Origin of the sequence: Pedobacter sp. SYP-B3415, assembly GCF_004138205.1 — a bacterium.
Classification (GTDB): Bacteria; Bacteroidota; Bacteroidia; order Sphingobacteriales; family Sphingobacteriaceae; genus Pedobacter.
The window spans coordinates 1-57,671 of the sequence record NZ_RXNQ01000006.1; the positions used below are offsets into that span (position 1 = coordinate 1).

The 57,671-nt window shown below is 47.8% G+C and carries 47 protein-coding genes and 1 tRNA gene (1 of these 48 running past the window's edge); 28 read left to right on the top strand and 20 right to left on the bottom strand.

The features are described 5' to 3' along the window. Nucleotides 1-124 precede the first annotated feature (124 nt). The 5 genes from EJV45_RS03805 to EJV45_RS03825 form a co-directional block, all read right to left on the bottom strand. Complete coding sequence (locus tag EJV45_RS03805; protein WP_129714329.1) at nt 125-643, bottom strand: hypothetical protein; 519 nt, start codon at nt 641-643, stop codon at nt 125-127. Nucleotides 644-897: 254 nt separating this feature from the next. Continuing rightward, a tRNA-Glu gene (locus EJV45_RS03810) sits at nt 898-969 on the bottom strand. Nucleotides 970-1,176: 207 nt separating this feature from the next. Then, on the bottom strand, nt 1,177-1,488 hold the full coding sequence (locus tag EJV45_RS03815) for a hypothetical protein (RefSeq protein ID WP_129714330.1): 312 nt from the start codon (nt 1,486-1,488) through the stop codon (nt 1,177-1,179). A gap of 94 nt (nt 1,489-1,582) precedes the next feature. Next, nucleotides 1,583-2,326 (bottom strand): hypothetical protein, encoded by a 744-nt coding sequence (locus EJV45_RS03820; protein ID WP_129714331.1) that lies wholly within the window; start codon nt 2,324-2,326, stop codon nt 1,583-1,585. Between the two features lie 192 nt (nt 2,327-2,518). Continuing rightward, complete coding sequence (locus tag EJV45_RS03825; protein WP_240755185.1) at nt 2,519-2,998, bottom strand: EamA family transporter; 480 nt, start codon at nt 2,996-2,998, stop codon at nt 2,519-2,521. Between the two features lie 123 nt (nt 2,999-3,121). Here EJV45_RS03825 and EJV45_RS03830 point away from each other — a divergent pair, with 123 nt between their 5' ends. Further along, on the top strand, nt 3,122-3,748 hold the full coding sequence (locus EJV45_RS03830) for a bifunctional 2-polyprenyl-6-hydroxyphenol methylase/3-demethylubiquinol 3-O-methyltransferase UbiG (protein WP_129714332.1): 627 nt from the start codon (nt 3,122-3,124) through the stop codon (nt 3,746-3,748). Nucleotides 3,749-3,810: 62 nt separating this feature from the next. On the opposite strand, the gene EJV45_RS03835 is transcribed toward EJV45_RS03830, so the two are convergent. Then, the gene (locus tag EJV45_RS03835; RefSeq protein ID WP_129714333.1) at nt 3,811-4,686 is read right to left on the bottom strand and encodes an alpha/beta fold hydrolase; all 876 of its coding nucleotides are present in this window, start codon (nt 4,684-4,686) and stop codon (nt 3,811-3,813) included. Nucleotides 4,687-4,993: 307 nt separating this feature from the next. Next, nucleotides 4,994-6,004, bottom strand: coding sequence for an LLM class flavin-dependent oxidoreductase (locus tag EJV45_RS03840; RefSeq protein WP_129714334.1), 1,011 nt, complete (start codon nt 6,002-6,004; stop codon nt 4,994-4,996). 137 nt (nt 6,005-6,141) lie between these two features. Here EJV45_RS03840 and EJV45_RS03845 point away from each other — a divergent pair, with 137 nt between their 5' ends. Next, nucleotides 6,142-6,486: a helix-turn-helix domain-containing protein gene (locus tag EJV45_RS03845; protein ID WP_129714335.1), complete on the top strand. Its 345-nt coding sequence runs from the start codon at nt 6,142-6,144 to the stop codon at nt 6,484-6,486. 167 nt (nt 6,487-6,653) lie between these two features. On the opposite strand, the gene EJV45_RS03850 is transcribed toward EJV45_RS03845, so the two are convergent. The 4 genes from EJV45_RS03850 to EJV45_RS03865 all read right to left on the bottom strand — a co-directional run bounded on the left by EJV45_RS03850 (nt 6,654) and on the right by EJV45_RS03865 (nt 11,613). Next, complete coding sequence (locus EJV45_RS03850; RefSeq protein WP_129714336.1) at nt 6,654-7,670, bottom strand: hypothetical protein; 1,017 nt, start codon at nt 7,668-7,670, stop codon at nt 6,654-6,656. A gap of 524 nt (nt 7,671-8,194) precedes the next feature. After that, nucleotides 8,195-8,581, bottom strand: a complete 387-nt coding sequence (locus tag EJV45_RS03855) for a hypothetical protein (protein ID WP_129714337.1) — start codon at nt 8,579-8,581, stop codon at nt 8,195-8,197. Between the two features lie 171 nt (nt 8,582-8,752). Next, nucleotides 8,753-11,017, bottom strand: coding sequence for a response regulator (locus EJV45_RS03860; RefSeq protein WP_165304975.1), 2,265 nt, complete (start codon nt 11,015-11,017; stop codon nt 8,753-8,755). After that, a complete protein-coding gene (locus tag EJV45_RS03865) occupies nt 11,017-11,613 on the bottom strand; it encodes a thioredoxin fold domain-containing protein (protein WP_129714339.1) in 597 nt (198 codons plus the stop codon). The genes EJV45_RS03860 and EJV45_RS03865 overlap by 1 nt, the downstream gene beginning before the upstream one ends. Before the next feature lie 467 nt (nt 11,614-12,080). Here EJV45_RS03865 and EJV45_RS03870 point away from each other — a divergent pair, with 467 nt between their 5' ends. From EJV45_RS03870 to EJV45_RS03885, 4 genes are all read left to right on the top strand, one after another. Beyond that, complete coding sequence (locus EJV45_RS03870; protein ID WP_240755186.1) at nt 12,081-15,359, top strand: SusC/RagA family TonB-linked outer membrane protein; 3,279 nt, start codon at nt 12,081-12,083, stop codon at nt 15,357-15,359. Nucleotides 15,360-15,370: 11 nt separating this feature from the next. Continuing rightward, nucleotides 15,371-16,936 (top strand): SusD/RagB family nutrient-binding outer membrane lipoprotein, encoded by a 1,566-nt coding sequence (locus tag EJV45_RS03875; protein WP_129714340.1) that lies wholly within the window; start codon nt 15,371-15,373, stop codon nt 16,934-16,936. 65 nt (nt 16,937-17,001) lie between these two features. Continuing rightward, a complete protein-coding gene (locus tag EJV45_RS03880) occupies nt 17,002-18,540 on the top strand; it encodes a DUF5689 domain-containing protein (protein ID WP_129714341.1) in 1,539 nt (512 codons plus the stop codon). Between the two features lie 87 nt (nt 18,541-18,627). Further along, the gene (locus EJV45_RS03885) at nt 18,628-20,199 is read left to right on the top strand and encodes a calcineurin-like phosphoesterase family protein (protein ID WP_129714342.1); all 1,572 of its coding nucleotides are present in this window, start codon (nt 18,628-18,630) and stop codon (nt 20,197-20,199) included. 94 nt (nt 20,200-20,293) lie between these two features. Here the strand turns inward: EJV45_RS03885 and EJV45_RS03890 are convergent, their stop codons facing one another. Further along, nucleotides 20,294-20,755 carry a helix-turn-helix domain-containing protein gene (locus EJV45_RS03890; RefSeq protein ID WP_205942319.1) on the bottom strand — a complete coding sequence of 154 codons (462 nt, stop codon included), beginning with the start codon at nt 20,753-20,755 and terminating at the stop codon, nt 20,294-20,296. Nucleotides 20,756-20,815: 60 nt separating this feature from the next. On the opposite strand from EJV45_RS03890, the gene EJV45_RS03895 reads away from it, so the two are divergent. Beyond that, the gene (locus EJV45_RS03895; RefSeq protein WP_129714343.1) at nt 20,816-21,655 is read left to right on the top strand and encodes a CPBP family intramembrane glutamic endopeptidase; all 840 of its coding nucleotides are present in this window, start codon (nt 20,816-20,818) and stop codon (nt 21,653-21,655) included. Between the two features lie 31 nt (nt 21,656-21,686). Here EJV45_RS03895 and EJV45_RS03900 read toward each other — a convergent pair whose 3' ends face one another. Next, on the bottom strand, nt 21,687-22,601 hold the full coding sequence (locus EJV45_RS03900) for an alpha/beta fold hydrolase (RefSeq protein WP_205942320.1): 915 nt from the start codon (nt 22,599-22,601) through the stop codon (nt 21,687-21,689). Nucleotides 22,602-22,936: 335 nt separating this feature from the next. On the opposite strand from EJV45_RS03900, the gene EJV45_RS03905 reads away from it, so the two are divergent. Continuing rightward, nucleotides 22,937-23,599 carry a DNA alkylation repair protein gene (locus EJV45_RS03905; protein ID WP_129714344.1) on the top strand — a complete coding sequence of 221 codons (663 nt, stop codon included), beginning with the start codon at nt 22,937-22,939 and terminating at the stop codon, nt 23,597-23,599. A gap of 124 nt (nt 23,600-23,723) precedes the next feature. Continuing rightward, nucleotides 23,724-24,626, top strand: coding sequence for an NYN domain-containing protein (locus EJV45_RS03910; protein WP_129714345.1), 903 nt, complete (start codon nt 23,724-23,726; stop codon nt 24,624-24,626). Between the two features lie 176 nt (nt 24,627-24,802). Here the strand turns inward: EJV45_RS03910 and EJV45_RS03915 are convergent, their stop codons facing one another. The 3 genes from EJV45_RS03915 to EJV45_RS03925 all read right to left on the bottom strand — a co-directional run bounded on the left by EJV45_RS03915 (nt 24,803) and on the right by EJV45_RS03925 (nt 31,056). After that, nucleotides 24,803-25,690 carry a dienelactone hydrolase family protein gene (locus EJV45_RS03915; RefSeq protein WP_129714346.1) on the bottom strand — a complete coding sequence of 296 codons (888 nt, stop codon included), beginning with the start codon at nt 25,688-25,690 and terminating at the stop codon, nt 24,803-24,805. Nucleotides 25,691-26,047: 357 nt separating this feature from the next. Beyond that, nucleotides 26,048-27,853 (bottom strand): RagB/SusD family nutrient uptake outer membrane protein, encoded by a 1,806-nt coding sequence (locus EJV45_RS03920; protein ID WP_129714347.1) that lies wholly within the window; start codon nt 27,851-27,853, stop codon nt 26,048-26,050. 5 nt (nt 27,854-27,858) lie between these two features. After that, a complete protein-coding gene (locus EJV45_RS03925; protein WP_129714348.1) occupies nt 27,859-31,056 on the bottom strand; it encodes a TonB-dependent receptor in 3,198 nt (1,065 codons plus the stop codon). A gap of 765 nt (nt 31,057-31,821) precedes the next feature. Here EJV45_RS03925 and EJV45_RS03930 point away from each other — a divergent pair. After that, a complete protein-coding gene (locus EJV45_RS03930) occupies nt 31,822-32,997 on the top strand; it encodes an MFS transporter (protein WP_129714349.1) in 1,176 nt (391 codons plus the stop codon). A 220-nt stretch (nt 32,998-33,217) separates the two neighbouring features. On the opposite strand, the gene EJV45_RS03935 is transcribed toward EJV45_RS03930, so the two are convergent. Beyond that, a complete protein-coding gene (locus tag EJV45_RS03935; RefSeq protein ID WP_129714350.1) occupies nt 33,218-33,586 on the bottom strand; it encodes a helix-turn-helix domain-containing protein in 369 nt (122 codons plus the stop codon). 123 nt (nt 33,587-33,709) lie between these two features. On the opposite strand from EJV45_RS03935, the gene EJV45_RS03940 reads away from it, so the two are divergent. The 8 genes from EJV45_RS03940 to EJV45_RS03975 all read left to right on the top strand — a co-directional run bounded on the left by EJV45_RS03940 (nt 33,710) and on the right by EJV45_RS03975 (nt 42,862). After that, on the top strand, nt 33,710-34,243 hold the full coding sequence (locus EJV45_RS03940; RefSeq protein WP_129714351.1) for an NAD(P)H-dependent oxidoreductase: 534 nt from the start codon (nt 33,710-33,712) through the stop codon (nt 34,241-34,243). A gap of 77 nt (nt 34,244-34,320) precedes the next feature. Further along, complete coding sequence (locus EJV45_RS03945; RefSeq protein ID WP_129714352.1) at nt 34,321-34,668, top strand: DUF4180 domain-containing protein; 348 nt, start codon at nt 34,321-34,323, stop codon at nt 34,666-34,668. Nucleotides 34,669-35,060: 392 nt separating this feature from the next. After that, on the top strand, nt 35,061-35,648 hold the full coding sequence (locus tag EJV45_RS03950) for an RNA polymerase sigma-70 factor (protein WP_129714353.1): 588 nt from the start codon (nt 35,061-35,063) through the stop codon (nt 35,646-35,648). Nucleotides 35,649-35,703: 55 nt separating this feature from the next. Then, on the top strand, nt 35,704-36,846 hold the full coding sequence (locus EJV45_RS03955; protein ID WP_129714354.1) for a FecR family protein: 1,143 nt from the start codon (nt 35,704-35,706) through the stop codon (nt 36,844-36,846). A gap of 93 nt (nt 36,847-36,939) precedes the next feature. After that, nucleotides 36,940-40,218, top strand: coding sequence for a SusC/RagA family TonB-linked outer membrane protein (locus EJV45_RS03960; RefSeq protein ID WP_129714355.1), 3,279 nt, complete (start codon nt 36,940-36,942; stop codon nt 40,216-40,218). An 11-nt stretch (nt 40,219-40,229) separates the two neighbouring features. Next, entirely contained in the window at nt 40,230-41,906 is a 1,677-nt protein-coding gene (locus EJV45_RS03965; RefSeq protein WP_129714356.1) for a RagB/SusD family nutrient uptake outer membrane protein, read from the top strand. Between the two features lie 157 nt (nt 41,907-42,063). Then, nucleotides 42,064-42,345, top strand: a complete 282-nt coding sequence (locus EJV45_RS03970) for a hypothetical protein (RefSeq protein ID WP_129714357.1) — start codon at nt 42,064-42,066, stop codon at nt 42,343-42,345. After that, entirely contained in the window at nt 42,326-42,862 is a 537-nt protein-coding gene (locus EJV45_RS03975) for a M28 family peptidase (protein ID WP_240755187.1), read from the top strand. Before EJV45_RS03970 ends, EJV45_RS03975 begins: the two co-directional genes overlap by 20 nt. A gap of 9 nt (nt 42,863-42,871) precedes the next feature. On the opposite strand, the gene EJV45_RS03980 is transcribed toward EJV45_RS03975, so the two are convergent. Beyond that, a complete protein-coding gene (locus tag EJV45_RS03980) occupies nt 42,872-43,324 on the bottom strand; it encodes a hypothetical protein (RefSeq protein WP_129714359.1) in 453 nt (150 codons plus the stop codon). A gap of 124 nt (nt 43,325-43,448) precedes the next feature. Between EJV45_RS03980 and EJV45_RS03985 the strand changes: the two genes are divergently transcribed. Beyond that, the gene (locus EJV45_RS03985; RefSeq protein WP_129714360.1) at nt 43,449-44,549 is read left to right on the top strand and encodes an AI-2E family transporter; all 1,101 of its coding nucleotides are present in this window, start codon (nt 43,449-43,451) and stop codon (nt 44,547-44,549) included. A 167-nt stretch (nt 44,550-44,716) separates the two neighbouring features. Here EJV45_RS03985 and EJV45_RS03990 read toward each other — a convergent pair whose 3' ends face one another. Beyond that, nucleotides 44,717-48,442, bottom strand: a complete 3,726-nt coding sequence (locus tag EJV45_RS03990; protein ID WP_129714361.1) for a transglutaminase domain-containing protein — start codon at nt 48,440-48,442, stop codon at nt 44,717-44,719. Nucleotides 48,443-48,722: 280 nt separating this feature from the next. On the opposite strand from EJV45_RS03990, the gene EJV45_RS03995 reads away from it, so the two are divergent. The 7 genes from EJV45_RS03995 (at nt 48,723) to EJV45_RS04025 (ending at nt 55,161) form a co-directional block, all read left to right on the top strand. Further along, nucleotides 48,723-49,691, top strand: coding sequence for a DUF1080 domain-containing protein (locus tag EJV45_RS03995; RefSeq protein ID WP_129714362.1), 969 nt, complete (start codon nt 48,723-48,725; stop codon nt 49,689-49,691). 629 nt (nt 49,692-50,320) lie between these two features. Next, nucleotides 50,321-50,656, top strand: coding sequence for a hypothetical protein (locus EJV45_RS04000; protein WP_165304976.1), 336 nt, complete (start codon nt 50,321-50,323; stop codon nt 50,654-50,656). A 95-nt stretch (nt 50,657-50,751) separates the two neighbouring features. After that, nucleotides 50,752-52,632, top strand: a complete 1,881-nt coding sequence (locus EJV45_RS04005; protein ID WP_129714364.1) for a gamma-glutamyltransferase family protein — start codon at nt 50,752-50,754, stop codon at nt 52,630-52,632. A 67-nt stretch (nt 52,633-52,699) separates the two neighbouring features. Continuing rightward, nucleotides 52,700-53,059, top strand: a complete 360-nt coding sequence (locus EJV45_RS04010) for a transcriptional regulator (protein ID WP_129714365.1) — start codon at nt 52,700-52,702, stop codon at nt 53,057-53,059. A gap of 1 nt (nt 53,060) precedes the next feature. Further along, a complete protein-coding gene (locus tag EJV45_RS04015; protein ID WP_129714366.1) occupies nt 53,061-53,498 on the top strand; it encodes an SRPBCC domain-containing protein in 438 nt (145 codons plus the stop codon). Nucleotides 53,499-53,529: 31 nt separating this feature from the next. Then, nucleotides 53,530-53,985: an SRPBCC family protein gene (locus tag EJV45_RS04020; RefSeq protein ID WP_240755188.1), complete on the top strand. Its 456-nt coding sequence runs from the start codon at nt 53,530-53,532 to the stop codon at nt 53,983-53,985. A 51-nt stretch (nt 53,986-54,036) separates the two neighbouring features. Further along, on the top strand, nt 54,037-55,161 hold the full coding sequence (locus EJV45_RS04025; RefSeq protein WP_129714368.1) for a DNA alkylation repair protein: 1,125 nt from the start codon (nt 54,037-54,039) through the stop codon (nt 55,159-55,161). On the opposite strand, the gene EJV45_RS04030 is transcribed toward EJV45_RS04025, so the two are convergent. After that, complete coding sequence (locus tag EJV45_RS04030) at nt 55,139-56,113, bottom strand: sugar phosphate isomerase/epimerase (RefSeq protein WP_129714369.1); 975 nt, start codon at nt 56,111-56,113, stop codon at nt 55,139-55,141. The genes EJV45_RS04025 and EJV45_RS04030 overlap by 23 nt on opposite strands. Nucleotides 56,114-56,269: 156 nt before the next feature. Here EJV45_RS04030 and EJV45_RS04035 point away from each other — a divergent pair, with 156 nt between their 5' ends. Continuing rightward, complete coding sequence (locus EJV45_RS04035; RefSeq protein ID WP_165304977.1) at nt 56,270-56,872, top strand: short chain dehydrogenase; 603 nt, start codon at nt 56,270-56,272, stop codon at nt 56,870-56,872. A 414-nt stretch (nt 56,873-57,286) separates the two neighbouring features. Beyond that, nucleotides 57,287-57,671: the start of a Gfo/Idh/MocA family protein gene (locus EJV45_RS04040; protein ID WP_129714371.1), read on the top strand. Its footprint extends 725 nt past the window's final position; the window shows 385 of its 1,110 coding nt (coding positions 1-385); it begins with the start codon at nt 57,287-57,289; its stop codon lies off the right edge, out of view.

Here is a 57,671-nt window from a genome sequence, read left to right on the forward strand (position 1 = left end):
TTGCCGGCATATAAGCCTGCTATAGCTTCCTTTTTGAAGCTTTCAAAGTCAAAGTCTTCTTGTGTTGCCATTGTTTATGTCGATAGTTTAAAGTTACACTATTGACACAGTTCAGGAAACACCCTCATTTTTTTTGCTTGCCCGCTGCGTCAAGTATTATAGCGGTAAATTTTGCTTTCAAATTGTAAAAGCCAGACGTTGTTTGTGTAAAATCTATAATCTCAAAGGTTGAATTTTTTTGAAAACCCGGAACTACCGCGACACCATTGCCTCCGTCATATGCATTGTAAGAGGAGCCTTCAGCTACATCAATGGCAACACCATTTTGAGTGTTTTGCCACTTGAAATCTTCAGATAACGCATGTTTGCCTACAGCAAACAATTTAAGTACATCATTTCGCCCTGGCATCCATGAAAGGCCTTGTTTCTGCCTAAGGTATTTTCTTAAAAAGGTGATAGTTATGTTCGCTTTTTTGGAAGCAATAGCGTTCGTTTGATAATACATTACAGAGTCTGGATCACCCACAAGGCTATAACTATGGGGATTGTTATTGTTGATAACTAGCTTGCAGTTAACTTCATAATAGCCATTTGACATATAAGGATCGATAACGTTGCCGCCGGCATAATTCTTTCCGTCCATAGTATAAGATACTGGATCGCGAACAGAAACTACCGCACGCTTTACAGGCTCACTTTCGGCAGGTTTCAGCGGATCGCTTTCTTTACATGATGTAAATGCTATTAAAAGCGCAAAGGCCTAAATCAGGTTAGACTTCTTCATATATATTAATAGCAAAGGAAAGCAATAAATTGATCTTCCTGGTAAGCAACCAAAAAACTTAATCAAAAAAAAAGCCTCAAGCTGATCAGCTTGAGGCATCAAATTGTTTTCGGTAGCCCGTAGGGGAATCGAACCCCTGTTTCAAGAATGAAAATCTTGCGTCCTAACCCCTAGACGAACGGGCCATTTAAGCGGGCAGATGTTTGGCTTTACTTATGCGCTAAACTTTTCCTCTTGCGGCTGCAAAGATAGACAGCGGGCAGATTTTTGCAAAAAAAAATGAAAATTTATCATAGGCGTTCGAATGAGCGATTTCGCGGCTATATCGAGGCGGCAAACACGTGGCCGGATCTGGAAAAATGAAGGATATTTCGCCGGGGCTGACGGTTAATTTATTTGTCAGTCAACAGCCTGTCAAACCGCTGTACGAGCAGGGGCAAAGCAGTGTTCAGCCAAAACTTGCCACTGATTCGCCCGCCAGACATACCTCCGCTATCAAACCTCTTCACATAAGGATATTCGCCTTCAGCCAATTGCCGGCCGATGATCTTTTCTATCGAAAGGGTGAGGAATGCCAGAAACTTTTCGCCAGTATTGATCCCGTGTTCATCACGTACCAGCGTCTTCAGTTCATGCCACAAATGTGGATCGCCCCGCAGTCCCCAGTTCGCGGGTTCTTCATCAAATGTTTGATCTAAGTTCATAATTGTTTTCACCGGTTGCTGGGACTTTCAAACATTCAGATTTCTTATTGTCTGAGTACGATGAAACGTCCCGACATTGACTTGCTACTAATTATTATTTGAAGGGAATCAGGTTATCTTCAGCCAGGTTGTATTCAAATATCTGACTATCCGCTTTTCTAATGTAAAGCCATTGAACAACATTGCTGCCGTTAGGCCCCTCCGGTGCGATGCCGATCATGGTATAGCGTTCATCATTCCTGGTATTTGACTCTATCGAGTAAGTCAGTTGAATACGTTTGTTGATGACATGTTGCAGCAAGGGGCTTCTCGTATTGGCCAGATAATCCTCTACCAGCAAATAAAGTTCATCTAGGTATGAAGACGAATAATCTTCATCCGCAGCCCAGGTATACTTGACCACTTTGCCATAAGCTTTGCGGAACTTTGTAACCGGCCCATCACCTGTTTTTCTGACTGATACTAACAGCCTGGCCGGTGTTGCCACACCATTGTCGCCCGGCATACTGACAGAACCGGGCTTCCAGTTCACCTGAACAGAATCGCCATGATTGATGTTTCTGGCAGTATCTGTTTTGTTGATAAAGCTGACTGTATTATCCCCCTTTTTCGCAACGAATTCAGGGTAGTCGCCATCGTCAAGATATTTGATGAAAATGAGGTTATCGGTTTGAACACGTTCTCTGCGTGCAGCATTGTGACTCACCGGCTGAGCGGCCCTGGCCAGGAAAGTGTCCGGCTGCGTTTTTTCTTTCGGCTGAGATCGGCAGGCTGACAAGAACCATAAACCTAAAATCATAAGGCTATACAGTGTCAGTTTAGTTGTGTCGGCGATCATATTTATTTAGCTTCTTCCTGATGCTGCTGTCTAAACAAGATCAACACAAGTTTGTTGGGAAACATCGGCAATTGGAGAAAACGTCCATTTCCGCTCGACGCAGCTATTTCGTTTTCGATTTTATGTTAAAACAAACGCTCGGCGAAGTTCTCAAGCAAGCATTGTTTTCCCATCAGTACCACAAGCACCTGCCTACTTTCCATTCCCCGACATGGCAATCAATACAGCACCCGCAATCATGACCGTGCTGCCTACAACAAGCTGCCACGTAATCTTTTCTTTAAGAAAGATGATAGACAGCACAATCGCAATAACAAGCGATGTTCGCTCGATGGTAACAACATACGAAGCTGGCCCCATCGACAGCGCTTTGTATGAGAATAACGTGGATAAACTTGTACAAACTCCGGCTACTGCCAGAAAAATCCAGGTCTCGCGCTCTATAGTTTTAACACCTCCGGCATTTCCCTGGTACAGGACAACAGACCAGGTAATCAGCAGGATCAGGACTGCCTGAATGGCAAAAGCAAGACTTGAATCTACGTTTTTCAATCCGGCTTTTGTCAGTACAACAACCAGTGCCGCAGAAATCGCAGCCAATAATGCCCATACAATCCACATATTTTTTTCTTTATCAAACACGCGATGTCCGATATAGATTGTAACAAACATATATTTATCCGGCATCGCCGAAATAGCCGGCATGTTCCAGGCCTTGCATTTCCTGCTCTTCACAACATGTTACGCTTCTCCCGGTAAAGTCGTATTTTAAACCGGGTTAGAAGCAATACAAGCATGGATAAAAAACCGGAGAAAAAGGAGATATGGGAATCAACGTTTGCTGACAAACAGGAAATGTGGGGTATGCAGCCGGCTGCCTCTGCAGTTTTAACGACTGAACTTTTCCTTTCAAACGCGGTCCGGCATGTTCTCATTCCCGGTATAGGATACGGCAGGAATGCTGAGGTTTTTCTTGAAAAAGGCATGTCGGTTACCGGTATCGAGATTTCAGAGACGGCCATTCAGCTCGCAGAGAAACATTTTGGGGACAGGATCCGGATCTATCATGGTTCGGTAAGTGACATGCCGTTTGATCACAACCTTTATGAAGGGGTATTTTGTTATGCACTGATTCACCTGCTTGATAAGACGCTCAGGAAAAAACTGATCAGCGATTGTTATGCACAACTGGCCCCAGGCGGACATATGGTATTTACCACCATTTCGAAAAATGCCAAAACGTATGGGCAGGGGAGGTTTATAGAGACTGACCGAGACGAAATCTTTGAGGGCATACAGATGTTTTTTTACGACGAGGAAGCAGTCAGCTCAGAATTTGCAGCAGCCGGATTGTACGAAATTACTGAGATACAGGAAAGCCAGCCCATGTTCCTGGTCAAATGCAGAAAAAAGCCGGTGTGATTATTCAATACCCTCCAACAGAATTCATGCAGCGCTCAGTCCTGGTCGTTCATCCTTTCTCCTTAGTCTCTCCGCTGCCTGTCCAGGAAACGCCTGATTAACTCAGATACTTCATTAAAATGTGTATCAAGCACATCGTGGCCGCCGTCCAGCACATGGATCTGTGCGTCAGGAAGCACTTCAGCGTAACACGCAACTTCCTCGACGGAGAAAAAGATCTCGTACTTGCCCCAGATGACCAATGCCGGGGGCTGAAATTTCTGGAAATAGGTACGGTAGGCTGGAAACATTTGCATATGCGTTTTAAAGTCGCAATTCAGCTCAAATTGTTTTTCAATATTGCCTGGCCTTTTCAGTAGTTCCCAGTCAAGCAGCCACAATTCCGGACTAACGCGTTCCTGCACATCTTCAGGCAAGCCGCCGAAGTATTGATTCCTGGTACCATCTGCGCTGATAAACTTAATCAGCTCCTTTCTTTTTTCAGCTGTAGGATTGTCCCAGAACTTGATGTATTCGTCCCACTGTGGTCCCATACCTGCACGGTGGGCATTGCCGCTCTGAACAATGATGCCGGCAATCTTTTCCGGATGATCGAGGCAAAGACGCAGTCCGATAGGCGAACCATAGTCATGCAGATAAATGAAGAATCTGTCGAGCCCAATCGTTTCGCAAAGCCTGTTCAACAGTGCAGAAATGCCGGCAAACGTATAGGCAAAGTCATCAGGTACGGGAAACTGGCTGAAACCAAAGCCGGGGTAATCTGGAGCCACCAGATGATAACGATCAGACAGCATAATCATTAAATTTTTGAAGGCTATTGACGAGGTAGGAAATCCGTGCAGCAGCAGCAACGTGGGGTTTGTTTTGCTTCCTGCCTCCCGGTAAAACAGATCAATTCCATCGATCTGTACCGTTCTGTTATAGATCTGGCGTGACATGACCTGAAATTAACGCTAAAATTTCAAAAGCTATAGGCGAAATTCTTGCAAAACGCGAAGGCCTGTGAGGACGGCAAAAATGTTTTATTCGCTATGCGCGTGAACTGCGTAGAAACCCTGCCTCAGAAAAAGGGACTGGATTGTCATCTGATATGAAGATATCGCCGGGCGGCAGGCGGTCCGGCATTACATGGCAGCTTTATCCAAATGAAAAGGTGATCAATTATTCCGGCACTTTCCAACAATGAATCATAAGACAATAATTCTTCGCTGCAGCGTGCTTGCGTCCGGATCGGCAAAGCGCGACCTATACCTTGTTAATCTCGTCCATCACCTCCGCAAACAGCCTTACAGACTTCAGCCGGTCTTCCAATGCCCAGGTATTTGTCGTTGTGATCAGTTCATTCACGCCGGTATGTTCAAGGAAGGTTTGGAGCTGCCGTTTTACGGTTTGTTTGCTTCCGACAAACGAATATTTCAGCATCTGGTAAACCGACGGATGATGTAACATTCCACGCAACTCGTCTGTCATCTCGGTTGGCGGATGCAGCGGTTGCGAATTCCCCGTTAACACGCCGACAAACATCCTGATCAGCGTGGTAAACAGTTTTTCTGCCTCTTCGTCGGTATCGGCAACAAAAACGTTGATACCCGCAATGGTATACGGCGCTGCCAACACGTCTGATGGCTGGAATTCTTTGCGGTAAATAGCCAGGGCCTCTAACAAATGTGTAGTAGCAAAATGACTCGCAAAGGCATATGGCAAACCTTCTTTCGCCGCCAGGTGTGCGCTGTCTGTACTCGAACCCAGGATATAAACAGGTACCTCTGTTCCTTCAGCAATCGCTGCCCGTACTTTTGAGCCCTGGTTGGCTGTAGAAAAATAGTTCTGTATTTTGCTCACTTCCTGCGGAAATGAATGAGCTGCCTGCATAAAATCAGAACGGATAGCCTGCGCGGTCGCCATGTCGGTGCCGGGTGCACGGCCCAGACCAAGATCAATGCGGCCCGGATACAGATGGGCCAGCGTACCAAACTGCTCCGCGACCACTAAGGCCGAGTGATTGGGGAGCATCACTCCACCCGAACCAACCCGAATTTTCTCCGTGTTTTCAGCAACGTAACCAATCAGCAGAGGTGGGACATTGCTTCCTATATACGGCGAATTATGGTGTTCAGCAAACCAGTAACGCTTGTAGCCGAGCGCTTCAGCCTCTTTTGCCAGTGTTAGCGAGTTATTTAACGTTTGTTTGATTGTATGGCCTTGCGGTACAATGGCCAGTTCAAGAATCGAATATGCGATATTTCCGTTTTTCATGTTGGTGCTGCCCTTATTTGTTGGCAAAGCGCGAAGCGTTTTAGCTCCGCAGAATTTTCAGTTGCAAATTTACAGCATAACGCTTTACTTTGTAAAGTAGTTAACCATGAGAAAGTAATTTTTGCCAATCTGCTGCTATGCCTGCAAAGCGAGAGTTTTATGAATGTCTGGAAACGCTGAAGCCCGTTCGCGATACGTTGAACATCATTAACGGGAAGTGGAAACTGGTCATTATCATTTCTGTTGGTGCAGGGAATGACCGGTTTACGGATATCCAGGAAAGTATTGAAGGCATTACGCCAAAAGTGCTTGCAAAAGAACTCAAAGAGCTCGAACAACATCAACTGATAAAGCGGATTGTAACTGCCGATTATCCTGTAAAAATTTCTTATCAGCTTGAAGTTTACGCAGAAACGCTTACGCCCATTATCCAGGCGCTGAAAGACTGGGGACTAAATCACCGGAAAAAAATCGGCGATTAAACAATCCGTTTTAGAGCTTTCATATATTTCGGTTTTTTGAAGCTGAAAGCCAGTGTTTTATGGCTTTGGCAGTCCTGCTGTTCGCTATAGCCCTCGTTCCTCGGGGCTGCCGCTGCCATCAGGGCTAAAAACAGCGGTGCCGCTCCCGACAGCAGGCGCCCTGGATCTTATAAGGTCCTTTTCCTGATTTCCTGCAGGCGCTTGCTGAGTTGTTTGCTTGCCGGAGAATTTTTCTTTCCTGCAATTGATACGGCCAGGTTTTGCGTGCTTTCAGCTTCTGCATAAAAGCCCAGGCGGTAAAGCAATGCCGCAAGCGTATCGTAGAAGGTTTCGTTTTCAACCGGACTCAGTTCAATTGCACGTTTACTCCAGATCATAGCCTTACTGAGGTGATTTACATTTCGCGTGCCCGTTTCGAAAAATCTATATGCAGCATTATTCAGTTCTGCTGCAAAAACGCCGGGATCATCTGGTCTTGGCATCGCTTTGCTAACCATCCATTGCAATTGCATAACCTTTTTGCCCTCGACAATTTTGTAGACTGTGTCAGGTTTTGTCTTGTAGTTTGACCGTTGCTCCCGCTCCCGGGCCGCTTTTTTAACTGAGTCGGCGCCCACTTTCATGTAATAATCATCATAATAATAGGTAGCATGCCTCAGGTAACTGGCCGTGTCATTCACGCCAGAATAATATTGCAACATTTTCAGTGCTTGCTGCTGGGATCCTTTTCGCATGTCAGAGCTCCAGGTGATGCGGGTAAAATTGGCGGCTGAATGCGCACGCCCGAGGTTTCTATGCCTGATCGCGCTGCTCATCGTATTGTTGATGATCGCATTGTTAATGGCCACGCGTCTGGCCAATGGTTCCTTTTCAAAGATACTTTTTGTAATCGCCCGGTTGGTGTTTGCGAGTTGATAGGCTTTGCTGTCTGTAAGCGGACCTGCTTCCAGGATAAATAATACCTGATCATATTTGTTGAAATCTGAAATTCTCAGGTGGGTAACATAACTTTCAATGAGGGCGGCGTTATCTGAAATTCCCAGTGCACGGCGTCTTTCAATGTACTGTCTCAACCCGGCGCTGTCCAGCTTACCGGCAGCATATTCTGCATCATATACCGACATGGGTTTCAGGCTGGCAACAGCGAGGGCGGTATCGATCATTTTATGATACTTGTCTGCCATAGGCCAGTTCCCGAAACCTTTATAGATAAGTCCGCCTTTTGAATCAAAAAACACAAATGCAGGAAGCTGCCTGATGCCGTGTTTCCTTACAATCGTGTTCGCGCCCGTATCTGATCTGGGAATCTTTACATTTACAAAATGCCTGTTAAATTCTTTTGCAACTTCCGGTTGTTCGATTGTCTTCAGGAACCGGCCGGCAGCTGCCGGCCGGCGGCGGGATGGTTATCAGCACCATCAATGGTTTGCCGCTTGACGCTGATTTTGCACGCGCTTTCTGCAGCGAGCTTTCATAGGCGATTTCTTGTGCAGATAAACAGAAAGTTACGCCGATAAATAAAATGGTGAGGAGATAGCGTTTCATCAGTGATTTGAAGAATGATCTTGTAAATCTACTGTTTTAGTTTGAAAGTGGGTATACCCGCTTTACCCTCAATTGTATCCAGGGTTGCAAGCCCCGCCGAACATCCGGGTATAATTTTACGGATGTACCGTAGCATAAACACATGATAAAGGCATTTGCTCAGCTAGCCCTCCGGATGTCTTCCTGAAACGCTCAACCTGGCCAACGTACTGAGTGCAAAAACTAGCATTAGTAATATGCGTAACACATAAAAAGTACTATGCACCCAAGGATAAGAGCTCTCCATGGATACTTTCCAGGTAAAAGAAAGAACGCACAGGGAAATCACTACTTCTTTAATAATCAAATCCCCGGGTGCCTTAAGGATGGCGCTGAAGCTGATGTCTGAAAGTTGATAAGAACGGAAGATCTCAATGATTACCATCGATACAGCAACTACAAACATCCCGATAAACGATTTTCCAACAAGGTCTGACAGGGATGGAAAAAGCAGCAAGGTAAGTGCGGCTATGCCCATGTGAGCCGTAACAAAGATTCTGAGCGTTTTCATAAATCACTGGATATAGCACTAATATAGTCTATCTTCACATATATTGCGTCAAAGCGTAATAAGTTTGCCTGATGCGCTGGTATGTATAACTCGGTTTGCTCCGGAATAATAATGCGTGTGCCGCCTTGTGCCGGAAACCCAAACAATGACAAAGAATTATACATTGACCATTTAACCGAATACATTTAACCGCGCCGAAAGTTCAGACAGTTTTACGAGCAGCAACTCCGGTTTAAGCGGCTTGCTCATATAATCATTCATCCCGGCACGCAGGCAGTCCAGTCTGTCGCCCTCCATCGTGTTTGCCGTGAGGGCAATGATGTACGGCTGTTGAATATCCATGGTTCTGATCCTTTCTGAAGCTTCGATGCCGTCCATGTTTGGCATCTGCATGTCCATCAGCACCAGATCATATGGCCGCTCGCGTACCATCAGCAGCGCCTCAACGCCATCATGCGCAAGATCAGATTCATATCCCATCTTCTTTAACATATGCATAATGACGCGCTGGTTGATCTCGTTGTCTTCTGCCACAAGAATACGCAGGGGGTACCGCGTACCAAAATCTTCGGGAATTTTCCGGTTACTCGTAGCTGCGCCAGGCTGCAGCTGCGGTCCTGTTTTCAGGCAGTCAAAAATAAAACGGCTCAGTGCGTATTGCTTGATCGGTTTGGTAAGGGTATGCGCAAACAATGCAGACATTTCCGGATTACGTTCATGCCCAACTGAGCTCAGCAGGATGACAGGCAGGGTAGGAGCAAAAGCTTTTATTTTTCGGGTAAGCTGGATGCCATCCATCCCGGGCATCTGGGCATCTGTAATGATAAGGTCTGCGGTGGTGCCAAGTTCGAGGATTCTGAGCGCTTCCTCGCCAGAACTGGCCATGACCGGGCGCAGCTTCCAGTCTTTCAGCTGAATTTCCAAAATGTTGCGGTTGGTCAGGTTGTCATCTACCACGAGAACGGTTTTCCCGCGAACCTCAGACATATCCAGTACATTATAAGGCACCATTACTTTCGTTCCACGCCTGGTTGCCATGGTAAACGAAAATACAGAGCCTGAACCCGGGCTGCTTTCTACAGTGATCTCCCCCTTCATCAGTTCGACGAGCTTTTGAGAGATTACAAGACCCAGGCCCGTCCCCCCGTATTTGCGGGTGGTCGAAGAATCTACCTGGCTGAAGGCTTTGAACAATCTTTCCCTTTTGCTGGCCGGGATGCCGATACCGGTATCGCGGACGTCAAACCTCAGCCACAGATCATCGCTGTCCGCTGCCGGCGATACATTCACATCAATAACAACTTCACCTTTTTCGGTAAACTTCAGCGCGTTGCCAACCAGGTTGGTCAGCACCTGCTGCAGCCGGATCTTATCGCCCACTATCTGCTCGGGAACCTGGTCGCCGATGGCATACACGACTTCAATACCTGTTGAGGCGATTTGTGTGGCGAAGATATCCAGTACGTCCTCAATACAGCTTCGCAGCAAAAAGTCGTCAGATTCGAGGTCCATACTGCCGGCTTCAATCTTCGAAAAGTCCAGAATGTTGTTGATCACGGTAAGTAACGCATCGCCGCAATTGCTTATGGTATCGGTATACATCCGTTGCTGGTCAGTAAGAAGTGTTTCAGCAAGCAGGGATGACATGCCGATCACCCCGTTCATCGGTGTGCGGATCTCATGGCTCATTGTGGCGAGGAATACACTTTTGGCCTGATTTGCGGTTTCAGCATCCTGTCTTGAGCGATTCAGTTCTTCATTTGACTTGCGCAACTCGTTGTTAAGAAGCTGCAACCGCTCTTCATTTTCTTTCCGCACAGTGCTGAGTGCCGCTTCCTGCTCAAGTTCTTTCATGACAAGCGTCTGTCTGATCTGGTTTTCGTTTGCCCGCCGAAGCTGATAAGACCATAGCCCGCTGACAAAAAATATAATGCTGGTAAGCAGGATATGAATTGCGAAGGTTTGAATATCAAAATAATCAAGTTGCGTAAAATAGATCCCTGGAAGCCCTGAATTTTGAAGATAACTGAAAAGCCCGTGATGAAGGGCCACAACAATAAGCATTGGCAGCTGCAGTTTCCAGTTTTGATAGGTAATGAGAATGGCGCTACCGATAAAGGCAAAAAAATGCATCTCAAACATGCCATGCATCTGGTAAATATATTGGGCAAGAAATACACCCATTACCGCGCTTAATACATATTGATAAAGCGTGGATTCAGGCAGCAGCCATTTAACCGCGTAATAGGCAAGCAGACAAAGCGTACTTACAGACAGGGCAAGTATCCAGGTGTCATAAAATACAGCGAGCAGCAGACCGATAACGACATATCCCGCAAGGAAATAGTCAATCAGCCTGTCAGACTGTTTTTGCCGTTCTGCCAGCTGACTTTTGCGGTAGTCAGCATACCCGCTCATGGTTAAATCTGGTTTCATTATAAGGTGCATTCAGGGAGGCTGCAACCGTAGGCCCGGGTAGCCAGCGGCTGAAACTCTGTTTGTTCTACATGATTCAGCAGGTTATCAAGCGCCTGCTTTGCAAATTCAGTCTTTGGATCGGTACAATACCGCGTCAGGTTATAATTGCCCCGGTAATAAAGCTTGTTTCCTTTTGCAAGGATAACCGCCTGGGGTGTAGAGTAAACACCACATCTTTTCGCCAGTTCAGGGGCATAAATTACCGGCACACCGATGGCAAAACGTTTACGCACTGCGGTGGGCGTATCTTTTGCAGCGTTCATCAGAACAACTACCATATTGGCCTTCCCCTTATATTTTTCGGTTAGGGAATTGAAATATTTAATGTTGAATCTTGAACAAGGACAAGCCGGATTAAAAAAATGCAGGAGCACGGGCTTTCCATCGCCCGGCAGGGAAAGTGTGCCCAGCTGAACATGCTCGCCGGTTTTAACGCTCTGATACCCCGCCGGCACAGGGGTAGGCAGGGCATATTGGTAATCAGTATACCAAAACAAAATGCCAATGCAGCAGAGTATGCCGGTTAGCAGGACGCCGATAAATATTTTTTTCACGGAAGCCGGTAATGCGTTAATTATTAAAACGTTTGCGGGATGCAGACAACAAGAGAGATGTATTTGGGCGACAAATTGCCTGCCAAATTTACGCCATTTATGCCATGCGGAAAACTCTTGTTTACTCCCGGCTGTGCTGGGTCAGGCAGCGGATGTTGGAAATTTACATTTTTTGCGGTTTTGCGCCGCATCATGCTGCATTCTGCCCACCTACAGCCACGCCTTAAACTGTCCCAACTTCTTTAAATAAATATGAACTTACTGTTATCTACGCGCGGTCTGGCGGAGCTTTTCTTCTCCGAACCTTCCCGATGTGTGTGCAATTTGCTCGTTGTGAAGCGAATAGCTGATTCTTGTCATATCGTTTCAATGCGTTTAAAATACTTTCATTTAATACACATTTAACATTCGCTTTATTTAAAAAGGCAACCTTTGCGGCATTCAAACAAGCTATTAAAAACGCACAGATGAAGAGAAATTTACCAAAACACGTAAAAACACGCAAAACGAACAGGATGACCCTCGCAAAGGCGGTCTTCGTTCTTCCGCTGTTGTTATTTACACAACCTGGTTGGGCCATCGCAGCAAACAATGCCACTCCGCTGCAGGTACAATCGCAGCAGAACGTAACGGTTAAGGGTACCGTTGTCGACGATACCGATAATTCGGTCATTCCCGGCGTAACGATCATGGGCCCAAACAAACGCGTTTACGGCTCTACCAATAACAATGGTGAGTTTAGTTTCGTGGTGCCGGCGGGTACCGAATTAACCTTCAGCATGCTGGGTTATGCAGTTGCGAAAAAAGCAGTACAGCAAAATACCGGCAATATGGCCATCAGGCTTAAGCCTTCAAGCAATACCCTGAACGAGGTTATTGTAACCGCTCTGGGGATTAAACGTGAAGAACGCTCGCTTGGTTATGCCGCAGATAAACTTGACAGCACCCAATTCACCAACGCTGTTTCAAGTAACTGGACAGACGCCCTTTCGGGAAAGGTAGCAGGTTTGAACCTGGTGCGTAACAGCGGCCCTGCCGGTTCCAACAAAATTATTCTGCGCGGAGAAAACAACCTGACCGGCGATAACGAAGCCCTCGTTGTCATTGACGGTGTGGTAGCAAGCAGCAGCTCAAGACGCAGCGCAGCAACCGGCGGCGGTGTGTACGGAACGTCTGGCGATATCATGCCAGCCGACTTCGGCAGCGGCCTGAATGACCTGAACCCTGATGATATTGACAACGTAACCGTACTGAAAGGGCCGGCGGCTTCGGCACTTTACGGCCAGCGCGGCGCCAACGGTGCCATTATCATCACCACAAAGTCGGCCTCACTGAACAGGAAAAAAGTTGGTATCACCTTTACGTCAAACAGCACCTGGGAAGATGTGAACCGCGGACCGGAAAGACAACAGGAGTATGGCGCGGGTGTTTACGGAAACTCATACTTCTCTTACGGCGCAACTGTAGACGGTCCAAGCACCAATGCTACAAGTTCTACATGGGGCCCGCCGTTTTCACTGAACAGCATGTACTATCAGTATGATCCGGCAACAAAAGCCAGGGGTGTAAACAGAACCCCCTGGGTAGCTTACCGTGATCCGGTCGATGCTTTCTTTGTAACCGGATACGAGTCAGCAAACTCGGTTAGTATAGACGGTACGCTGAAAAAAGTTGGTTTGCGCTTGTCTGCGAGCCATGGCGAAAATGAATGGATCGTGCCAAACACCGGTCTGGAGCGTACCAGCGTTGCCCTGAACGTAACCACAAACCTTACTAAAAAACTTTCTCTGAATCTGAAGGCCCAGTACAGCAACCGGCACAGCGACAACCTGCCGGCAACCGGTTATGGTAACCAGTCGCTGATGTATTGGTTTATGTTTGCTCAGCCCAACGTTGATGTGGATTGGTATCGCGACTATTGGGTAAACGGACGGGAGTTTCAACAGTTTGTAAACATCACGACTACAAACCCTGAAAGTCCGTATGCAATCTCAGAACAATACATTAATGCACAAAGACGTAACGGCTGGCTGGGCAATGCATCTGCTACCTATAAATTTACAAAAGAGCTGAGTCTGATGGTTCGCGCAACTATGGACCTTAACAAAGATGTGCGCGAAACGATGCGCCCCTGGGATGCCTCAGGAAACAAGTTCGCTCAGGGTTCATACCGCCTTGCTAACATCCGCTCTTATGAGATCAATGCAGATTTCATGTTCAGATATGACAAGAAATTCAGCAAAAATCTGCGCTTCAACGCCAGCCTTGGTGGAAGCCAGATGCGCAATGTTTACAACAGGCTCGAAACCCGTGCCGACGGCCTTGTGATTCCGAATCTTTACAGGCTTGATAACAACAACAGTCCGCTGATCTATGCACCTGACACGGCCCGGTTCCGCATTAACAGTTTCTACGGAACGGCTTCTTTCGACTACAAAAACTTCCTTTACCTCGATCTGACCGCGCGTCAGGACTGGAACAGTACGCTTGCTACCATTACCAGAACTGATAACGTAGGTTTCTTCTATCCCTCGGCAAGTTTAGCTTTTATTGCTTCAGATGTAATCAAGTTGCCGAAGAAGGTGATCAACTATGCGAAAGTAAGAGCGTCCCTGGCACAGGTAGGCAGCGGCAGTACCGTGCCTTACAGAACAGAATACAATTACCTGAATGCGGCAGACGGCATCTATCCTGACGGCGCATTGAACAACACCCGTATCTTACCAAACCCGAACCTCAAGCCGCTGATCACAACAACTGTTGAGCTTGGTCTGGAGCTGAAAATGTTCAAGGACCGGTTAAACTTTGACCTGGCTGCTTACGCAGGAAACACCAAAAACCAGATCCTGAACCGGATTGTCGATAAATCTACAGGTTATAACGTACAGGTAGTAAATATTGGACGCGTTGATAACAAAGGTCTTGAGCTTGCCGTAAATGGTACGCCGCTCCAGACAAAAAACTTCAAATGGACCCTGTTCGGAACGTTCACTGCGAACAGAAACAAGATCAAAGAACTGGCAGACAGCTCACTCGTGCTTCGCACAGGTGCTTTGGGCAGCGGGCAGGTTGTCGCGAACGTAGGCGGAAGCATGGGCGATATGTATGGCCGTGGGTACCTGCGCAATGCTGACGGACAAATTGTATACAACCCAACTACCGGCGTCGCACTTGAAAACCCGGACCTGATTTACCTGGGAAATACCATGCCGCGATTTCGCTTCAGCGCGGGTACAGGTTTCACCTTCAAACAGGTAAGCTTCAACGCGCTGTTTGATGCACAACTTGGTGCCGTAGGTCATTCACTTACTTTTTCACGCATGGCATCACTGGGTAAACACGTGGTTACACTGCCTGGCAGGTATAATGGTGTAATCGGCGACGGCGTTGTGCAGAACCCTGACGGTACCTACCGCAAGAATGACGTCATCGCTACAGATATCGCAGCCTACTATGAGTCTATCTATGGCAGCGGACAGGCGGAGGGCAGTGTCTTCAGAACAGATTATGTGAAGTTCCGCGAAGCCAGCCTGACCTATGCATTTAAGAAAAGACTTATTGCCGGTATGGGGCTGAACAAACTGACTCTTGGCGTATACGGCCGTAACCTCTTCATCTGGTCGCCATGGCCGGCATTTGACCCTGAGTTTGGTACCCTGGCGGGATCTGACATTGTTCAGGGTTTTGAAACCGGCCAGCTGCCTTCTACCAGAACATATGGTGTGCGATTAGTTGTAGGTCTTTAATCATTGAAATCATGAAAAATACAAAAAATATTATCCTTTATATCCTGCTTGCAGTTTTCGGATTGTCGGGTGCATCCTGTACAAAAGACTTCACGGAAGTGAACACAGATCCCATCGGCAAACGCAATGCAGAACCCCATCAGTTACTTGCTCCGGCACTGGTCAATGTGCTAAGCACAAACATGATGCGTAACTGGAATTTTAATAACCAGTTAATGCAGGTTACCGTCGAAATCAATGACTCTGAGGGCAGGGTGTTCCGTTATGATGTAAGAAGAAACCTTGCAGATTATACCTGGAACAACTGGTACGTAAACCTGACAGACCTGAAAGACATCTATACAATCGCCGGAAAGCCGGAAACATTGAACAAGTCTTACCAGGGCATTTCACTGATCGCGCAAAGCTGGGTTTATTCCCTGCTTACCGATACTTACGGCGATGTGCCTTATTCGCAGGCAAATGCTGGCAGGGACGACAACATGCAGCCGGTGTTTGATAAGCAAAAAGATATCTATGCTGATATGTTCAGTAAACTGGAACAGGCAAACCAGTTGCTGCAGGATGGTGCGGCGATCGTTGCAACGAGCGATCCGGTATTTAAAGGTGACATTTCAAAATGGAGAAGGTTTGGTAACTCGCTCTATTTGAGGTTGCTTCTTCGCGTGGCCGGGAAATCAGAAGTTTCAGCTGCTGCCATTGCCAAGATTAAACAAATTGTTGATACCGAGCCGGCCAATTATCCAGTTATGGATGACAACAGCCACACGGCCAGAATTCTCTGGAATGGTACAAACAGCAGTACTGCAGTTTATTCATCGCCATTTATGGTGAACATCCGCGCGGTCGATTTCAGAAATATGCCTGTATGCGATTTTTTCCTTAGCAAACTTGTAAACTGGGAAGATCCCCGCGTTCAGCCGTCGCTTGGCACAGCAAACGTACCCCGCTTCGGTATTGATCGTGGCGCTGATGGCTGGGTTGGTATCTCTAGCGGGTACTCGCCGGGTTCAGGCGCAGTGGTGCAGACGCACTTCAATTCTGACACAGAAAACAAACTGACCCTGCAGACAGACCCGAACACAGGTATTATCATGAACAGCGCCGAGGTAGCCTTTATCAAAGCCGAAGCTGCGGCGCGTGGCTGGATAAACGGTCCGGTAGCAAACTATTACTACAAAGGCATGGCAGACGCAATCAATTACTGGATGCCGAATTACATCACCAGTCCGACCGATGCCCGTTTTACTGCTTACGTCAACGAAGCCAACCTGCAATGGAATCCGGCCCTGCCTTTAGACGACCTGACTTTCGGTAGCAAAAGCCAGCTGGAAATGATCCATATCCAGAAATACTATGCCATGTTCCTGGTAGATCTTCAGCAGTGGTTTGAATACCGCCGTACCGGCCACCCGATCCTGCCGAAAGGGCCGGGTCTTGTAAACGGTGGAAGAATGCCTGCCCGCCTGAACTATCCGCTGATCACGCAATCTACCAACCCCACAAGCTACAAAAACGCGGTGGCTGCGCAGGGACCGGACGATATCAACACCCTGGTCTGGTGGCAAAGACCGTAACCCGACAGGATGTATGACTTGCCCTTAACCAGGGAGTTTATCAACCATAAAAAGTAACACAATCGATGAAAACGATTTTAAAAAGATACCTCTTAACGATCAGCGCAGTGGCCCTGATCCTGGGAGCCTGTAAGCGCGATGACGACTACGTAGTCAGCACGCCAAGTCCCTTCATTTCCAACCTTGATTTGCGCAAGTTGCACAAAGGTGGCGATGTAACTCTGACAAAAGATCTGACGGGCCAAGCAACTGTAGTTGCCGGTCAGGTTACCTCAGACCATTCCGGCAAAAATCTGCCTGAAGGACTATTATTCATTCAAAATTCGCGAAAAGTAAGTGCTACGATCGACTCGATCAGGGGCATCGCGATCAATATTGGTGCAGCAGCAGCCAATTATGTTCCCGGCGATTCTGTGCACATCAATATTGAAGGCGGGATCCTGAGGCGCGAACGCGGTATTCTTCAGATTACAGGCGTACCGGCATCAAACGTGCAAAAAGTAGCTTCGGGTGTGAATGTGATCATGACGCCTGTTTCTGCAGTAACGATGCTTGCAAAACCTGAGAACTTTGAAGGTTTATTCGGCGTGGTTTACAATTCTAATTTTGAACCTAATATCGGCGTGGAGCGAATAGAAGGGGTTAAAGTATTTAACGAAGGTTCGGGCGATATGCAGATGAACGTTAGCAGCACCGCCAGCTTTAAAAATGAATTCCTGCCATATTCTGCAAATGTACAGGGAATTATCATTCCCTCGGCCAGTACCGGCATTCCGCAGATCTGGCCGCGTGTTAAGGCAGATTTTGTGGCGACAAGTATTGTCGTAGATCCTAATGTTCCGCTTGGTCCCAATCCTGCCATTATTACTGGCTACCTTGCGGATCCGGAAGGGTCAGATGCCAACCATGAGTACATTCAGCTGATGGCTACCCAGGACCTTGACTTCAGACAAAAACCTTTTGCCCTGGTTACCACAAACAATGCGGGGGCATCAACGCCAACGGGACCTCCGGTAAACGGATGGGCTACCGGCGGCTTGCGGACCTATAAATTTAATATCACAAGAGGTACTGTTGCAAAAGGTCAGTTTTTCTATGTGGGGGGATATAAACTTATCGCCGGTGCAAATTCGACCGATATCAGTCGCGCAAACTGGGTGGTAAGCAAACTGTACAGCAATGTTGACGGAGACGACGGAATTGGTGACAAGACGACCAACCTGCTTGCAAACAGTGGAAATGCGGCCGGTATGGCCATCTTCGCGACAACAAATGTAGATGCAGCTACTGTACCTTCTGACGTTGTATTTTTCGCGGGAACTGGTAATGCATTTGCAAGCGGTTTTGGCTATGCCATTTGCGATAACGACTACTACAAAAGATTCAACGGCACCAGCTTTCAGCCATTCTACAGACAAGGTAACAACACCGGTAAGATCGGCGCAAACCCTGAGCCTTACCAGTTCAGCTTCCTTGGCGGTGTGTACAATGCCACGACCAAAACATGGACAACGAGAAGGGTTCACAAAACGGTAGCAGTATCCAAATCTGCAGCACTTGCTGTAATCCAGGAGGTGGAAGGCGCAACCCGCGTAACAAACTAATACATCGGGCTGGCATTAGCCGGCCCGCTTTTTTACATGACTGCATATTAAACCAGATGCAGCCAAAGTGATAAAATACCTATTACAATGAAAAAAATATTCTTAGCCGGCGCAGGTATCCTGTTGTCGCTTGGTCTGCATGCCCAGGACGTAGTAAAGGGTTATGTTTATAATGACCTGAACGGAAACCGGAAGCTGGATAGATCTGAAAAGGGGCTTCCCGGTGTGTCTGTAACGAATGGTACCGCTGTGGTCAAAACGGATCAGAAAGGTTATTATGAACTACCGATCAGCAACGATCAGATCATTTCAGTCATCAAGCCCTCGGGTTATAAGGTGCCGCTCAATGAGGATAACCTGCCGCAGTTTTTTTATAACCATAAACCTCAGGGTTCGCCGGCCTTGAAATACAAAGGCGTAAGCCCAACCGGTGCGCTGCCGCGGCTGGTTAATTTTTTCCTGACACCGGGTAAGGAAGATGATAACTTTCGGGCCTTAATTTTCGGCGATCCCCAGGCCTATAATCTCGAAGAAATGGCCTATTTCGCAAAGGGCGTAGTGAAAGAGGTTGAGGGTGTAAAAGGTGTTGCTTTTGGTCTGAGCCTGGGCGATCTGGTTGGCAACGATCCCTCTCTGTTTGCTCCTTACACCAAAGCGGTACGGGCGGTAGGTATTCCCTGGTATAACCTGCTGGGAAATCATGACATCAATTTCGACGTAAAAGATGATAAATATTCTGATGAGTCTTATGAAGCTCATTTTGGGCCTGCAGATTACGCATTCAATTATGGCAATGTGCACTTCATCATTCTGGATGATATTATTTATCCTGACCCAAGGGGTGGCAAGTCTTACTGGGGCGGTCTGAGAGCAGAACAACTCGAGTTTGTTAAAAACGATCTCAGCCATGTTTCAAAAGACAAACTGATCGTACTGGCTTTCCATATCCCGATTGGTTTTGCCGGAGAAAACGAGGCTTTCCGTGAAGAAGACCGGATCAAATTATTCGACCTGCTCGCTGATTTTCCGCATACCCTGTCGCTTTCCGCGCATACACATAACCAGAAGCAATTGTTCTTTACAAAAAAAGACGGCTGGAAACAAAGCAAGGCGCATCACCACTACAACGTCGGTACCACTTCCGGCAACTGGTATTCAGGTGAATTGAATGAAATTGGCGTACCGGTATCGACCATGAGCGATGGCACACCAAAAGGTTATGCGTTTATCAATTTTAAAGGTAACCAGTATACGGTCGACTATAAAGTGGCCGGAAAACCGGAAGATTTTCAGCTGGAGATCTACACGCCAAAAGTGCTTGAGAAAGACAAAAAGACTTCGGCGGGCATCTATGCAAACTTTTTTATGGGTGGTGAAAACGACAAGGTATTGTACCGGATTGACGGCGGCGGATGGAAAAAAATGAAGTATGTCCTGGAAAACGATCCCGGATTCCTGGCTACCCTTCATAAATGGGACCATACCGAAAGTCTGCTGACAGGGAGACGACCGGGTGTCGCGGCAGAATGTAAACACCTGTGGCGCGCTGCAATTCCTGCCAACCTTGCGGCAGGCGAACATACTGTCGAAGTAAAAGCGACAGATATGTTCGGAAAAACGTATTCGAGATCGCATACATACAAAGTACTGGCGAGATAGACTTTCCGAAAAAAAACTAAAAATATGATGCCCGGCAGCTTGCTTCCGGGCATTTTTTTGGCAGAAACGGCGTTCAGATTCTAAATCAGATTATTCAGCCGTTCTTTCGCCAGACCAACAAAAGTGTCAGCATATAAATTGCGAGAAGCGATGCCGCATAGATCGCGAGCTCGAAAGTAGTTTCGGGAAATGACCGACTTTGCGTAACAAGCGCAAGCCCAAAAAACAGAACGATTGGCCCGATACCCACTGACAGAATAATCCGCTGAATCCGGTTAAATCCTGAAGGCTCTAATGCCAGGTCTGCGGCGTGAAGCCTTTCGTGCGGTTGTGTTTCAGTCAGACCCAAAGTTGCATTAAGCATGTTAAGTGTGTAGTCGCGCGGAAAAACCTCTGCGCGTTCAATACGTTGGACCGAGCGGAGGCTAATGCCACAGAGGTCTGCCAGTTGTTGCTGTGTGTAATTCTTTTGTTTGCGGCCCGCCCGCACGCGCGCTGCCAGTGCTGATGGCACAGGTGTCTTAGTTACCTCAGGGCTGTACGACATTTGCGTCATATCTTACGTCATTTGATCTGCTGGTGTTTTTTTTAGAGTAATGGCATCTAGATTTGTTACATGGTCAAATTTGTTCTGCTCCGCGCACACCCGCTTATTGCGGTAAGTCTATACCTGATTTTATTTACGGCCTGTCTGTATACTGCCGGGTTATTACGCTCAAAATTCCCCCAGGCTTTCGCCGATCTTGCCTTCGGTATTCCCGGCTGTCTGGGTGCCGCGGGCGTATTCTATCTGTTTCAAAAAATCGGACAGCCCACGCGACCGAAAGTTAATCTGTCGTGGAGCCGGCAAACATTACCAAAGTTTGGTTTAGGTATCCTGATTGGCGGCATTGCTTTTTTAATGGTCCTCGCCCCCCTGCTGCTTTTTACACCATTATCTATACAGAGAGGTCGGCATATTCAGGATTTTGATGTCTTGCTGGCCTTACTGCCGGTGTTGCCGCTGGCGCTGATGGAAGAGATCGGCTTCAGATCGTATGCGCTCTTCAAACTGCGTGAACATTATGGCATCTGGATCAGCCAGATCACCATGGCCTCTGTCTTTGGCGCCTTTCATCTACTTTATGGTTGGTCGCTGCAAGTTGCGTTCATGGGGCCTTTTGTTTGGGCATTCATGTTAGCACTTGCGGCGCTGCGTTCTGGTGGTGTAGCTGTTCCCACGGGCATTCACTTCGCATTGAATATTTTCCAGCAACTCTGCGGCTTGAAAGGCAATACTCCGGCGGCTGTATGGAAAGTTGATTTTCCGGCCGGGTCAACAAAAGCGCCGATAGTACATGCAGGAGCACTGGGTACCGGTATGCATATGTTGCTGCTATTGCTTTTTCTGCTGCTTACTTTTTTCTACGGAAAACAGGAACACCGAAGGCAAAGCGCATCCGGCAGCCGGGACTAATCGTTAGCGGCTACCGGCTTGCGCCGGCAATTTAATGCCATAGCGCTGGCTGAGGGGCGTCATCCAGGAAATCGTTGATCATCGGCACGAGATATCGTGTTTGCGCCATTACCCCCACATGGCTGCTTGCCGGAAGGATGGCGAGGCGCGATTCAGGCAAGCCGTGCATATCACCCATTTTGCCGCCGCCTTTAAGCCGGTACAACTCAATTGCATGCTCATGCCGCACCCCGTCCGCATCGCCTACGATGATAAAGAACGGTGCTTTTGTATTTCTGATCTTATCTGCGCCCCAGTCAAAAAATTTTGTATCCATATTGATTGCCCGTTTTACAAATTCCGGCCAGTGCGCCGGGTGAGGACTCTTCTTCTTGTATTCCGTTTCGAGTGGTGTGCCTTTCAACGCTTCTGCTGTGATCTGTGGAAATGCAGATTCAGCTTCGGTGAGCCAGCCGTTGTTACGAAAGACGCCGGACAATACTACTACTTTACGCACCTGTTCCGGATGTCGCATGGCCATCTGCAGCGCAACGCCTGCACCCATGCTATAGCCCATAACATCAGCGCTGTCCGTTTTTAGACGATGCAGCAACGCCGAAACATCATCAGCCAGATTTTCATAGGTTATTGGCCGGTCGGTGTCTGCCGTATGTCCATGACCCTGAAGTTCGACAGCAATAACACGTCGCGATTTTGCCAGTTCAGGCATGAGCGCTTTCCAGTTCAGTTCAATTGTCATGAATGACCCATGCAGCAATACAATTGGCTTGCCGCTGCCCTGCATCTCATAATACATCTTCAAACCATTTACAGCAACATATCCGCTGGTAACCGGTATAGGCTTATTTACTGCGGTCTTTTTAGATTGCGCGAAAGAGCTTCCATCTGTACTGAGCAGCGCTGCAAAAAGAAAGAGGGGAAGATTAAATGTCAAATTTTTCATCATTTTTATATTAGTCTTCAAAGTTAGGTACATCGCTCAAGCGCCGTATTGTGGAAACGCGACTAAAAGCAGGGCAGCGTACGACATGCCTCATAACGATAATAAGCAGGGGCCTGATTTTTCCTGCTGGCTGTAAATTCAGGTTTAAACCATTGGGACCGAATAATCCTGATAAAACTGAATAATTGAAACCATCCGGGCGTTTAAGATATAAAGCTAGGCCAATAGCTGATCGGCCCTTGGGGAATCATTGTAAAGCATTTGGCAGTAGACTTGTAGACGGACAGTTTGAAACAAAATCCGTCAATTTTCTTAAATTCGGATATATACTCCCGAATATGACATTGCAGGAAACGCTAACCAGGCTCCAAAACCTTGGAACTGAAAAGATGCGCGCTTTTAACAGGAAAAATGGTGCGCATGAAAACCAGTTCGGATTAAAAATGGGCGACATACGGAAGGTCGCGGCAAAAATTAAAACAAATCATGAACTCGCCCTCGCGCTCTGGGAAACAGGGAATATCGATGCACGCCTGCTGGCTATTCTAGTTATGAAGCCTAAAATGCTCACAGCTGATCAGCTGGATAACTTTATACGGTCTGAGCGTTTTGTGCAGGTGGCCGACTGGCTTAGCGCCTACATAATCAAAGAACATCCTGATAAAGAAGCACTGAGGCAGCGCTGGATAAACGATCCGGATCCCATGGCTGCACGGGCAGGATGGAGTCTGACCGCAGGTCGGGTTGCCCGGGAACCCGAAGGTCTCGACTTACCCGGGCTGCTGGACCGTATTGAAGACGAAATGCCGTTGGCACCGGCCGAGGTACAATGGACAATGAACACGACACTTGCCCGGATCGGTATCCATTTTCCCGGTTTGCGTGAACGCGCCATCGATATAGGCGAACGTCTTGGCATTTACCGCGATTATCCCGTCTCTAAAGGCTGTACATCGCCGTTTGCCCCCATATGGATTGGGGCGATGGTGGGTAGGGGATAGAGGCTGCTGCAGCGTCGATGGTCAGGACATCTTGCTCCGTGACCCAATGCGCCATCAAAAAAAGTTTTCACAGTGCCCGAATACGCTTCCGGCCACGTACCTTCGTAGCATAACGGCATTCTGCATGGAAAAGAAAATAGAACGCATGGCTATCCTGGTTGATGGCGACAATGCGCAGGCAAAACTGTTGAAAGACATCCTGGAAGAGGTAGCAAAGTATGGGAAGGTAACCGTCAGAAGAATTTATGGCGACTGGACACGGCAGGGCATGAACAGCTGGAAAAATCTGCTGAATGATCTGTCATTTACGCCAATGCAGAAATTCAGTTATACCTCCGGCAAAAACTCAACAGATGGCGCACTCATCATCGATGCCATGGATATTCTTCATAACAAACTTGTGGATGGTTTTTGTATCGTTTCGAGCGACAGCGACTACACCGGGCTCGCTAAAAGAATCAGGGAAGAAGGTGTGTTTGTGATGGGTATCGGCGAGAAAAAAACACCGGCAGCCTTTATCAATTCCTGTGAGATCTTCACTTTTACTCAAAATATTATGCAGGAGGCCGTGATCGAAAAACAGGAGATTGTGGCAGAAAAACCGCTTGTTGAAAAACCTCCGCGCAAAACCGGTCGCAAAAAAGCTGCAGAGGTCAAACCTGAACAAACGCCCGCAGATTTTGTAGGTATACAGGTTGATCTGGTAGATAAAGCCTATTTCATGGCCTCGCCGGAAGATATTGGTGTGCACGTTTCTACGCTTGGAACCAACTTGCGTAAAATTGATCCCAGTTTCGACAGCCGCACACACGGTTTCAGGACCCTTTCCAAATTGCTGGAAAGTATTGAACACTATGAGGTATATAAACCTGCGCTTTCTTCGCAGCTGTATGTCAAGCTAAAACAAAAATCAAAGCTGAAACCCGCGCGGCAGGCATCCGGTTCAAAGAGGAAGAAAGTCCGGCAGGCTGAAGCCACCACAGACCAACACTTGGGAGAACAGCCTTCAACCAAATCTGCTGAATAAGTGAAAGGCAAATTCCTGCCACGATCGAACGGCAGTCCGGCTCTTCGCTCTAGCCCTCCTTCGTCGGGGCTGCCGCTCCGATCCGGCTTAATATGCAGGGCCTGGTACCTCCGGATCAGCGATGCCTGCCTGGTGCATATAGCGCCTGTCCCGCTCGTTGCAATCGCCGATGCAAATTAGCTGAGATGTTCCCTGAAAAAGTCAATGGTTCTTTTCCATGCAAGTTCTGCGGCAGCTTTATCATACCGCGGCGTAGTGTCGTTATGAAACCCATGATTGGCATTGTCATACATGTACGCCTGGTATTTTTTGCCTTCTGCTTTTAGTGCCGCTTCATAAGCAGGCCAGCCTTCGTTAACACGGGTATCAAGCGCGGCATAATGAAGCTGCAGGGCTGCCTTGATCTTGGGTACATCGGCAACAGCCGGCTGTCCGCCATAAAAAGGAACGGCAGCGGCCAGGTCCGGGATACGCACAGCCATCATGTTAGCGATGGCGCCGCCAAAACAAAAGCCAACAACACCCACCTTGCCATTACAGTCCTTGTGACTTTTAAGGTATTCGTAAGCAGCAATAAAGTCTTCTTCCATTTCTGCCTTGTTCCGTTTCGCCTGTAAGGCGCGGCCATCATCATCGTTGCCCGGGTATCCCCCCAGCGGACTCAGTGCATCGGGAGCCAGAACAATAAATCCTGCCAGCGCTGCCCGCCTGGCCACATCGGCAATGTGCGGGTTCAGGCCCCGGTTTTCATGTACAACCACAATTCCCCCCAGCTTCTTTCTGGCTTTTGCGGGTTTGGCCAGCAAGCCCTTTATGCTTCCGCCTCCCTTTGGAGAAGAATAGGTGACCGTTTCCGCTTTCAGGCGCGGGTCATCTGCCTTGGTCTGGATTGCGTCCTGGTAATCGGGACTAAGAAAACTCAGTAAGGCAGGCACGGTAAGCCCGCCGATTGCAAAGGCTGATAGTTTCTGAGCAAACGCCCGGCGGTCAATCCGGTCATGTGCGTAATCGTCGTACAGGTCAAAAACTTCCTGTGAAATATCTTCTTTTTTTATCGGGTTCATGATACCGGGCTTTATATCAAATCTAAGCATTTGCAGTGGCGACTCAGGAGCCGACCTGTAACACTCTGGTGACGCAAATTTATCTGGTGGCGGGAACCACGGGCCATTAATCGCCGGGAACAAGGCGTGGCGCGACTAAAGAAAAAAGAACAAGGAGGAAAGGCCGCTAGCCGCAGATCCCCTACAGGGAGCAAAACGATAAGGAGAAAAACCGGTGCACTGGCAATAGTCGGTCGGGGTAAGAGGCGCCCTCTTGATAGACCAAGATCTATACAACTGTCAATTAATTGCCGGGATTAAGTCATCCAACGCAAAAAAAAACGTGCTCCCGAAAGAGCACGTTTTTTAATGTTGCTGTTACCAGCCTGTATTCTGAACGAGCAATGGTACCCGCTGAATTTCCGCATTCGGGATCGGCCATAGGTAGTGTTTTTTGTCGAACGTACGGTTCTCAAGAACAACTACATTGTAGAATCCGGGCGAATTTTGCTGGATACTCAGACCGCTTACCAGTTTATCGGTTTGTTCAGCGATTTTCCACCGGCGGGTGTCAAAATAACGTGAGTTCTCAAACGCAAGTTCTACCCTTCTTTCGCGGCGAATTGCATCGCGCATGTCTGCTGGTACAGGCAGCTGAGCTGCCCCATTACCATAAGCGGGAATACCGGCTCTTGTTCGAATTGCGTTCAGATAGGTAAGAACTTCAGGGTTCCCTGGCTCAACTTCATTCAACGCTTCCGCATACGCAAGATAAATCTCTGCAAGACGCACAACGACATCAGCTCGGCCGCCCGTTGTCCAGCCTGCTGTAGACAGGTTTTTCCGTTGTGTATAACCTGTAGAGGTATAGTCATCGTTACCGATGTTTGCACGACCCGCGTTACCGTTGAAGGTAAAATCTGTTATGATTGATGTGTTAGGATTGATCCACCTGCGGCCCGTATAGGTGATGCCTGCGTAAAAACGTGGCTCACGGTTGGCAAACATGTTTGAAATACTCCGTGGTGTGCCATTGTCTTCAGGCGCGGCATAATCGGTAAAGCCTGTGCGTGTATAACCTGACGTTGGATCATCAGTCGGCTTACCATTGGCCATAAAATAAGCCTCAACCATTTGCTGCGTGGCAGATCTGAATGAACCACCTTTGTCGCCGCCACCTGCGCCGGTGTGGTTTGGTGTTACATCATATTGAAAAAAGGTGACGTTAGCGTTAATACGGGCAAAAATCACTTCCGAATTCCAATCTGTCAGCATCACGTCGCGGACCGATTCAAATGCCGACTGGAAAGGTGTTGCTGCATTTTTCTTATACAGGGTATAGTTAGGAAATGCTGTCAAAAACGCCTTTGCAGCATCAGCGGCCCGGCGCCATTTCTGTACGTTGTAAGTCTGGCTGATTAGTTGCGTTCCATCTGCATTCTTCAGGTTTGCATAATCAGCGTTCCCGTTAAACAGGGGGCTCGCTGCGGTAAGCAGCAATTTTACCTTGTAAGCTTGCAGTACCGCTTTATTGACATGACCGTAATCTTCGTTTGCAACAGGCAGATTTGGCAAGCCTGCAGAAGCTGCGTCAAGTTCTGATACAACGAAATCTACGCAAGTATCGAAAGGCGACCGTGCTCTGCTGATATCAGCAACCGGGGCATCCGGTTGAGACGGGTTCTGGCCAAGCAACACTACCGGACCGAACTGGCGCAACAAATAAAAATAATAGATGGCACGGATACCACGCGCTTCATTGTAATAGCGGTTGATAAAATCAACACCACTGAGATTACAATCCTGGCATCTGTTTACATTAGCCATAAAGTTGCTCGCTGCCTGGATACCTTTGTAGTAATTGTTCCACATATCGTTAACAATTCCTGATGTCGGATCCCAGTTCCCGGTATTCAGATTCTGTGCCCAATTGTTCAGGGTATAATTCACTTCGTCTGAAGCCCCTGTCCAGGGACCCGCATTTGAAGATGCTGGTGAACGCTGTACCATTTCATCAGGCAGGGTCGAATAAACATTAGCAAGAAGCTGTTCAAGCGTTTCGCGCTGTGCAAACGCCTGCTCGAAGGTAAGCCGGTCATCCGGAACCTGATCCAAGAATTTCTTACAGCCAAAGGTGCCGGTAAGCGTCAATGCTGTGAGGGTATAAAAAAATATCTTTTTCATGAAAATTAAAAGCTAGCTGTTAAACCAAGGGAATATGAGGATGTAAGCGGATACCGCGTACCATTGCCAGAGGCAGTTTCCGGGTCCCAAAGTTTGAATTTACTGATGGTGAACACGTTATAAGCTTGTGCATAAAGTCTGAGTGATTTCAAACCGACAGTAGGTATGCCGTTTTTAAACGTGTACCCAACCTGTGCATTTTTCAAACGGAGATAGCTGATATCACGCAGCCACCAGCTGCTTTGCTGGAAGTTATTGCTGTTTGCTCCATATGACAGACGAGGAAACATGGCGTCCTGACGTGGGTTCTCAACCGTCCAGCGGTCAGTAACTACTGAGTGCAGGTTACTTGAACCAGCAGAGGCAGTGAAAGGCTGAATGGCATCACCAGTTAAGATAACATCTGCATTACCCTGGCCCTGGAAGAATGCACCGAAATCGAATTGTTTCACGCGCAGGTTGAAGCCAAATCCGTAAATTGATGAAGGTACGTCACCCCGGCCAATTTCTGCCTGATCAAATGCATCGATGCGGTTGTCACCGTTCAAATCGCGGTATTTAATATCGCCAGGAAGCAATTTGCCAAATTGTGTAGGGCTCGCAGCAATTTCTGCTTCACTGGTAAACAGGCCTTCAGCAATGTAACCAAAGCGGGCCAGTGGCGTTGTGCCGCGGCGGTCCATCCACGGATAGCGGGTTGGCGCCTGGTCATTCTCAATTATTTTCGCCTGGTTGTACGTGTAGTTTGCGCGAAGCGACAGATTTACATTCTGGCCAAAGTTGGCTGTATATTCGAGTGTAGCATCAATACCTTTATTGGTTGTTTCGCCAAGGTTACCATAGGGACTTGATACCAAACCGATGTAGCCAGGTACAACACCGCGTTGCAGGAACTGACCGGTACGGTCCTCCTTAAACAAGTCAACAATTACGTATAGGTTGTTTTTTAAAGTGCGGAACTCAACTCCCAGGTCTTTCTTGCGGCTTTCTGCCCAGGTTACGTCGACGCCATAGGCGGTAACGTTCATACCGGTAAAACCATTGCGGCCCAGACCAAACGAATAACCCGGTACAGCAGATCCATTAAACTGGGTGCCTACTTTGGTCAGGTAATAGAAACGCTGGTCGTCATTATTGACATAGCCATTAGTACTTCCTCCGCTACCCACGATACCATCAGAATAACGTACTTTCAGGTACTGAACAACATTTGATATTGGTTTGAAGAACTCTTCATTTGAAACAATATAACCCACGCCGATTGCCGGAAAGAAGCCGTATCTCTTATCTGGTGCAAAGTTTTCTGAACCATTGTAACCGCCATTAAACTCAACATAATATTTATTGTCGTAAGAATAGGTTGCCCTGGCCGCCAGACCTTGCAGTCTGTAAGGAATAGAAAGTGTGAAAGAGCCGACAAATGGATTCAAGTTATCACTTTGATTATAGAGAGCAAGGCCGCTAACATCATGTTTTCCAAATGTACGCTTGTACGTCAGACCGACCTCACCATAAAGTTTTTTGTCGCCACTGTTTGCTGAACTATAGCCCAGGAAATTCTGACCAGCCAGTACCCTGTCGTATCGATAACTTCCGTCTGAATTGAAAGGGGTAGTCATATTAATCCGGAAGGTGCTTTCCTGTTTGTTACGGTTAACAGAGTTATTGTTTTGCGCATCAAATGAGAACATACCGGTAAGTGAGAGACCGGGAGTCAGATCTTTCAGGTCTTGTGTTATACGCAGGTTTGAATATACCTGGTTTGTGTAGTTGGTGCGGTATCCCCTCCGGGTAACCTCAGCATAAGGATTACGCTGCCCGCTCTGGGCGCTGATACCAGGAACAGTCCCGTTCGAATATAACATTGGATACGATACCGGAGTTATTTGGAATACCTGGTTGTAGATCCCCTGTGTGTTCTCCAAACCTGGATTGTTTCCCTGGTTCAGGATTCCCTTTACGCCTAGTGAAAGCTTAGTCGTTCCGGTTACATCCCAATCCAAATTGGTGCTCACATTAAAGCGCTGAAACTGCTGCTTGTTGTTATATGACTGTGATTTATCACGCGTGAGAAGACCGGTTTCATCATAATAACCCAACGATACATAGTACTTTGCTTTTTCAACGCCACCAGACAGGTTCGCGGTAGCGGTCCTGTTTTGTCCAAAATCATCAAAAATAGCGTCTTGCCAGTCTACGTTCGGATACAGGTAAATATCCTCCCCAGAGGCTGTTTTGTTAATGTAGTCCTGGGTGTAACGCGGTGTGTATGGATTTCCGCTACGAACTGATTCTGTTCTGGTGGCTTCGTTCGCAAGATTCATGTATTCGATACCATCAATCAGCGTTGGCAGCTTGGTAAAACGCGTTAAGCCTTGAAAATAGTCGACATTGATTTGAGGCTTACCTTCCTTACCTGCCTTGGTTGTAACGAGAATCACGCCGTTAGCACCACGGATACCATATACAGCCGTTGCTGCAGCATCTTTCAAAATCGTGAAAGACTCAATATCATAAGTGTTAAGCGAGTTCAGATCACGGTTAGGCACACCGTCAATAATGACAAGCGGTGAAGAACTGTTACCCCCGATTGCGGAAATACCGCGAATCCAGATGTCTGCGTTCGAAGAACCAGGCTCGCCTGTCCTATTCACACCGATTACCCCAGAGATACGGCCGGCAAGCATGGAACTGATGTTGGCGACCGGCTGTTTCAGTTCTGCTGCTTTAACGGTAGATTGTGCACCTACCAGGCTTTCTTTTTTCTGCGTACCGAAAGCTACAATAGCTACCTCATCAAGATCTGTACCCTGCGTTTCTTTCAGTGTAATAGTAAGGTTCTTTTGTGTACCTGCCACCACTTCCTGGCTGTCATAGCCTACGTAAGAAAACACAAGCACAGCGCTTTCATTGGGAACAGCAATGGTAAAATTACCTTTCGCATCGGCGGTAGCCGAGATTGTGGATCCTTTTACGCGGATACCTGCACCGGGAAGAGCCTCGCCAGCCTCATCCCTGATCACACCCCGAATAATAATGTCCTGCCGGATCGCAGCGGCGGCCAATGGAAGAGAGCGGTCAGATTTGTTGACCGAAGCGAACGATTGTTCCGCACTGCAGACCAGCAATAGTGCTGAAGTGTAGACACAACCCTTCCATAAACTAAGCTTTCGCTTAGATTTAAAGGTAAACCTTCTTGTCATAGTCGATTAGTTTGTCAGTATTTGTTTGATTTTAAATTGTTTCCGCGCAAGCGTATTTGTTTACCTTTTTGTCAGTCGGACTGCCAATCTGGTGCATTGGGGGATGGTATTGATAAAACGTTTTATTAACCCAATATTAAGGATATTTGTAATCTGGTACAAGTTTAACGGAGATCTCAGACAGCCAGTAAATCTGTCATCTATCAGACTGCTAAAACACCTGGGAGTATCATCGTGTTTTGTCGACATATTATTTCGTGATAATGGTAATAATTGAAATAATATGTTGGTTGGTGAATTCTATTAGCTCATGAATTGCTGTCCTGTAACGGAATTGGTACAAACAAAATTGTATATAGCCGATATATGAGCCATCAGAAACCTCAAATACGCGGTATTGTACACGTATTTAACCTCCAGCTTGCCTGATATCGGATGTTTTCTGGAAAAAGAGACATAAATTCCTGCAATTATGGATAAATAGAGAGTAATTAATATAAAAATTTGATCTCAATTCATTTTTGTTCGTTTTTTGGCGTGTTTTACCTAAAATATATAAAAAATGCCGTCAACATATGGCTTAAGTCGGTCTGTGTAGTTGTCTTAATTGCCCATCTATAAAGTCCGATCTGCCTATGGCGTTGACTAGACGGCTATGGTACCTTTACATCTAAACAGCATCTTTATGATTTTTCATCCCAGACCCCTTTTTTCATTTTTTAAGTCCATAGTATCTGCCCGCAAAAGCTATTTGAAATCCCTGATATGAAATCAGGAGAATTTATCGCACTGTCTGCATGTACAATGATGCTAACAGCACTGGGCATCGATATCATGCTGCCCGTTTTTGCAGAACTACGTATACATTTCAAACTGCCGTCGCAGTCAACTGCGACGGCACAAATCATCGGCTTCTTTTTCATGGGCCAAATTGCGCAGCTTCTATTTGGTGCATTGTCTGACCGCTATGGTCGGTTGCCCATTCTTCGCCTGGGCTTTCCTTTGTACATAGCAGGAGGAATAGCGGCGGCGTTCGCGCCAAGCCTTACATCTATGTATGTTGCGCGGTTTCTTGCCGGAATGGGAGCCTCTGCGGTGTTTATGACAACGATTGCAGGGGTACGTGACCGTTTTGTTGGCGATCAGATGGCCCATATCATGTCGCTCGTTTTTACAATTTTTCTATCAACTCCTGTTTTTGCGCCGTTTCTCGGTCTAGCGATCTTATCTGTCTTATCCTGGCAAATGGTCTTCCTGACCCCGCCACTTTTCGCGATAGTCGTCTTTGTCTGGTCGTTCAGGCTGGAAGAATCGTTGCCGGTCGAAAGAAGAACTGCGTTAAACTTGAAAAGTGTGGGCCGGTCCCTGCGTTCCGTTTTGTCTAACAGGACGTTTCTGAGGTATACCGCCATCACCACACTATTATTCACAGCCCTGAGTACCTACGTTTCTACATCAGAACACATTGTAGGTGAAATCTATCACCGGCCCGATCTTTTCGCCTGGATTTTTGCAGCAATCGGCCTGTGCATGTCACTCTGTGCCTTGACCAATTCCAGGCTCTCGGCTAAATTCGGCGCCCGTAAGGCGATCAGATGGCTGCTTGCCGTTTACACGTTGGTCGGTACCGGCTTGTTCGTGTTTACACTTCTGCAAAATGACCCGCCGCCGTTGGTTCCGTTCTTTCTGTCTGTGGCCGCGTTGCTGGCCATTAACCTGGCCATAGAACCGAACAGCAGCGCCCTGGCACTCGAACCAATGGGCGATTCCGCGGGAATTGCCTCTGCTGCCTATGGTACCATATTTTTCTTTGTCGGCTCATCGCTTGGTGCTGTGATTACGCAGTTCATGACAAACAGTGTGCTGCCTCTCTCTCTAAGCTTTTTTGCAATTGGCCTGCTGACATTGGTTTTAGTATTTAGTGATCGGGTGGAGGGGTAGGGTTGAGTATTAAGTGTTAAGTATTAAGTATTAAGTATTAGGTTGTAAGTTATAAGTTCTAAGTTTAAGTTTTAGTTGGTAAGTTTTAGTTTATAAATGGCAAGTTTTAAGTATGTAAATACTTAGTATTAACTACTAAATACGAATTAGTAATCGCCAGCTAACAGAAGAAAGACAGGCTTGGCACCATGTCTGAATACTTGATACTAAATACTAATTACTAACTAACAGTTGCAGCTTCTTCATCATTCATCAGAACCTTCAGTTTCGGCGCGAATTGAAGACCCCATGCCTCAACTGCAGCGATAATCGGTAGCAGCGATTTGCCTTCATCGGTTAGATAATATTCTACGTGAAGGGGAGTCTCCCTGAAAATTTTTTTGCCAAGTAATCCATGTGTTTCCAAATCCTTTAGCTGGGCCTGCAACACCCGCCGGCTAATGCCTCTTATAAGTTTCAGCAGGTCGCGCGGGCGGGTACATCCGCGCGCGATGCCGTCAAGCAGGCAGAACTTCCATTTTGATAGTACCACTTCCATGGCGACCACTATACCACATTCAAAATCGATAGGAATTTTTCTCGTATACATGACGCATCTTTTGTAAGCAAAAATAAACCTTTCAATGCCCACTTTACATGGAGACAATTTAATCCCTATGAGATTAGCAAGCCCCGTATTGCATCGGTACGCCGTTAACCGGATGTTTGCCTGATGATGAAAGTCCTGATTATTGTTGCACATCCCAACCTGGAGCAGTCGTTTGTCAACAAACGCTGGGTAGCGGAACTTACAAAGTTTCCTGACAGATACCACATACACGACCTTTACTTCAGTTACCCCGACGGGGCTATTGATGTCGAAGCCGAGCAGAAGTTAATCACACAGTTTGATCGTGTAGTGTTCCAGTTTCCGTTGTACTGGTTTAATTGTCCGCCATTACTGAAGCACTGGCTGGATGTGGTGCTCACGGATGGCTGGTCGTACGGACGGGGCAGTGCCTATCCGCTGCGCGGGAAGAAGATTTCACTGGCTATTAGTGCTGGAATTGACGAAAAGGAATATGCGCCCGGCGGACGCTATAAATACACGCTCGGGCACCTTACAAGTGCATTCGAGTTAACATTTGAATACGTGCAGGCTACCTATAAGCCTCTGTTTGCCTTTTACGGCCGTGAATATCATGGTACACTGGCAAGGCTGGAGGAAAGTGTTCCGCAGTACCTCAAATACCTGGACCAGCTTTAGGTTGGCAGTTGCAATTTCTGGATTCTGGATAATGCGATATATTTGCCTTGAAGAATTAACATCCTATTTAAATTCAAATGGAAATTGTCGTTCATCACGCCGGAGGCGGTAGAATTGCCGAAATTGTATCAGATCATGTGCTGATAGCCAATGCAGACGATGCACTGCAATTGCTTGGCGATCTTTTCTACCAGGAATTCGCAAAGGTGCTCATCAGGGAAAAAAATATCACGCCTGATTTTTTTGATCTGAAAACGGGAATTGCCGGGGATGTGCTCCAAAAATTTTCAAATTATCGTTTCTCCCTGGCTATTATCGGCGACTTTGATAGATATACAAGCAATAGCCTGCGCGATTTTATTTACGAGAGCAACAAAGGCCGGCTGGTAAATTTCCTTCCCACTGTCGAGGCGGCGCTGAAGTAAACCAAAGAGATGGAAGAAAAAGGACTAAGGACCAAAGGCGGTAATTGACTCCTCACACAGCATTGCGCTAAATAGCTCTAATGTCGTCCGGCAACTTTTCAGTAATGCGCGAGGTTTTTTGGCTTTGCTAATGCTACCGGCAACGCGCCATATACTTGCCGAATGCAATTAAGGGCGAACCGCGCCAGGCGACAAGAGTATTTTGCAGGCAGGCTTCATGCTTAGCCTGTCTTTCAACCTTCTACTCTTTCCGTTCCGCTTAAAAGCTGCCATTCAGAACGCTACCCGCCCAAACCCCGCTTTAATTACCAACTAAATCGTAAAACTATTTGCAAATACTAGCATCGTATCAATCTTATTACGATATTAGTTTAGATAACCAAATAGATTCCATGTTCCAATTGCATGCAGCCAGTGATACCGAACTGCTTGAGCGTCTTGCAACCGGCGACGGGCGCGCTTTTACGATGCTCTACAACCGCTATTGGGAAAAATTATATACTACGGCCTATCACCGGCTTGCCGACGAAACGGAAGCCGAAGAAGCCGTGCAGGATATTTTTACCGACCTTTGGCTAAGGCGCAGCACGCTTCAGCTAAGTCATAGCCTCAATACCTATCTCGCTGCGGCTGTTAAATATAAGGTCATCGCTGTTCTTGCAAAGAACAAGAAACAAGCGCGCTATGCGGCTGAACAGGCGCATGCAGAAGTTCCGTGTTGTGATACAACTGCAGATTGGCTGCAGGAAAAAGAGCTTCGCGCCCAGATTGCCGAATGCGTTGAACAACTGCCGGAGAAGTGCCGTATTGTATTCCGCCTGAGCCGGGAGCTCGGAAAAAGCAATGCACAGATCGCGGCGGACCTTGGTATTTCCGAGAAGACAGTTGAAGGACACATCACACGCGCGCTGCATGCGCTGCGTACAGCGCTCCAGGTTTCCGCGCCCGTGCTTCTTATTGTGCTGAAAAAAATATTTTAATTCCGGGCAAGGGGTAGGGGGTGTTTGCTGCACTATATAGGCAAAACCAAATAGATTGAGCCAGCAGAATTCCCGTTATGATATTCATGACCTTTCTGAGAAATTCATGAAAGGTACGCTTACCGATGCCGAACGTGTTTGGTTCGAGCAGTGGTATGCAAGTTTTGACGATTCGCTGCTGGAGCTGACCGGCAGCCGGCATGCCAGCCGTAAGGCCCTTCATGCGGCGATGAAAAAGCGCATTCAGGCAGCCATTGCCAGCCGTGCCCGAAAGCCGCGCCAGCGCATGCTCTTTATCTGGTCGGCTGCGGCTGCCTTAATCCTCATTTGTTCTTTTGCTGCGCTTTATACATTTCGCCGGCAGGCTCCGGAAACGCAACTTACGGCGATCGTTCCTGGAAAAGACAAAGCGGTACTTACCCTGGCAGACGGAAAAAAAATCCTGCTTGATGAGGCGGCAGATGGAAGCCTTGCTGTCGAACATGGCGTGCATATCACAAAAACAGGCAGCGGCATGGTTAGTTATGACTTTAAGCAGGCCGGCGGCAGCAATAGTCCGGAAGTATACAATACTATTCGCACACCGCGTGGCGGACAATTCCGCCTCACCTTGTCAGACGGCACACGCATCTGGCTTAATTCCGATTCTTACGTACGTTTTCCCGTTAATTTTGGTCCGAATGAAAGACGTATCGAAGCAGGCGGCGAATTGTATCTTGAAGTTGCCAAAGACCCACGGCATAAATTTTTGGTACGCACAGACCGGCAAACCGTTGAGGTGCTGGGAACCAGGTTCAATATTAACGCCTATACAGATGAGTCCGAAATTCGTACCACCCTGTTTGAAGGGAGCGTAAAACTTTCATCAATCCGCTCGTCACTGATCCTTAAACCGGGGCAGCAATCGGTGCTTTCGGCAGAGCAGAAGATCACGATAGATGAAAATGCAGACCCCGAAGTTGCCGCGGCCTGGAAGAACGGATATTTCATGTTCGACCGGGAAGATATCCGTTCGGCCATGCGTAAGATCGGCCGCTGGTATGATGTCGATGTCGTTTATCAGGGCGAGGTCCCTGACGACTGGCTTGGCGGTTCGATTTCCCGCTATAAACGGGTGGAAGACGTGCTGGCCAAACTTCAGTTAACCGGGCAAATTCATTTCAAGATCGAAGGAAGGAGGGTGATCGTTATGCATTAACCTTACTTTCAACACTGTCAATCTTCTAACCGGCAAGCTGACCATCCCTCAGATCACTCAGTCTGCAGGAAAACCTAACCTAAAATAAAGTTTATGAATCTTCAAAATTTAAAAGGCGCCAAACCGGTGCCCGGATCGTTATTGCCCGTTCCTCCCGAGCGCGCAGACCCGAAAAAAGCTCTCAACAAACTTAAATTGCGAATGAAACTTACATTTGCGCTCCTCCTATTCTCGCTGTTGCAAGTTCAGGCTGCCAGCAAAGCTCAGGGAATAAATATCAACAGGCAACACACTGCACTTGAGGCGGTGTTTAAGGAAATCCGCAAACAAAGCGGCTATGATATTATCTATACAGGCAGCCTTCTGCGCAACCAGGGTCCTGTTACCGTACAGCTTCGCGATGCCACGCTCGCCCAGGCGCTTGACGAGACACTAAAAAGCACACAGCTTACCTACACGCTCAGCGACCGTGCTATCGTGATCAGGCGAAAACCCCAGCGCATGCAGCCAGAAACTACAGTTGCGTTGCCGCAACAGGAGGTTTCCGGTACTGTTTACGATGAAAATAATACGCCGCTTCCGGGTGTTACGGTAAAAGAAGTCGGTACCAATAAGGTGGTTACGACAGACCAGGCCGGTAAATTCCGGATCACAGTTTCATCAGGCGCACAACTGGAATTCAGTTCTGTTGGTTACAAACGTCAGCGCTTGGCCGCCTCAGCCAATCTTTCTGCTATCTCTTTGCAGCCCGATGTATCTGACCTGAATGATGTAGTTGTTGTCGGGTATGGAACAATCGAAAAACGCGATCTGACCAGTGCTGTTTCAACGCTCAAACAAAAAGATTTTGTAGCCGGTGCGGTATCACCGCTGATTGCCATTCAGGGAAAGGTCCCCGGACTTAACGTGGCATCGACCAACGGAACAGATCCGAACGCCGGCCTGAGTTTACAGCTTCGCGGTGTAAACTCCATAAACGCAGCCCAGGGACCACTTGTCGTGATTGATGGTGTGCCAGGTGGTGATATCAACTCAGTGGTCAAAGAAGATATTGAATCGATCAACGTATTGCGTGATGCCTCGGCGGCCGCTATTTACGGTACCCGTGCATCTGGTGGCGTGATTCTGATCACCACCCGCAGGCCAAATAAAGGCAAAGCTCAGGTCTCACTTACATCTGAGTATTTTACGGAGACAATCAGGAAACGCCCCGAGGTACTTTCAGCAGAAGAGTTTCTGGCAAATGGTCTGGGTCAGGACCTTGGCGCACGCACAGACTGGTACAAAGAGGTTACAACAAAGAACCCTTTCAGCCACAGGCAGGTGCTGAACGTTACCGGTGGTTCGGAAGATGCAAATGCCTACTTTACCCTGTTTAAACGAGGTGCTGAAGGTATTTCTATAGGTTCCAAACGCGGCGAACTTGGTGGCCGCCTCAATACAAACTTCAAGTTTTTCGATGGTCGCGCAGAATTGAACACCAACATTACCTATAACCAGGTAGATGCCGAGTTCGGCAACAATGATGTTTTTAATATGTCTATGGTGTTAAATCCTACCACGCCTGTTTACAAAGAGAGTGATGTAACCGGTTACAACGTTCTGGTTGGTGGTTATGACTATTGGAACCCGGTTGCAGAAGTGCGTCTGCGGAGCGATAAAAGACAGTATCGTTACCTCCTGGCTAATACTACGTTGAAAGTCAACATTACCAAAGACCTCTTTACATCGGCTACGCTGGGGGTGAAGAGCAACAGTGAACATGGTGCATTTTACAGGTCAGCACAACACCGCGAATCCCGGCTGAATGGCGTAGACGGATATGCAAGCCAGAGTTATGGCAGAAGCGAAGACCGTATTTTTGAATGGAGTGCGACTTTTAATAAACGTTTTGATAACCATAGCATCAACGCCGTTGGAGGTTACAGTTACCAGGACTTCAATGGTCAGGGTTTTTCAGCGAACAACTCAAATTTTCCCGTCGATGGTATCCGGGAACATGATATGGGCACTGGTACCTTCCTTGTCGATGGCCGTGCAGGCATCGGTTCCTACAAAAATCCGTCGGTAAAGCTGGCCGCATTTTTTGGCAGGGTAAACTATTCCTTCATGGATCGTTACATCTTCACGGCAACGGTCAGGCATGAAGGCTCATCGAAATTTGCTCCATCACGCCGCTGGGGAACCTTTCCAGGCTTATCCGCCGCATGGCGTGCTTCTGAAGAGCGTATCATAAAAGACCTGAATGTCTTTAGTGACCTGAAATTCCGCGGAGCTTATGGTGAAACCGGGAATGAGGGTTTCAATGCCAATGTCGCCACCCGGATGTACGGTGCAGACACCTGGTTCCTCGTTGATGGACGCTGGATCAGAACGTATGGTGTAATGCATAACCAAAACGCCGACATCCGCTGGGAAGTCAAGAAGGAACTGAATGTTGGTATGGACTTCGGTTTCTTTGGTCAACGCCTCTCCGGCAGGTTCGACTATTACAAGAGACGTGTCGAAAACATGATTTACGACATATCCGTATCGCAGCCTCCTGCCATTCATGACAAAACCACTGTAAACATTGGAAGTCTTGAAAATCACGGCTATGAACTGGAACTGAACTATAACGTTGTTAAAAAGGATAACTTTAGCTACAGCACCACGCTCGTTGCGGCGCACAACCGCAGTGTGCTTAAAACGCTGTCTGGTAACCTTACATTTGCTGACCGTAAAGGCTTCCCTGCACCGGGCAGTCCCGGCGACGCTGTCAGACTCTATCCTGGTCAGGATATCGGCAGGTTCTTTATCTGGCAATTTGCAGGCTTCACACCAGAAGGAAAATGGATGCTTTACGACAAAGACGGAGTTCCGTTTGATGTTTCCAAGCGTAACAAAACGCTGGCCGACAAACGTTTCATCGGAAATGCCATTCCCAAGGTCCAGCTGTCCTGGAATCATAACTTCAACTACAAAAACTGGGATGCCAGTATTTATATGCGAAGCTGGCTCGGTTACGACGTATTTAACATGATCAACATGTACTACAGTCTGCCGAATGTGAAAGGGCAGAATGTCCTGCGCCGTGCATTTGATGAACACAGAAACATTACCGGCGAGAAGGAACTGAGCGATTACTGGCTGGAGAAGGGCGATTTTCTTAAACTGGACGCCCTTAGTATCGGCTACACCTTTAATCAGAAGCTGATTAAACCGGTCAGGACACTGAGGCTTTACGCCGCCGGTCGCGATCTGTTCGTGCTGACCAAATATACCGGGCTTGATCCCGAGGTAAACATCAATGGCCTGGATCCGGGATTTGAAGAACGCAATACGTATCCAAAAACCAGGACATTTAATTTAGGCTTACAAGCAACATTCTAATGATCACGGAGATGAAAAAAATTATTTACCTGCTGGCCGCATTCCTGCTCATTGTTCAGGGCGGCTGTACAAAGTTAGATCAGGAATTTTATAGCCAGGTAACGCCTGAGACTTTCTTTCAAAGTAAAAAAGACGTCCTCGCTGCTTTGAACCGGCCATTTACGCATGCCCGTTGGTATATGGGCTCAGACCGCTGGAAACTTCAGGAGGTTACTGCCGATGCTTTTGCCATTACAACAAAAGGGCGGCATTGGTACAATGGCGGTGAAAACGAACGCTACCATTACCACCGCTGGACCGCCGACGAAAACTGGATCTGGGAAACATGGCGCGGAACGCTGATGGGAATCTCACTGGCCCTGGATGCAAAAAACGACCTTAGTAAACTCGACTACAGTCGCTTCGCCCTTACACCGGCAGACAGGGACGCGCATGTAAGCCAACTGAACACCCTTGTTGCATACTTTTACCTGCGGGGGCTCGATTTCTTTGGCGGCCTGCCTGTATTTGAATCGCTTGATCAGGGTGCGCTGCCGCGCAGTACCGATCAGCAAGTGTTCGATCATATAGAACGGCTCCTGAAAGATGCCATGACCAAACTGCCAGCCAAGACTGCCGGTCAGCGCGAAGAAGGGGTGCTGAAAAAAGCAGCTGCTGCGGCCATGCTGGCGCAACTTTATTTCAATGCTGAAGCTTATATCCGCAAGCCGATGTTCAACGAGTGTCAGCAACTCTGCCGGGATATTGTAGACGGAAAATATGGGGCCTATAGCCTCGATGCTACCTGGAACGGTCCGCATGGTTTCAGAAATGATATTTCGCCTGAAATTATCTGGTCGATACCTTCAGAATTCAATAAACTTCAATACGACTGGTTTTTTGCAGATTTCTACCATTACAATACCAGACAGTTTCTGGATACTGATATGGGCGCGAACAATGGTCTTCATCTTACACCATCAAGAGCGCCCGACGGCACCCTGTATACAACCAGGCTTGGTGTCCCTTTTGAAAAATTTGCCGCTACAGACCTTCGCAAAAAAGTGTTCCGCTATCAGGGAAGCGGCAATTATGAAGGTATGTTCATCTTTGGCCCGATGCTGACCCGCGCCGGCGCGCCGATTACTGGTGGCGAAGAATACAATGGGCAGCCACTCGTTTTCCGCGACCAGGTGGCTCGGTTCTCTGAAGTGGGGCCCGGAAAAAAATATGCAAGTATAGCCGACCTTCCATCCAAGATGTCTGAAGGCGAAGAGAATACCGGTGTACGCCTTGTAAAAGTTCCAATTCCACCGCTCTCAGAAAATACACTGCGCTGGGGTGCCGATATGCCGGTAATCCGGCTGGCAGAAATTTACTATATGCTTGCTGAATGCCAGTGGCGCAATGGCGACGCTGCTTCGGCCGTAACGCTCATCAACGCAGTAAGAAAACGGAACTTTACCGGTGGTGCAGATCCAAATCCGGCAACCGTTGCCAATCTGGATGCTTACCGCATGCTCGATGAGTGGCTGGTTGAGTTTCTGGGCGAGGGAAGAAGGCGCACCGACCTGATCCGCTTCAAAAAATTCACAACCGAAACCTGGTGGGATCATGTTGCTTCTGCAGGTGATCACCTTAACCGTTTTCCGGTGCCAAACCGGGCTATTTCAGGAAATAATAGCCTGAAACAGAATCCGGGTTATTAAAATATAAACGCTCCGGGCGTTTTTGTTAGCTGGGTTGTAGACGACAGGGTGCCTTTTTGGTGCCCTGTCGCTTTTTTACAAGATTTTCTTTCATCCCTTTTTTATGTTTGAATGTGTTCGAATCGGCTATTCCCCGATCCGGCTAACGCAAATCGCTATGAGAAAAATCCTCCCTCTGTCTGCTGCGCTACTCCTGTCCACGTTCATTACGTTTGGCCAGGCGAATCCAGGTATTGCCGACCGCATCCGGCAGGCAGAGCTGAGCAGCTCGCAGATTCCCTGGATCGCACATTATCTTACGGATGTTTCCGGACCCCGTCTTACGGGATCTTCCGGTTATATGAAAGCAGCAGAATGGGCGGTTGCAACGCTGAAACATTGGGGCTTGACACGGGCAGGACTTGAACCCTGGGGAACGTTTGGATTCACTCGGGCTTAAACCACGGCGCACGATCCGTCTGGCGCTTTGGGACGGGGAAGAACAGGGCGTTTATGGTTCTTACTTATATGTACAGAACCATTTTATGGATAAGCAATTTAACATCAGGCCTGAGCAAAAAAAGATTTCAGCGTACTTCAACCTGGACAATGGCAGTGGCAGGATCAGAGGAATCTACGCTCAGAGCAACGCGCAGGTCAAACCCATTTTCGAGCGCTGGCTCAAACCTTTTCATGATCTGGGAGCAACTCATGTAACAATCGCCAACACGGGCTCCACAGATCACTTGTCTTTCGACTGGGCGGGAATTCCGGGTTTCCAGTTTATCCAGGATCCGCTCGACTATGAAAGCAGATCGCACCATAGCAATCTTGACAACTATGAACACCTGCAGATTGAAGACCTGAAACAGGCTGCAATAGTTGTGGCATCTTTTGTTTACGAGGCCGCCATGACAGACAAGATGCTGCCCAGAAAACCTTTGCAGAAAAAAAACTTTCTGTTTGAGGGCTTTTGATACCTGCGGTTATGTGCCCAGGCGTTTGTAGACTTCCACGATCTGCCGGTCAATACCCAGGCTGTCAATTTTTTCGGTTCCGGTCTGGATCAGGCTGTCTGATGTAAGCCGGATCTTGAAATCAAATTGATGACCTTCCCAGTCGCGGGCAGTACAGTAGTCAAGCTTTTCGCTATAGTCGCTGCCCTTAAGCGTATAGGTTCCGCCCCCTGCATCAAATATCGCTGCGGTGCCTTTTCCTTTCAATTTGTCGTGTCGGAAAAATGAAAAATGTGTAGCATTGATCACCTTGATCATTTCCTGACCGGCTACAGGAAATGAGGTCACGGTGTCTTTGCCGGTTATGGTTTTTGCTGAAAGCAACTGCCATGTACCTTCGAGTTTGCCGGCTTTTTCAGATTTGGACTTGCAGGCTGCTAATGCCAGGAAAGACAGGAGCAACATTGAGAGATTTTTTTTCATCTGGTTAGAAATCTGGTAAGGTTTTGTCCTCTAATATAAATGATTAGGTGAATTTCCTGATGGCTTTCTGCAGATTCAACCGCGGGCTGCAAACATTATACATCAAACCGTGTTCTATGGCAGTATGCGAAAACTTCAGCGCAGTGTTTATGTGCTGCTTCTCCTTTTTCTTGCCTTCGGCGGATTGTATTTTGCCAAGCCGTTCCTCGTGCCGCTGGCGCTCGCGGCCGTATTTTCAATGTTGTTTATCAGGCTTTGTAATTGGTTTGAGCGTAAAGGACTGAGTCGTGGTGTCTCAGCTTTCTTCTGTCTGCTGATTTTTGTGCTCGCTGCCTGTGTTGTGGCCGGTTTGCTGTATTGGCAGTTGGGGAGTCTGACTGAAAACATCGACGGCATGAAAAAAAGGTTGACCGAAATGCTTGGGCGGGCGCGGGAATGGGTAAACAGCAAGGCCGGCATCAGTTACGGGCAGCAGCAGAAACTGATAAAAGAAGGTAACGGACAGGCAGGAAACATGCTGGCCGGTTTTGCAGGTGGTTTATTCAGTGTTGGTGTGAATACGGTTTTGGTACTGGTGTATATGTATTTGTGTCTTTTCTATCGATCGCATATCAAACAGTTCATTCTCAAGCTTGTTCCTGATGATCAGGAAACCAAAACACGCGAAATTGTTCATGAGGCCGGTCGCGTTGCGCAGCGTTATCTGAGCGGGCTCGGTGCCATGATCGGTATGTTGTGGGTCCTGTATGGTATAGGCTTCAGCATTGCGGGCGTAGAAAGCGCGTTGTTTTTCGCCGTGTTATGTGGTTTGCTTGAGATCGTTCCCTTTGTCGGTAACCTTGCAGGAAATACGATCACTGTTCTGGCTGTGATCGGGCAGGGCGGCGATACAACGATGATCCTCTCTGTGATCGGCGTTTATTTCGTAGTTCAGTTCCTGCAGACATACATTCTCGAACCGCTTATAGTAGGAGAGCAGGTGAATATCAACCCCCTGTTCACCATCATGGGTATCGTACTGGGCGAGGCAGTCTGGGGCGTTGCAGGTATGATTCTCGCAATTCCGCTGCTCGGCATACTGAAAATTGTTTGCGACCGCGTGCCTGCCCTGAAACCGTATGGATTTCTGATTGGTCCGGAAAAACCCTGGAAAAGAAACGACGGCTTGCTGAAAAAGATAACAAAGCTGTTTCGCAAAAGCGAAAAAGAGGAACCAGCAGCCTGATTATTCCGGGATCTGCAGGTTAAATCAGTCTGCAATAGCTGTCCGGGTATAAACAAGGTATGCGCCAGGGGAAGCAAATGCAGCGGAAGTGGCCGGACGCATGGGTAGTTTTACAGTCTGGTATATAAAAGCCGGGAACGCGGTTCCCGGCTCTGGCCCGTCAAATATTATTTCATAGCGAGCTGCTGCTCATCTGATGCAGCAACTTGTTTGTAAAAGGCCTGAAAGTCTTCGATGCGATCGGCAGGGACGACATCTTTTTTCAATTCGAACTTTCGCTTCAACACCAGCTTGTTTCCCTGCAGACTGCTCTCAAGGGAAAAGTTCGCGAAGTCAGAGTCAAGCCTGAGCGTTTTTGGCACCTCGACGATTGCTTTGCCTGCCGGCAGTTCAAGTACCAGCTCTTCTTCGAACGCATCTACAGCAAACAGTTGTGTCAGGTCTACGCCAAACTTACGCGGTGCAACGATCTGCAGGTTCTGCGCTTTGATCTTGTTTGACCATGGAATGGAGAATATGGACATGCCGGCTACAGGTTTGCTAACATTGATGAGCTTATAGCTGGTTTCAGTTCCGACTGTATCGGCGTTAACACCCCGCGTCTTAAGGTTCACAAATTTCAAAGACATTACATCATTTTCAGGGTAACTGGTACTCAGTTCTTCCTTCATTTTCTTAACCTGGTCTGCAGGGCTCAGGTCGCCATACACGCTTTTAAGATAACTGGATATGGAGCCGGTGTTCCAATTTTTTTCAGAGATGATCATATCGTTGTTTTCAAGCTTAACGGCAGATTTGTGCCACATCACATTCCGGCCGCGAAGTGATGGATTAAAGCTGATCAGGCCTTTGCTGCCGCCATTAATTTCGAGCACATTAGAGCCCAAAAAAGTGTTGCTGAAGGTGTTGAAGGGCAGGCTTCCGGATGTCAGTTCTACCCAGTATTCTTTGCCGTTTACCGTAGCTTTTGCAATGCAGTGATTAAATTCGATGCTTGGCAGGAGCAGGGTTTTCTGTCCGCGGTCGCGTGTATTGGCCAGCGCAAGCGACGCCTCTATTCCTGCTTCTTTGCAAAGCGTGACAAAGAGAGTCGAAACATCTTTGCAGTCGCCAATGCGGGTGTTGAGAACGGCCGAAGGGTTCTGTGGCACGATGCCGCTTTGCCTGAAGGATACTGAGCTGTACGTAATGTTGCTGGTGATATAATCATAGATCATTCTGATTTTTGTTTCTGGATTCAGGTTGGTTTTGCCAGCAAACAGTTCCCGAATCACCTTTCGCACTTCATAACTGCTATGCGCCTTGGCAGATGCGATGTTCTCATACCAGTCTGCCACAAATTTCCAGTCAGGAATGGTAGACAGGTAAAGCATATTGGTTACGTCATCCATGGGCGGCATCTTGTCTTCGTAACGTAGTGCCTGCTGCCCGGATTTTTTCCATACATACAGGTCAAACTCATCTTTCTCGGTTTTTGATGGCTTAATATCTTCCTGCGAGAAGGCATATTTAAATGGCTTTGCACGGTGAATCAGTAGCGAGTATTTCAGATTCATATTAAGGGCACCATCGCTGAAATAGAACGAATCCCAGACATGTGATGATAAAGATCCTACATGGTAGCTATTCAGTTTGTACCTGATGTTTATGAAGTCACCTACTTCGAGGTTGGTAAAAACGATTTGGTTCTCATCGGTTTCTGCCGGAACCTTCGTGCCGTTGGCTTTGATTACTTCTGCAGTCTCGATGTAAAGGTTCTGATCGTTATTGAAGCCGATCGAATACTCTTTAAGGCTCTCGAGACCGGTCTGGGTAAGTACCCTCGCGGTATAAAAATGTCGCTCCTGCGATCCCCCGTTTTCGTATACAACACGCTGCACTTCGCTGTTCAAGACAACAAATTGCTCGTCCGGATGCTCGTTTTTCGTTGGTGCCTTAGCAATCAGCGCGGCAACATCGGGTTTGTCAAAATAATCGAAGACAGATTTTTTCTTCTGGAGCTCCCGTAACGCTGCAACTGATTCATACGCATTGGGATGCAATTGCAGGCTTTGCTGATAGGCAGCAATGCTTTTGGCTTCCTGTTTCATCGTTTGATAGAGCAGCCCGAGCTTTTCATAAATGTTTGAACTGTTTGGATCGATTTCCAATGCTTTTAGATAGAGCCTCTCGGCATCCGCGTAGCGCTGCATGACATAATAAACCTGAGCAAGATCAATGTAAACGCTATAACCTATCGGGTCATCTTGCAACTCCCTGATGTAAAGATTAAGACCTGTTTCGTGGTCCCCTTTTTCCATAAACAGTTTTGCAACATACTTGAGGGAGTTATAATCGTTATTCTCGTCAACATATTTTTTCAATACCTCAAGGGCTTTGGGGTTCTGTTTTACCTGCGATTCGATAATATACTTGAGGTTGACTACCGTGGGTGTTCGATGGTATTCAGGATATACTTTTTCAACCAGGGCTATCACTTCTTCCTGCTTTTTTTCCTGGCCGAGCAACGTCAGGGTTTTTAAGAGTACATTTTCAGTACTGCCGTAAATCTTTTCAAGCTTGGGAATAATGGCCCGGGCCTGATCAAAATTCTTTTGTTGCAACTGCTCGTTAAATTCCAGTTCTAATGCCATGCTGCAGCCCGGATCGTGCATCCTGATCGATTCTTTCAGCGTTTCGACCCCCGTCTGATTGCCAACTTTTGAAAACAGCGTGATCATCATCATATGCAGATAGGTGCTTTTTGGAAAACGTTGAGTAAGGTTTTCAAGCAATTCGCGCGCTTCCGAGACGTAACCCAGATGAAGGTAAAGCTTTGCTACGATCAACTGGTTGAAATAACTTTGAGGCTGGCTCTTCAATGCCGACTGTGCTGCCGCAAAACCCGGTGCGGGAAGTGTTGGCTGCACGGGACCTGTTGACTTTTGATAGGGCTTTGGTACTGCACTGCCCTGCAGACCTGATAACGGATTTCCATGATTGTCGGTAAGCCGCAGCATGAAATTAGATCTTCCGGCATAACTTTCTCCGATCTGCACGAGAATGCGGTTGGTTCCCGCATTTAATTTAACAGCAGCAACGTAGGCATCCAGGTCGTTATTTCGTTCCTCAGATTCAGTGATAACCAACTGATCATTCACCCAGACCTTTGCCGAACCTGAGACGCCGAGCCGCAGCTGAGCTGCAGTGGCGGCAGGTGCATCAATAAATGTCTGAGCAAACACAACTGCATTTTCATAATTGCTGTAATAGCTGAAGTCAAACCAACGGTCGTGTCGCAGATATGGCACGGTGCGCCAGGTAAATGTCCTTCCCCGTTTCCCGGTGAAAACGTAATTCAGCTCCGGGTGTTCCAGTATGTCATACGTTTTATCAAAGCCGCTGGTCGAAATATTTTCGTATTCACCGCTGATCAGCCAATTTTCAATTTCACCTATCTTTTTAAAATGCGCATCAGCGGCAGCGGTCTGCCTCATTTCTTCATAGTGTTTGCCGAGCAGGGAAGCCGCCATCGCACGCAGTGCACCATCTGCATGGTCGCTTGCAGCAAGTTTTTCATAAAACGCAAGTTGTGCGGCTGTCTTTAGGCTGCCCGAGTAGTTTGCTGCATCGCTCCACAGGGCCAGAAGGGCCGATTGCCCGTTTTCAGTCTGATGGTTGATGCCGGAAAAATAGTCAAATCCGGCGTCAGGCGAACCATCCATATCCGTTAGCATGCACAGACCGGCTCTGGCTTCATTAGCGGTAGCCGGCTTTTGCAAAAGTTTAGTGAACTGGGTCCTGGCAGCGGTACGGTCGTTTCTAAAGAAGGCCTCCCAGGCGGGATTGGTTTGGCTCTTTACGCTCAGCGTAGAGACACAAAAAAGAGAGAGCAGTAATAATTTAAATTTCATTCTGTAATGATAAAAAAATCCGGAGCGAATAAAAATTTTTCGCCCGTAACGATACGGTTAAGTGCAGTTATTGTCCCTGTTGAAGAATTGTAAATACAATATGATATAGTCGTACAACTAACGGATGAGATAACCTACATGCTTGAAAGAGCGACCTATTTAGCCATCTTCCAAAGGAAAATGCGCGCAATAACTGGCCAGATGATCGTTTAATTCAGCAAGGCTGTTAAAAAACCGGGAGAATAAAGTAAATTGGCAGCTTACTTTATAACAACTTATCATGTTTCGTCAGCTATTGTTACTGAGCCTGAGCGGGATGCTCGGACCAGGTAATTTTGAAGTAGAGCGGCCTGCAGCTCCGGTTGCTTCGGTCCGGCAGGACGTTCCGGGAAAAGGCCTTATTGGTCGCTGGGACATCACGATTGATCAGAACGGCAAGGAAGCTCCGTCCTGGCTTGAAGTTAAACTCTCAGGTACGCGCACGCTTGTCGGCAGTTTTGTAGGTTCATCAGGCAGTGCCCGTCCGGTGTCAAAAGTGAATTTTGATCAGGGAAGGTTCAGCTTCAACATTCCGCCACAATGGGAGTCCGGTAACCAGGATTTTGTAATTGAAGGAACGTTAGAGGGAGAATCGATCAAAGGTACCATCACCACGAGCGAAGGCAGGAAGTTTAACTGGACAGGAGTCGGGGCCTCTTACCTCAAACGTACCGGCACGGTAAAATGGGGTAAGCCGGTTGAGCTTTTCAATGGGAAAGACCTGACGGGATGGAAGGCCACAGGCAAAAACCAGTGGATCGTAAAAAATGGGGTGCTTACCAGTCCGCGCTCGGGCTCAAACCTCGTTTCAGAGCGGAAGTTTAAAGACTTTAAACTGCATATTGAGTTCCGGTATCCGAAAGGAAGCAACAGCGGTGTTTATCTTCGCGGCCGTCATGAGGTTCAGATAGAAGACAGTCCAAAAGACGCGCATCCTTCAAGCGTTTTGTTTGCAGGTGTTTACGGTTTCTTGACGCCGAGTGAAATCAATTCGCTTGGACCTGATACCTGGCAAAGTTTTGATATCACCCTGATTGGCCGTATGGTAACCATTGTTTCAAATGGCAAGACCGTGATCAGCAACCAGGAAATTCCGGGTATAACAGGCGGCGCTTTAGATAGCCGTGAAGCTGAAGACGGACCTATCTACTTCCAGGGCGACCACGGACCCATTGAATTCAGGAAGGTAACGATTACGCCCGCAAATTGATTCATGGGTACGATCGGGTCCGGGTAACAAGGCTCCAAGTTTATAGAAGCAAGGCAATAGCAGACAATTTTAATGGCTCCAGCTGCTTTGACGCTGTTTAAAGCAGCCTGCGCGGACCACAACTCCTGCAAAGTTGGTAACTTTCGTAAAGTTACCAACTTTAAGTTAAAAAATACAATCAAAATTAAATATTCGCTGCCAACGAACGAACATTTCCTTTTCTAATAAGAAAACGCCGACCATGCAATCTGACCTCGAACAAATCATCCAGGCACTCCTGCAGGAGAGGCAATCACTTCAGGTGAGTGTTGATCAAGCCTTGAAAGATGCCGACTATCAGGCCGCCTGCTGGCACCAAAAGGGTCTCGTCGATATAAATCTCCGCCTTCAAACCCTCTATGTGTTTCAAAACAGGGACTATCTGAAGACCTGTGAACTGGAACGGGCTATAGCTTATGCGGAAAACAATATCGATAACCAGGCGCAGCCGGCATTTATGGCTCACTACTATCGTGAACGACTGGAAGAGGACAGGCAGGAATTGGAAAGCCTGAAAAAATCAGGTCCTGCAAGTAAGTTTGATGGACAGGAACTTGATGATGCCCTGTTTGCCCTGGCTAACCGGGAAATTGAAAGCTTCAACCTTTTTCTTCAGCTACGAGGATGCTATACATCTTCATTTCACACTCGACATCGCGCAGGATACGATCGTAGTCTGCTTCTCCGAAGAACTCGACCTTACACAATTCGGATCGCGGTTCGTCGCGGCCTGCAGCAACATTGGATTTGTGAGCCCCCCCGATGGACGGCCCGAATACCGATACCCGGCCTCAGGATTCAAAGGTGCCTGGGAAATCAAAATCGTTCTAAGCCGGCTCCTCTTCGACCTGCTGGGCATTCACCGGTGGCAAGTGGACGGACGTATTGTATACAAGCGATACGGCAGGCCGGTTTCGGACGTATAAGTTAGTTCAGGTAACAAGTTGAATAGACCAGGAAATTAACGTTTCCGCGGTGGTCGAAATATAATCCGCCTAGCAGTTTTTCCTTATCTTGCTGCATGAAACATTTCGCTTTAGCTTTCGTACTGCTTCTGTTATCAACTATCCTCCATGCGCAGCCAACGCAGAAACCAATGCTGTATGGAAACAGCTGGATGGCCATTACCGGTAAGCCGCTGGCAGCCACTGCCGGCAGCATGATCTTTCAGCAGGGCGGTAATGCAGTCGATGCAGCCTGCGCCATGCTTGCTGCTACCTGCACCATGTGGGATACCCTCAGCTGGGGCGGAGAAACCCAGGCGCTTATTTATAATCCGAAAACAAAACGGGTTATTGCTATCAATGCAATGGGTGTAGCACCTACGGGAGCTACAGCAGCGTTTTTCAAAAATAAGGGTTACAATTTTCCGCCCGAATACGGCCCTCTTGCTGCAACGACCCCGGGTACACCAGGCGGTCTTATCTTTATGCTGCATCAATATGGAACTATGAGCCTGGCACAGGTACTTGCGCCCGCCATGAAAATGGCGGCGGGATACCCTATCGAGGCCCAGGCCGCCAACACCATTGAAAGACAGAAAGCCCTGATTAAACAATGGCCATACAGCACAAAGGTTTTGCTCCCCCATAAAGGAGCAGCCCGGGAGGCGCCCGAAGGCGGTGAAGTCTTTGTACAAAGTGACCTGCTTGCTACACTGACCAAAATGGTCGATGCTGAGAAAGCCGCGCTCAAAAAGGGCGGGTCTCGCAAAGAGGCACTTATGGCCGCCTATGACCGATTCTATAAAGGCGACATCGCCAGAGAATTTGTTAGGGGAAGCCGAGAGCAGGGCGGCCTTATCACCATGGCCGATCTGGCTAACTGGAAACCTGTTGAGGAAGAAGCCCTTGTAACCGATTATAAAGGAATCGAGGTCTTCAAACTCAAACAATGGACGCAGGGTCCGGTCTTGCTTCAGGCACTCAATATCCTCGAAAATTTTGATCTGAAGGCCATGGGCTACAACAGTCCGCCGTATATCCATACTGTTTACCAGGCAATGAACCTGGCGTTCGCAGATCGTGATTTTTACTATGGCGATTCATATAAAACGCCGATTGAACCTATGCAGGGGCTACTTAGTAAGGCATACGCAAAACAAAGGGCATCACTGATCGATCCCGAACGGAACAACATAAAAATCGGCCCCGGAGATCCGTACCAGTTCCAAAACCAGACGAATCCTTATTTAACGTTACTTAAGATCCGCGGGTTTGAAGCAGACACCAGCAAACGCAACTTTGCGCCGAAACATGATCTCGGCGCATTGCCACCCGACGAAAGTTATCAGGACAGGTTATGGCGTGGAACCACATCCATCGAAGCGGCAGACAAAGAAGGTTGGGTTGTTTCCGTAACACCAAGCGGCGGATGGCTGCCGGCCTGCATTGCCGGAAACACGGGCATCGGGATGAGTCAGCGTATGCAAAGTTTTGTGATTGATTCAGCATTAAATCCTTTCAATGTGGTCGAACCGGGCAAACGACCGCGGGTTACTTTATCACCCTCGTTGTTCCTGAAAGACGGGAAACCATATCTTTCTGCCGCCGTTCAGGGCGGAGATACCCAGGATCAGAACCTGCTTCAGTTTTTTCTTAATGTAGTGGAATTCGGTATGCCGGTACAGAAGGCATCCGAAGCGCCAAATTTCAACAGCAACCAGCTCTGGCTTTCACTCGGTGGTACCAGGGCGGCCGACCGCGAACCAAAACCCGGCCAGATTCTGCTTAACAGCCAAACGCCGACCGCTACACGCGAAGCACTGAAAAAGAAGGGTTACATCCTCAGTTTCGCCGAACGAACAAGCGGCCCTATCAATGCCATTTGGTTCGATTGGAAACACCGTACCCTGTGGGGCGGTTCAAGCAACCACGGCGAAGATTACGGAATTGCCTGGTAAATAAAAATGAATAAAATTTGCGCAAGTGAATACTTACCTTTAAATTGGCAAGTAAATACTTGCCTTTATGGAGTTAAGAAGAGACGTTTTTCAGGCCATTGCCGATCCGACCAGAAGGCAGATTATCGAAATGTTGTCCGTATCAGATATGAATATGCGCAGCGTCGCCGATCATTTTGATATGAGCAGGCAGGCTGTTGCACTTCACATGAAGATACTTGAAGAATGCGGCATGTTAACCATTACGCAGGCCGGCCGCGAAAAGCGATGCCGTGTTCAGGCAGATAAATTAAGCGAGGTGCACCAGTGGACGGAACAATTCCGGCTATTCTGGACTGCCAAATTCGGCGCACTGCGCCAGCTTGTTCAGGAAGGTGAAATACCTGCTAACAACATTTCTGTACCCGTACCGAAAACCAAAAAATAAAATGGATACTGTAGTTGTAGAAGAAGTTTTTGATACTTCATTAGAAGTTCTCTGGAAAGCCCTCACAGACAAGGCAGAGCTCGGCAAATGGTATTTTAATCTTTCTGATTTCAAACCCGAACCGGGCTTTGAGTTTTCTTTTGAAGGCACGGGTCACACAGGTGACCGTTTGGTCCATATCTGCCGGATTACCGAGGTTACACCGATGGAGATGCTTCAGTACTCCTGGCAATATACGCATATCCCGGGTTTTTCGCTCGTCACATTCGAGCTCTTCGAAGAACCGCAGGGGGTAAGACTTCGCGTTACGCACACCGGACTGGAGAGCTTTCCGCAAAACAGACCTGATTTTACTGCCGGCAGTTTCTCAGGCGGCTGGACCGAGATCCTGAAAGAATGGCTTGGCCGCTATCTTGCATCAAACGATAACCCGAAATAATAAGATCATGATTACTGAAAACCAAAAAACCATGGAAACGGCGCTCCTCATCCGTAAGCCTGTAGATGATGTCTTCGGTGCGATTGTCGATCCGGCACAGACCACTCAATTCTGGTTTACAAAAAGCTCCGGCCGGCTTGATGAGCATGAGCGGGTAACCTGGACCTGGGAGATGTACAATGTATCTGCCGAGATCAAGGTGCTAGCTGTCGAACCGGGGCAGAAAATTACGATGGCATGGGACAATGGCGGTACAGACACGACCGTAGAATGGATCTTCACGCCAATTGACGGGAAGGGTACATTTCTGGAAATCAGGGAATCGGGTTATGCCGGCGATGACGATACCGTGCTTTCCAGGATTAAGGATTCTACCGGTGGTTTTGTTCTTGTTCTTGCCGGTTTGAAAGCCTGGCTTGAACATGGGATCAGGCTAAACCTTACTGCCGACCGTTTCCCACCGGAAATGACAGATTCTGCACATTAAGATATAATTATTTCGGTTTTCTTTCCTGGTGCCACGGGCGTATATTTGGGTATGGCGCTGATCAAAGACGTATACTCAACAGAATTCTACCAACAGTTTGCCAGCGATGCAGATTCGGCGGTCCCCGGATTTAATGCAGAGCTCTTCCTCCGCGAGGTGCAGCCTCCAGATTTTGGTGCGATGGAATTTAAACAACGGATGCTGCATACAGCGCACGTGTTCCATCAGGCACTACCCGCGGGCTTTAGCGAAAGCGCCGAAAGTTTTGCCGGGCTGATCAGCTATCTGAAGGATAGAGAAGCTGCGGATAAACTCGCGTACGTCTTCCTGCCTGAGTACATCGCCCTCTATGGAATCGATCACTTCAGCAGATCCGCAGAATTGCTTGAGCTCGTTACGCAGTTTGTTTCTGCCGAGTTCGCAGTGAGGCCATTTCTTCTGCGCTACTTTGATGAAATGATTGCTGTCATGCATCGTTGGTCGCAACATGCTGATCACCGCGTGCGGCGCCTGGCAAGCGAAGGCAGTCGTCCGAGGCTGCCCTGGGCGCTTGCCATTCCGGCGCTTAAGCGCGATCCCACGCCGGTATTGCAGTTACTTGAAAACCTGATGCCGGATCCTTCGCCATGGGTACGGAAGAGCGTAGCTAATCATCTTAACGATATTTCGAAAGATCATCCGGATGTGCTGCTGCGTGTCGTTTGCCGCTGGAAGCTTCACTCGCCTGAAACAGACGCAATCATTAAACATGCGTGTCGCACCCTTTTTAAACAGGGCTATCCCGCAGTGTTATCGCTGTACGGCCTGGATACTGCAGGCATCACACTTTCAGACTTCCGCCTCTCTGCACCCGAAGCCAGTCCTTCGCTACCTCTTTCATTCTCATTTTGCTTAAAAAACGAGCTTACCCGGCCCAAACTTGTGCGTATTGAATATGCGGTCTATCACCTGAGGGCAAAAGGACAGCTTATCCCGAAAGTTTTTAAGATCAGCGAGCGCACAATTCAGCCAGGCGAAGAACTAACGATGACCCGGAAGCACCCCTTTAAACCGATCACGACACGCGTTTATTATCCCGGTACACATCAGGTTGCGCTTATTATAAACGGCAGCCCGCTTTCAACGTTACCGTTCGAACTCAGTGGCGTTCAGACTAACTTACCAGGTTCTTTTTAACATAGTCGAAGCTTTGCTTTATGCTTTTGAAGACATCCTGTTTAATAACATCCTGTTCAACAAAAAGGTGTTTAAGCCCCGACTGTTCCTGATGACTGAAAATCTCCTTGAAGTCGATGGCTCCCGTACCTACTTCTGTGTAGCTAATGGTTTGCAGGATATCCATTGATGGCTTTTTGTCCTGCTCGCCACCCGTAATTGGCTCGGTATTACTTTTGTCCATATCCTTGACATGCCACATAGCAAAGCGACCGGGATATTTTTTGAAATAGTCATCGGGGTTTATTCCGGATTTTTTTGCCCAGAACAGATCAAGTTCAAAGGTAACCAGATCTGGTTCAGTCTCGCTAAGCAGAATATCCATGCCTTTCTTTCCGCCTGCAAGGCTCCTGAATTCCCAGAAATGATTGTGGTACCCGATCGTCAGACCCGATTTGCGGCATAGTTCTCCTGCTTTGTTAAACTGCTCAGCCATAAACTTGAAGTCGTCTGCACTCAGCATGTCAAGAAGTCCAAGTGGCGGCACAGGAATAATAAAATATTGCTGCCCCAGCGAGGCTGCGATATCAACCTGATACTCAAGGGCAGACTTGTCGCCATTTCCGCGGGTAAGAAAATCATGAAGCTGGTAATGTCCGCTGTAGCTGGCCAGTCTGTTATCGGCCAGCAGCTTTTTCAGGTCTGATACTTCAAGCCCCCAGAACTTTGCTTCGGGTTTTTTCTTGTTATACTCAAAAAAGGTCTCGACGTGGTTATACCCGATCTCTGCTACCTTCCGGAGGCTGGCCGTGACGTCTGCGGCCAGCGCATCCCGGATGCTGAAAAGTTGAAGTCCGATTTCTTTAACCGGACTATAAGATTTTGCCTTGCTACAGGCTGCCAGCGGGCCAGCCAGTGCAAATGCGCCACCCAGCAGGGCGGCGTTTTTGATAAAAGTTCTGCGGTTGCTCATAAGGGTTTGGTTTATTAAAGGTAACTATCCTGATTGTAAATTACTATTTCCGTGCGGGGAATAACAGGATCGTTTTCATTACACACATTTTGTAAGTAACAAACATTTGGAGCGGGATTACCTGCAACCGGCATGGTAGCGTATGTTTGTATAACTATGAAAATACTACTCATCGGTGCATCCGGAACACTTGGAAAACGTTTGAACGCCGCCTTATCTCCGGATCATGAAGTTATAACAGCGGGCCGCAGTTCCGGAGATTACCACGTCGACATCCGTTCGGAAGACTCAATTCGTAACATGTTCGGGCAATGCCCGCAGCCGGAAGCCCTGATCTGTGCGGCCGCTTCCGGCGATATGGACAATTTTGCCACGCTGACGCAAGACGCACTGCTGGACAACATGCGCGGGAAACTCCTGGGCCAGATCAGCCTCGTCCTTGTCGGACAGCATTTCCTGCCTCCGGGCGGATCATTTACCCTGACATCGGGCGTATTTGCAGATGAACCACATATAGGTGTAACCGGCGGCGGTGTCATCAGCGGCGCACTTCACAGCTTTGTCTATGCAGCTGCGCTGGAGCTTTCTCCGCGGATGCGGGTAAACGCTGTGAGCCCCGGTATGCTTCAGGATTCAGCACCGCAGTATGGAGCGCTGTTTCCCGGGTTGCCGGCTATAAGCATGGATGCAGTCGTGCATGCTTACAGGCAAACCCTCTTTACAGATATAAACGGCCAGGTCTTGCGACTGTACCGTTAACAGTCGGGTCTCAACAGATATTTCAAAAGGCTTCTTTTGTTTAGTAACTGCACTTTGCTTCAAGACTATGTTTGATGACAGGGACCAGATCATGTAGCCCACGAAAGCGCCTGAAAGGCCGGAGCCATCCGAAGCAATAGCCCGGAGAGATGTGTTATATAATTGATTGGCGTGATGACGGGCCCAGGCAGCCAGGGGCCATCATACGTTCTGCCTTATTTTCCCCAGGTGTTTCCGCGACCCGGGTGCTACCCAAGCCCGGTTTACCTGTGTGCTTCGTGGTCAAAACTGCTTTAAAAATTAATGCCGTATCATGTTATTGTCTTCTAAAAAGCTTATTTTTAAATTGTTGCAAAACCCCGGAGCTCCTGAATCCGTTGCTAGAACAGAAACCTCAACCTAAACCAGAAAAGCATGTCATCACGCAGAAACTTTCTTCAAACACTCGGCACCGCCGCCCTTACGCTTCCATCTATTCCTACAGCATTTGCTGCAGCGGTAAACAGCGAGCCCTATCAGGGACCGGTGTTACGTGTTGCGCTTATGGGACTTGGTGGTTATGCCGGTCTGGTTGCGCGCGGACTTGAATCCTGCCAGCGGGCGAAACTCGTCGGGCTGATCAGCGGTACGCCATCGAAGATTAAAAGCTGGAGCCAGAAATACAACATACCTGAAAAGAACTGCTATAACTATGAAAATTTTGATGCCATTAAGGATAATAAAGATATAGATGTTGTCTATGTGATCACCCCGAATGCCTTGCACCATGGCCAGGTTATACGGGTTGCCAAAGCCGGTA

Coding starts and splice junctions, on each gene's coding strand:
- EJV45_RS03805 (WP_129714329.1), bottom strand. CDS start 643: ATGGACGGAAAGAATTATGCCGGCGGCAACGTTATCGATCCTTATATG.
- EJV45_RS03815 (WP_129714330.1), bottom strand. CDS start 1,488: ATGAACTTAGATCAAACATTTGATGAAGAACCCGCGAACTGGGGACTG.
- EJV45_RS03820 (WP_129714331.1), bottom strand. CDS start 2,326: ATGATCGCCGACACAACTAAACTGACACTGTATAGCCTTATGATTTTA.
- EJV45_RS03825 (WP_240755185.1), bottom strand. CDS start 2,998: ATGTTTGTTACAATCTATATCGGACATCGCGTGTTTGATAAAGAAAAA.
- EJV45_RS03830 (WP_129714332.1), top strand. CDS start 3,122: ATGGATAAAAAACCGGAGAAAAAGGAGATATGGGAATCAACGTTTGCT.
- EJV45_RS03835 (WP_129714333.1), bottom strand. CDS start 4,686: ATGTCACGCCAGATCTATAACAGAACGGTACAGATCGATGGAATTGAT.
- EJV45_RS03840 (WP_129714334.1), bottom strand. CDS start 6,004: ATGAAAAACGGAAATATCGCATATTCGATTCTTGAACTGGCCATTGTA.
- EJV45_RS03845 (WP_129714335.1), top strand. CDS start 6,142: ATGCCTGCAAAGCGAGAGTTTTATGAATGTCTGGAAACGCTGAAGCCC.
- EJV45_RS03850 (WP_129714336.1), bottom strand. CDS start 7,670: ATGGCAGACAAGTATCATAAAATGATCGATACCGCCCTCGCTGTTGCC.
- EJV45_RS03855 (WP_129714337.1), bottom strand. CDS start 8,581: ATGAAAACGCTCAGAATCTTTGTTACGGCTCACATGGGCATAGCCGCA.
- EJV45_RS03860 (WP_165304975.1), bottom strand. CDS start 11,017: ATGAAACCAGATTTAACCATGAGCGGGTATGCTGACTACCGCAAAAGT.
- EJV45_RS03870 (WP_240755186.1), top strand. CDS start 12,081: ATGAAGAGAAATTTACCAAAACACGTAAAAACACGCAAAACGAACAGG.
- EJV45_RS03875 (WP_129714340.1), top strand. CDS start 15,371: ATGAAAAATACAAAAAATATTATCCTTTATATCCTGCTTGCAGTTTTC.
- EJV45_RS03880 (WP_129714341.1), top strand. CDS start 17,002: ATGAAAACGATTTTAAAAAGATACCTCTTAACGATCAGCGCAGTGGCC.
- EJV45_RS03885 (WP_129714342.1), top strand. CDS start 18,628: ATGAAAAAAATATTCTTAGCCGGCGCAGGTATCCTGTTGTCGCTTGGT.
- EJV45_RS03890 (WP_205942319.1), bottom strand. CDS start 20,755: ATGACGCAAATGTCGTACAGCCCTGAGGTAACTAAGACACCTGTGCCA.
- EJV45_RS03895 (WP_129714343.1), top strand. CDS start 20,816: ATGGTCAAATTTGTTCTGCTCCGCGCACACCCGCTTATTGCGGTAAGT.
- EJV45_RS03900 (WP_205942320.1), bottom strand. CDS start 22,601: ATGATGAAAAATTTGACATTTAATCTTCCCCTCTTTCTTTTTGCAGCG.
- EJV45_RS03905 (WP_129714344.1), top strand. CDS start 22,937: ATGACATTGCAGGAAACGCTAACCAGGCTCCAAAACCTTGGAACTGAA.
- EJV45_RS03910 (WP_129714345.1), top strand. CDS start 23,724: ATGGAAAAGAAAATAGAACGCATGGCTATCCTGGTTGATGGCGACAAT.
- EJV45_RS03915 (WP_129714346.1), bottom strand. CDS start 25,690: ATGAACCCGATAAAAAAAGAAGATATTTCACAGGAAGTTTTTGACCTG.
- EJV45_RS03920 (WP_129714347.1), bottom strand. CDS start 27,853: ATGAAAAAGATATTTTTTTATACCCTCACAGCATTGACGCTTACCGGC.
- EJV45_RS03925 (WP_129714348.1), bottom strand. CDS start 31,056: ATGACAAGAAGGTTTACCTTTAAATCTAAGCGAAAGCTTAGTTTATGG.
- EJV45_RS03930 (WP_129714349.1), top strand. CDS start 31,822: ATGAAATCAGGAGAATTTATCGCACTGTCTGCATGTACAATGATGCTA.
- EJV45_RS03935 (WP_129714350.1), bottom strand. CDS start 33,586: ATGTATACGAGAAAAATTCCTATCGATTTTGAATGTGGTATAGTGGTC.
- EJV45_RS03940 (WP_129714351.1), top strand. CDS start 33,710: ATGATGAAAGTCCTGATTATTGTTGCACATCCCAACCTGGAGCAGTCG.
- EJV45_RS03945 (WP_129714352.1), top strand. CDS start 34,321: ATGGAAATTGTCGTTCATCACGCCGGAGGCGGTAGAATTGCCGAAATT.
- EJV45_RS03950 (WP_129714353.1), top strand. CDS start 35,061: ATGTTCCAATTGCATGCAGCCAGTGATACCGAACTGCTTGAGCGTCTT.
- EJV45_RS03960 (WP_129714355.1), top strand. CDS start 36,940: ATGAATCTTCAAAATTTAAAAGGCGCCAAACCGGTGCCCGGATCGTTA.
- EJV45_RS03965 (WP_129714356.1), top strand. CDS start 40,230: ATGAAAAAAATTATTTACCTGCTGGCCGCATTCCTGCTCATTGTTCAG.
- EJV45_RS03970 (WP_129714357.1), top strand. CDS start 42,064: ATGAGAAAAATCCTCCCTCTGTCTGCTGCGCTACTCCTGTCCACGTTC.
- EJV45_RS03980 (WP_129714359.1), bottom strand. CDS start 43,324: ATGAAAAAAAATCTCTCAATGTTGCTCCTGTCTTTCCTGGCATTAGCA.
- EJV45_RS03985 (WP_129714360.1), top strand. CDS start 43,449: ATGCGAAAACTTCAGCGCAGTGTTTATGTGCTGCTTCTCCTTTTTCTT.
- EJV45_RS03990 (WP_129714361.1), bottom strand. CDS start 48,442: ATGAAATTTAAATTATTACTGCTCTCTCTTTTTTGTGTCTCTACGCTG.
- EJV45_RS03995 (WP_129714362.1), top strand. CDS start 48,723: ATGTTTCGTCAGCTATTGTTACTGAGCCTGAGCGGGATGCTCGGACCA.
- EJV45_RS04005 (WP_129714364.1), top strand. CDS start 50,752: ATGAAACATTTCGCTTTAGCTTTCGTACTGCTTCTGTTATCAACTATC.
- EJV45_RS04010 (WP_129714365.1), top strand. CDS start 52,700: ATGGAGTTAAGAAGAGACGTTTTTCAGGCCATTGCCGATCCGACCAGA.
- EJV45_RS04015 (WP_129714366.1), top strand. CDS start 53,061: ATGGATACTGTAGTTGTAGAAGAAGTTTTTGATACTTCATTAGAAGTT.
- EJV45_RS04020 (WP_240755188.1), top strand. CDS start 53,530: ATGGAAACGGCGCTCCTCATCCGTAAGCCTGTAGATGATGTCTTCGGT.
- EJV45_RS04025 (WP_129714368.1), top strand. CDS start 54,037: ATGGCGCTGATCAAAGACGTATACTCAACAGAATTCTACCAACAGTTT.
- EJV45_RS04030 (WP_129714369.1), bottom strand. CDS start 56,113: ATGAGCAACCGCAGAACTTTTATCAAAAACGCCGCCCTGCTGGGTGGC.
- EJV45_RS04035 (WP_165304977.1), top strand. CDS start 56,270: ATGAAAATACTACTCATCGGTGCATCCGGAACACTTGGAAAACGTTTG.